This window comes from Alkalihalobacillus trypoxylicola (genome assembly GCF_001590785.1).
Classification (GTDB): domain Bacteria; phylum Bacillota; class Bacilli; order Bacillales; family Bacillaceae_D; genus Alkalihalobacillus; species Alkalihalobacillus trypoxylicola.
Map to the genome: position 1 here is coordinate 57,672 of NZ_LTAO01000004.1, position 46,601 is coordinate 104,272.

Annotated in this window: 56 protein-coding genes, 1 rRNA gene and 2 other annotated features (1 of these 59 only partly in view); all 57 genes read right to left on the minus strand. The window is 38.7% G+C overall.

Annotation, left to right across the window (positions count from 1 at the left end):
• A protein-coding gene (map, locus tag AZF04_RS04320) for a type I methionyl aminopeptidase (protein WP_045486797.1) crosses the window boundary here: on the minus strand, positions 1-651 show its 5' portion. It extends 99 nt beyond the left edge of the window; only the first 651 of its 750 coding nucleotides appear in the window; the start codon lies at positions 649-651; its stop codon lies beyond the left edge, outside the window.
• Complete coding sequence (locus AZF04_RS04325; protein WP_061947718.1) at positions 648-1,301, minus strand: adenylate kinase; 654 nt, start codon at positions 1,299-1,301, stop codon at positions 648-650. Before AZF04_RS04325 ends, map begins: the two co-directional genes overlap by 4 nt.
• Positions 1,302-1,375: 74 nt before the next feature.
• On the minus strand, positions 1,376-2,665 hold the full coding sequence (gene secY / locus AZF04_RS04330) for a preprotein translocase subunit SecY (RefSeq protein ID WP_045486790.1): 1,290 nt from the start codon (positions 2,663-2,665) through the stop codon (positions 1,376-1,378).
• Positions 2,665-3,105 carry a 50S ribosomal protein L15 gene (rplO, locus tag AZF04_RS04335; RefSeq protein ID WP_045486788.1) on the minus strand — a complete coding sequence of 147 codons (441 nt, stop codon included), beginning with the start codon at positions 3,103-3,105 and terminating at the stop codon, positions 2,665-2,667. Before rplO ends, secY begins: the two co-directional genes overlap by 1 nt.
• A 33-nt stretch (positions 3,106-3,138) precedes the next feature.
• Entirely contained in the window at positions 3,139-3,327 is a 189-nt protein-coding gene (gene rpmD, locus AZF04_RS04340; protein WP_045486785.1) for a 50S ribosomal protein L30, read from the minus strand.
• Positions 3,328-3,341: 14 nt separating this feature from the next.
• Positions 3,342-3,842, minus strand: a complete 501-nt coding sequence (rpsE, locus tag AZF04_RS04345) for a 30S ribosomal protein S5 (RefSeq protein ID WP_045486782.1) — start codon at positions 3,840-3,842, stop codon at positions 3,342-3,344.
• Positions 3,843-3,863: 21 nt separating this feature from the next.
• The gene (gene rplR, locus AZF04_RS04350; protein ID WP_045486779.1) at positions 3,864-4,226 is read right to left on the minus strand and encodes a 50S ribosomal protein L18; all 363 of its coding nucleotides are present in this window, start codon (positions 4,224-4,226) and stop codon (positions 3,864-3,866) included.
• A 30-nt stretch (positions 4,227-4,256) separates the two neighbouring features.
• Positions 4,257-4,793, minus strand: coding sequence for a 50S ribosomal protein L6 (gene rplF, locus AZF04_RS04355; protein WP_061947719.1), 537 nt, complete (start codon positions 4,791-4,793; stop codon positions 4,257-4,259).
• Positions 4,794-4,826: 33 nt separating this feature from the next.
• The gene (gene rpsH, locus AZF04_RS04360) at positions 4,827-5,225 is read right to left on the minus strand and encodes a 30S ribosomal protein S8 (protein ID WP_045486773.1); all 399 of its coding nucleotides are present in this window, start codon (positions 5,223-5,225) and stop codon (positions 4,827-4,829) included.
• Positions 5,226-5,254: 29 nt separating this feature from the next.
• Complete coding sequence (rpsN, locus tag AZF04_RS04365; RefSeq protein WP_045486770.1) at positions 5,255-5,440, minus strand: 30S ribosomal protein S14; 186 nt, start codon at positions 5,438-5,440, stop codon at positions 5,255-5,257.
• Positions 5,441-5,470: 30 nt separating this feature from the next.
• Positions 5,471-6,010, minus strand: coding sequence for a 50S ribosomal protein L5 (rplE, locus tag AZF04_RS04370; RefSeq protein ID WP_045486767.1), 540 nt, complete (start codon positions 6,008-6,010; stop codon positions 5,471-5,473).
• A gap of 24 nt (positions 6,011-6,034) precedes the next feature.
• Positions 6,035-6,346: a 50S ribosomal protein L24 gene (gene rplX / locus AZF04_RS04375; protein WP_045486884.1), complete on the minus strand. Its 312-nt coding sequence runs from the start codon at positions 6,344-6,346 to the stop codon at positions 6,035-6,037.
• 48 nt (positions 6,347-6,394) lie between these two features.
• Positions 6,395-6,763, minus strand: coding sequence for a 50S ribosomal protein L14 (rplN, locus tag AZF04_RS04380; protein WP_003322621.1), 369 nt, complete (start codon positions 6,761-6,763; stop codon positions 6,395-6,397).
• A gap of 32 nt (positions 6,764-6,795) precedes the next feature.
• Entirely contained in the window at positions 6,796-7,056 is a 261-nt protein-coding gene (gene rpsQ / locus AZF04_RS04385) for a 30S ribosomal protein S17 (RefSeq protein ID WP_045486763.1), read from the minus strand.
• A gap of 18 nt (positions 7,057-7,074) precedes the next feature.
• A complete protein-coding gene (gene rpmC / locus AZF04_RS04390) occupies positions 7,075-7,278 on the minus strand; it encodes a 50S ribosomal protein L29 (RefSeq protein WP_045486760.1) in 204 nt (67 codons plus the stop codon).
• Positions 7,268-7,702: a 50S ribosomal protein L16 gene (gene rplP / locus AZF04_RS04395; protein ID WP_012957144.1), complete on the minus strand. Its 435-nt coding sequence runs from the start codon at positions 7,700-7,702 to the stop codon at positions 7,268-7,270. The genes rpmC and rplP overlap by 11 nt, the downstream gene beginning before the upstream one ends.
• A gap of 2 nt (positions 7,703-7,704) precedes the next feature.
• On the minus strand, positions 7,705-8,364 hold the full coding sequence (gene rpsC / locus AZF04_RS04400; protein ID WP_045486754.1) for a 30S ribosomal protein S3: 660 nt from the start codon (positions 8,362-8,364) through the stop codon (positions 7,705-7,707).
• A 3-nt stretch (positions 8,365-8,367) separates the two neighbouring features.
• Entirely contained in the window at positions 8,368-8,709 is a 342-nt protein-coding gene (gene rplV, locus AZF04_RS04405) for a 50S ribosomal protein L22 (RefSeq protein ID WP_045486751.1), read from the minus strand.
• Positions 8,710-8,737: 28 nt separating this feature from the next.
• Positions 8,738-9,016 carry a 30S ribosomal protein S19 gene (gene rpsS, locus AZF04_RS04410; protein WP_045486748.1) on the minus strand — a complete coding sequence of 93 codons (279 nt, stop codon included), beginning with the start codon at positions 9,014-9,016 and terminating at the stop codon, positions 8,738-8,740.
• 63 nt (positions 9,017-9,079) lie between these two features.
• Positions 9,080-9,910: a 50S ribosomal protein L2 gene (gene rplB / locus AZF04_RS04415; RefSeq protein WP_045486745.1), complete on the minus strand. Its 831-nt coding sequence runs from the start codon at positions 9,908-9,910 to the stop codon at positions 9,080-9,082.
• Positions 9,911-9,935: 25 nt separating this feature from the next.
• Positions 9,936-10,226: a 50S ribosomal protein L23 gene (rplW, locus tag AZF04_RS04420; RefSeq protein WP_045486742.1), complete on the minus strand. Its 291-nt coding sequence runs from the start codon at positions 10,224-10,226 to the stop codon at positions 9,936-9,938.
• The gene (rplD, locus tag AZF04_RS04425; RefSeq protein WP_061947720.1) at positions 10,226-10,849 is read right to left on the minus strand and encodes a 50S ribosomal protein L4; all 624 of its coding nucleotides are present in this window, start codon (positions 10,847-10,849) and stop codon (positions 10,226-10,228) included. The genes rplW and rplD overlap by 1 nt, the downstream gene beginning before the upstream one ends.
• Before the next feature lie 27 nt (positions 10,850-10,876).
• On the minus strand, positions 10,877-11,506 hold the full coding sequence (gene rplC / locus AZF04_RS04430; RefSeq protein ID WP_045486737.1) for a 50S ribosomal protein L3: 630 nt from the start codon (positions 11,504-11,506) through the stop codon (positions 10,877-10,879).
• A 72-nt stretch (positions 11,507-11,578) separates the two neighbouring features.
• Entirely contained in the window at positions 11,579-11,887 is a 309-nt protein-coding gene (gene rpsJ, locus AZF04_RS04435) for a 30S ribosomal protein S10 (RefSeq protein WP_045486734.1), read from the minus strand.
• Positions 11,888-12,313: 426 nt separating this feature from the next.
• Positions 12,314-13,504 carry an elongation factor Tu gene (gene tuf, locus AZF04_RS04440; protein WP_061947721.1) on the minus strand — a complete coding sequence of 397 codons (1,191 nt, stop codon included), beginning with the start codon at positions 13,502-13,504 and terminating at the stop codon, positions 12,314-12,316.
• 132 nt (positions 13,505-13,636) lie between these two features.
• Positions 13,637-15,715 (minus strand): elongation factor G, encoded by a 2,079-nt coding sequence (gene fusA / locus AZF04_RS04445; RefSeq protein WP_045486728.1) that lies wholly within the window; start codon positions 15,713-15,715, stop codon positions 13,637-13,639.
• A gap of 48 nt (positions 15,716-15,763) precedes the next feature.
• Complete coding sequence (rpsG, locus tag AZF04_RS04450; RefSeq protein ID WP_045486725.1) at positions 15,764-16,234, minus strand: 30S ribosomal protein S7; 471 nt, start codon at positions 16,232-16,234, stop codon at positions 15,764-15,766.
• Positions 16,235-16,275: 41 nt separating this feature from the next.
• Positions 16,276-16,695: a 30S ribosomal protein S12 gene (gene rpsL / locus AZF04_RS04455; protein WP_045486722.1), complete on the minus strand. Its 420-nt coding sequence runs from the start codon at positions 16,693-16,695 to the stop codon at positions 16,276-16,278.
• A gap of 112 nt (positions 16,696-16,807) precedes the next feature.
• The gene (locus tag AZF04_RS04460) at positions 16,808-17,056 is read right to left on the minus strand and encodes a 50S ribosomal protein L7ae-like protein (protein WP_061947722.1); all 249 of its coding nucleotides are present in this window, start codon (positions 17,054-17,056) and stop codon (positions 16,808-16,810) included.
• Positions 17,057-17,227: 171 nt separating this feature from the next.
• Positions 17,228-20,851: a DNA-directed RNA polymerase subunit beta' gene (gene rpoC, locus AZF04_RS04465; RefSeq protein ID WP_061947723.1), complete on the minus strand. Its 3,624-nt coding sequence runs from the start codon at positions 20,849-20,851 to the stop codon at positions 17,228-17,230.
• A 177-nt stretch (positions 20,852-21,028) separates the two neighbouring features.
• Positions 21,029-24,571 carry a DNA-directed RNA polymerase subunit beta gene (rpoB, locus tag AZF04_RS04470; protein ID WP_061947724.1) on the minus strand — a complete coding sequence of 1,181 codons (3,543 nt, stop codon included), beginning with the start codon at positions 24,569-24,571 and terminating at the stop codon, positions 21,029-21,031.
• Positions 24,572-24,923: 352 nt separating this feature from the next.
• Positions 24,924-25,526 carry a class I SAM-dependent methyltransferase gene (locus AZF04_RS04475; RefSeq protein ID WP_061947725.1) on the minus strand — a complete coding sequence of 201 codons (603 nt, stop codon included), beginning with the start codon at positions 25,524-25,526 and terminating at the stop codon, positions 24,924-24,926.
• A gap of 149 nt (positions 25,527-25,675) precedes the next feature.
• A complete protein-coding gene (rplL, locus tag AZF04_RS04480; RefSeq protein ID WP_061947726.1) occupies positions 25,676-26,038 on the minus strand; it encodes a 50S ribosomal protein L7/L12 in 363 nt (120 codons plus the stop codon).
• A 59-nt stretch (positions 26,039-26,097) separates the two neighbouring features.
• Positions 26,098-26,595 carry a 50S ribosomal protein L10 gene (gene rplJ / locus AZF04_RS04485; RefSeq protein ID WP_045486705.1) on the minus strand — a complete coding sequence of 166 codons (498 nt, stop codon included), beginning with the start codon at positions 26,593-26,595 and terminating at the stop codon, positions 26,098-26,100.
• A gap of 47 nt (positions 26,596-26,642) precedes the next feature.
• Positions 26,643-26,778: a sequence feature (ribosomal protein L10 leader region), on the minus strand.
• 59 nt (positions 26,779-26,837) lie between these two features.
• The gene (gene rplA, locus AZF04_RS04490) at positions 26,838-27,578 is read right to left on the minus strand and encodes a 50S ribosomal protein L1 (RefSeq protein WP_082795270.1); all 741 of its coding nucleotides are present in this window, start codon (positions 27,576-27,578) and stop codon (positions 26,838-26,840) included.
• A gap of 71 nt (positions 27,579-27,649) precedes the next feature.
• Entirely contained in the window at positions 27,650-28,075 is a 426-nt protein-coding gene (rplK, locus tag AZF04_RS04495; RefSeq protein ID WP_003322595.1) for a 50S ribosomal protein L11, read from the minus strand.
• 161 nt (positions 28,076-28,236) lie between these two features.
• Positions 28,237-28,770, minus strand: coding sequence for a transcription termination/antitermination protein NusG (gene nusG, locus AZF04_RS04500; RefSeq protein ID WP_045486698.1), 534 nt, complete (start codon positions 28,768-28,770; stop codon positions 28,237-28,239).
• A gap of 99 nt (positions 28,771-28,869) precedes the next feature.
• Positions 28,870-29,064 carry a preprotein translocase subunit SecE gene (gene secE / locus AZF04_RS04505; RefSeq protein WP_081766715.1) on the minus strand — a complete coding sequence of 65 codons (195 nt, stop codon included), beginning with the start codon at positions 29,062-29,064 and terminating at the stop codon, positions 28,870-28,872.
• A gap of 165 nt (positions 29,065-29,229) precedes the next feature.
• Positions 29,230-29,379, minus strand: a complete 150-nt coding sequence (rpmG, locus tag AZF04_RS04510) for a 50S ribosomal protein L33 (RefSeq protein WP_174522651.1) — start codon at positions 29,377-29,379, stop codon at positions 29,230-29,232.
• A 168-nt stretch (positions 29,380-29,547) separates the two neighbouring features.
• A complete protein-coding gene (gene sigH / locus AZF04_RS04515; RefSeq protein ID WP_045486688.1) occupies positions 29,548-30,195 on the minus strand; it encodes an RNA polymerase sporulation sigma factor SigH in 648 nt (215 codons plus the stop codon).
• An 87-nt stretch (positions 30,196-30,282) separates the two neighbouring features.
• The gene (locus AZF04_RS04520; protein ID WP_045486685.1) at positions 30,283-30,792 is read right to left on the minus strand and encodes an NYN domain-containing protein; all 510 of its coding nucleotides are present in this window, start codon (positions 30,790-30,792) and stop codon (positions 30,283-30,285) included.
• Positions 30,793-30,797: 5 nt separating this feature from the next.
• Positions 30,798-31,544, minus strand: a complete 747-nt coding sequence (rlmB, locus tag AZF04_RS04525; protein WP_061947744.1) for a 23S rRNA (guanosine(2251)-2'-O)-methyltransferase RlmB — start codon at positions 31,542-31,544, stop codon at positions 30,798-30,800.
• 5 nt (positions 31,545-31,549) lie between these two features.
• Positions 31,550-31,969 carry a Mini-ribonuclease 3 gene (locus tag AZF04_RS04530; RefSeq protein ID WP_061947728.1) on the minus strand — a complete coding sequence of 140 codons (420 nt, stop codon included), beginning with the start codon at positions 31,967-31,969 and terminating at the stop codon, positions 31,550-31,552.
• Positions 31,970-31,972: 3 nt separating this feature from the next.
• Complete coding sequence (gene cysS, locus AZF04_RS04535) at positions 31,973-33,370, minus strand: cysteine--tRNA ligase (RefSeq protein ID WP_061947729.1); 1,398 nt, start codon at positions 33,368-33,370, stop codon at positions 31,973-31,975.
• 81 nt (positions 33,371-33,451) lie between these two features.
• A complete protein-coding gene (gene cysE, locus AZF04_RS04540; RefSeq protein WP_061947745.1) occupies positions 33,452-34,084 on the minus strand; it encodes a serine O-acetyltransferase in 633 nt (210 codons plus the stop codon).
• Between the two features lie 104 nt (positions 34,085-34,188).
• Positions 34,189-34,417 (minus strand) — a binding site (T-box leader).
• Between the two features lie 61 nt (positions 34,418-34,478).
• The gene (gltX, locus tag AZF04_RS04545) at positions 34,479-35,939 is read right to left on the minus strand and encodes a glutamate--tRNA ligase (RefSeq protein WP_061947730.1); all 1,461 of its coding nucleotides are present in this window, start codon (positions 35,937-35,939) and stop codon (positions 34,479-34,481) included.
• Between the two features lie 200 nt (positions 35,940-36,139).
• Entirely contained in the window at positions 36,140-36,616 is a 477-nt protein-coding gene (ispF, locus tag AZF04_RS04550) for a 2-C-methyl-D-erythritol 2,4-cyclodiphosphate synthase (RefSeq protein WP_061947731.1), read from the minus strand.
• Positions 36,616-37,305: a 2-C-methyl-D-erythritol 4-phosphate cytidylyltransferase gene (gene ispD / locus AZF04_RS04555; RefSeq protein WP_061947732.1), complete on the minus strand. Its 690-nt coding sequence runs from the start codon at positions 37,303-37,305 to the stop codon at positions 36,616-36,618. The genes ispF and ispD overlap by 1 nt, the downstream gene beginning before the upstream one ends.
• Positions 37,306-37,444: 139 nt before the next feature.
• On the minus strand, positions 37,445-38,518 hold the full coding sequence (locus AZF04_RS04560) for a PIN/TRAM domain-containing protein (protein ID WP_061947733.1): 1,074 nt from the start codon (positions 38,516-38,518) through the stop codon (positions 37,445-37,447).
• A 143-nt stretch (positions 38,519-38,661) separates the two neighbouring features.
• Positions 38,662-39,735 carry a DNA integrity scanning diadenylate cyclase DisA gene (gene disA, locus AZF04_RS04565; RefSeq protein ID WP_061947734.1) on the minus strand — a complete coding sequence of 358 codons (1,074 nt, stop codon included), beginning with the start codon at positions 39,733-39,735 and terminating at the stop codon, positions 38,662-38,664.
• A 2-nt stretch (positions 39,736-39,737) separates the two neighbouring features.
• On the minus strand, positions 39,738-41,114 hold the full coding sequence (radA, locus tag AZF04_RS04570; RefSeq protein ID WP_061947746.1) for a DNA repair protein RadA: 1,377 nt from the start codon (positions 41,112-41,114) through the stop codon (positions 39,738-39,740).
• 193 nt (positions 41,115-41,307) lie between these two features.
• Positions 41,308-43,749, minus strand: a complete 2,442-nt coding sequence (gene clpC, locus AZF04_RS04575; RefSeq protein WP_061947735.1) for an ATP-dependent protease ATP-binding subunit ClpC — start codon at positions 43,747-43,749, stop codon at positions 41,308-41,310.
• Between the two features lie 18 nt (positions 43,750-43,767).
• Entirely contained in the window at positions 43,768-44,847 is a 1,080-nt protein-coding gene (locus tag AZF04_RS04580; RefSeq protein ID WP_061947736.1) for a protein arginine kinase, read from the minus strand.
• 4 nt (positions 44,848-44,851) lie between these two features.
• Positions 44,852-45,385, minus strand: coding sequence for a UvrB/UvrC motif-containing protein (locus AZF04_RS04585; protein ID WP_045486656.1), 534 nt, complete (start codon positions 45,383-45,385; stop codon positions 44,852-44,854).
• Between the two features lie 25 nt (positions 45,386-45,410).
• Entirely contained in the window at positions 45,411-45,884 is a 474-nt protein-coding gene (locus AZF04_RS04590; protein ID WP_061947737.1) for a CtsR family transcriptional regulator, read from the minus strand.
• A gap of 226 nt (positions 45,885-46,110) precedes the next feature.
• Positions 46,111-46,232: ribosomal RNA gene (rrf, locus tag AZF04_RS04595) — 5S ribosomal RNA — on the minus strand.
• Complete coding sequence (locus AZF04_RS04600; protein WP_061947738.1) at positions 46,233-46,451, minus strand: hypothetical protein; 219 nt, start codon at positions 46,449-46,451, stop codon at positions 46,233-46,235.
• Between the last annotated feature and the right edge of the window lie 150 nt (positions 46,452-46,601).

The following is a 46,601-nucleotide window of genomic DNA, read 5'->3' on the forward strand; positions in this document are numbered from 1 at the left end:
GTTATCTTCAAGAGTGCGCACATATCGAGTTCCACTATTAATCATCGGTTCGATCGCTAAAACCATTCCTGGCTTTAAGCGCGGTCCTTTTCCTGGAGGTCCATAATGGGGAATTTGAGGATCCTCATGTAAGTCTTGCCCAACTCCATGTCCAACATACTCTCTCACAATTGAAAAGCCTAAAGGCTCTGCATATGATTGGATAGCATGTGAAATATCAGAAAGTCGTCCACCAGGTAAAGCTAACTCTAATCCTTTATAGAGTGATTGTTCCGTGACTTCAAGCAATTTCTTGTCTTCATCACTTATCTCACCTACTGCATATGTCCAAGCAGAATCACCATGATATCCGTTGTAATATGCACCGATGTCTATGCTAATAATGTCTCCATCTGCTAGCATGCGATTTCCCGGAATACCATGTACTAACTCATCATTTACTGAAGCACAGATACTACCTTTGAATCCATTATAGCCTTTAAAAGACGGTGTTGCACCGTGTGAACGAATAAACTCTTCGGCTATTTGATCAAGTTCTATTGTTGTAACACCAGGTTTGATGAACTTTTTAAGCGTCTGATGTGTAAGAGCAACAATTTTACCAGCTTGACGCATAATGTCAAGCTCACGCTCAGTTTTACAAATAATCATGCATGAATCCCTCTTAATAGATGATCAATTTCATGAAATACTTCATTAATATCTTGGTCACCCTTTATATTAACAAGGTAGTCTTTATTTGTATAAAAATCGATAAGCGGCTGGGCTTGTTGTTGATTCACTTCTAGACGTTTTTTAACCGTTTCCGGCTTGTCATCGTCACGTTGAATTAATTCACTTCCGTCCAAATCACATTTACCTTCCACTTTTGGTGGATTGAAAATAACATGATATGTTTTACCTGACGTCGGTGATACCCGTCGACCTGTTAATCGGTCCATCAACATTTGCTCCGGTACATCAACATTTAAAACATAATCGATTTTACGACCTAGCGATGATAAAATTTCTTCTAATGCTTCTGCCTGGGCAACGGTGCGAGGAAAACCATCTAATAGAAAACCATCTTGACAATCTTCCTTTGATAGACGCTCTCTCACAATTCCAATCGTTACTTCGTCAGGAACTAATTCTCCTGCATCTATAAACGATTTTGCTTGAATACCTAGCTCCGTTTTTCCTTTAATGGCTGCGCGAAACATATCACCAGTAGATATATGAGGAATATTGTATTTCTCTACAATTCTCTCAGCTTGCGTTCCCTTACCAGCGCCTGGTAATCCCATTAAAATCAGATTCACTACTATCCCTCCATTTGTCCATTTTACAACGAAGAGAAACAGGACGAGAACCTATTCTTACCCTGCTCCCCTTTTTACTTAATAAACCCTTTATATGAACGCTTAATTAGTTGACTTTCAATACGTTTCATCGTATCTAATGCTACACCAACCACGATTAATAATCCAGTTCCACCTACTTGCACCGATTGAGGTAAGTCAAGTAATTTTGTAAAGAATACTGGTAGAATGGCTACAACCGCAAGAAATAGTGCACCAACAAAGGTTAAGCGATATAAAATGCGCGTTAAGTAAGTTTGAGTTGTTTTACCTGGACGAATGCCTGGAATATAACCACCCTGCTTCTTAAGATTATCAGCCATCTTTTCAGGGTTGACTTGTACAAAAGTGTAAAAATACGTAAATCCAATAATTAATGCCGCATAAACGGCCATACCTATAGGTTTGGTATAATCAAAATGAGTAGTAATCCAAGTAGATATTGCATTATCTGCAAAGAATCCTGCAACAACTGGCGGAAACATAAACAACGATAGTGCAAAGATAACCGGAATTACCCCTGCAGCATTTACCTTTAACGGCAAATGAGTTGATTGGCCTCCTACTGGACTACGACCAGCTAAACGTTTTGCATACTGGACTGGAATCTTTCTTAATGCTTGCTGTATGAATATAACACCGACAACAATGGCTAAAACTGCAAGCAATAATAAAGCTATTTTAACTAAACTTAAGAATAGTTGTTCTCCAGCACCTTGAATTTCTACAGCGTAGATTTGGTTAATGGCACTAGGAATCCCTGCCGCAATACCAGCAAAGATAATAATAGAAATTCCATTACCTACTCCGTATGCTGTAATCTGTTCACCTAACCACATTAAAAATGCAGTTCCAGCAGTTAAAACGAGTGCGATAAATATATACGTTGGAACGGAAGGGTTTGGAATTAACCCTGGAAACATAGAATTAAAACCAATAGACATTCCTAACGCTTGAATAAATCCTAAAACGATCGTTCCATATCGAGTAAACTGAGCTAACTTACGTCTGCCAGCTTCTCCTTGCTTAGCCCACTCTGCAAATTTTGGAACTACATCCATTTGTAACAACTGAACCACGATGGAAGCTGTAATGTATGGCATAATTCCCATTGCAAAAATTGAAAAGTTCCCTAATGCTCCCCCGCCAAACGTATTGAGAAAGCCAAAGGCATTAGCTTGGTCAACAAAGTCTAGTACATCACTATTAGAACCTGGAATAGGGATAAAGCTCCCAATCCTAAACACAATGAGCATAAGAAGGGTGAAAACAACCTTACGACGGATGTCACCCACTCTAATAATGTTGGAGATCGTTTGGAACATTAAATCACCTCTGTTTTTCCGCCAGCAGCTTCAATAGCTGCGACTGCTGAAGCAGAGAACTTGTGAGCTTTAACGGTTAAGTTTTTCTCAACTTTACCATTACCTAAAACTTTAATTCCGAATTTTACATTTTTAACTGTTCCACTCTCAATTAACAACTCAGGCGTAACTTCAGTACCGTCCTCAAAACGATTAAGTACATCTAAGTTAACGATCGTGAATTCTTTACGAGTTGGATTTGTAAAACCACGTTTTGGTAAACGACGGTACAATGGATTTTGACCACCCTCAAAACCTGGACGTACGCCTCCACCAGAACGAGCATTCTGACCTTTGTGTCCTTTTCCTGAAGTTTTTCCGTTTCCAGACCCGATACCGCGTCCTACGCGATTACGAACTTTACGTGAACCCTCTGCAGGTTTTAACTCATGAAGTTTCATGTCGACACCTCCTCATATATAGAAATGATGATATTATGCTTCGATTTCTTTGACTGTTAAAAGGTGTGAAACCTTATTTACCATACCGCGAATCGCTGCGTTGTCTTCTTGAACTACAGATTGATGCATCTTACGTAATCCAAGAGTATTCACTGTAACGCGTTGGTCTTTAGGTCGACCAATAAGACTACGAGTGAGGGTAATTTCTAATTTCTTAGCCATTTAATGTCCCTCCTTTATCCTAACAGTTCTTCTACTGATTTACCGCGAAGTTTTGCAACATCTTCTACACGTTTTTGACTTTGTAACCCTTGTATAGTAGCACGTACCATATTAATAGGATTATTAGAGCCTAAAGATTTAGAAAGAATATCGCCTACACCTGCAAGCTCAAGAACCGCACGAACTGGTCCTCCAGCAATAACTCCAGTACCTTCAGAAGCTGGTTTTAATAATACACGGCCTGCTCCAAAGTGACCTTCTACCATATGAGGAATTGTAGTACCTACAACCGGCACTTCAATGAGGTTTTTCTTCGCATCTTCTACCGCTTTACGGATTGCTTCAGGAACTTCCTGAGCTTTACCCATACCGAAACCGACATGACCGTTTTTATCGCCTACAACAACCAACGCAGCAAAGCGGAAACGACGTCCACCTTTTACTACTTTTGCTACACGATTGACAGCTACTACCTTTTCTTCAAGTTCCAATGTATTAGGGTCAATACGACGCATTCATTTTCCCTCCTTTTTCCTTTAAAATTCTAGACCAGCTTCACGAGCTGCATCTGCTAAAGTTGCTACACGGCCGTGGTATACATATCCACCACGATCAAATACAACCACTTTATGTCCGTTCTCAACTGCACGCTTTGCAACAAGTTCTCCAACTTGTTTAGCCGCTTCTTTATTAGTTCCATTTTCTAAACCTAAGTCTTTATCCAAAGATGATGCAGAAGCTAATGTAACTCCGTTAACATCATCAATTAATTGAGCATAAATGTGTTTAGATGAACGGAAAACATTCAAGCGCGGACGTTCAGGTGTGCCTGAGATAGCGCGACGAACATGAGCGTGTCTTTTCTTACGTGCCGTATTTTTATTAGGCTTCGTAATCATTGAACGTCAGTCCTTTCCGTAATTTAATGATTATTTACCAGTTTTTCCTTCTTTACGACGGATATATTCACCTTCATAGCGAATCCCTTTACCTTTGTAAGGCTCAGGTAGACGTACGGAACGAATATTAGAAGCTAGTGCACCTACACGTTCTTTATCTATACCTTTAACAATAACTTTCGTATTTGAAGGAACTTCAATTTCAATTCCTGCTTCAGGAACAATCTCAACAGGGTGAGAGTACCCTACATTTAAAACAAGCTTTTGACCTGATTTAGTAGCACGGTAACCGACACCGACTAATTCTAAACCACGTTCGAAACCTTTTGTGACACCTTCTACCATGTTGTTGATCAAACTACGAGTTGTACCGTGAAGAGCTTTGTGCTCTTTCTTTTCAGATGGACGCTCAACCGTAACTTGGCTTTCTTCAACATTTACTTTCATATCAGGATGAAGTTCACGAGTTAACTCACCTTTAGGACCCTTTACTGAGAAAGTAGTACCGTTAAGTGTGATCGTTACTCCACTTGGAACCTCAACTGGTTTTTTACCAATACGAGACATTACATTGCACCTCCGTTCAATTAAAGAATCTTTTTACCAAACGTACGCTAAAACTTCTCCGCCTACTTGTTGGCTACGAGCTTCTTTATCAGTTAAAACTCCGTTAGAAGTAGAGACGATAGCAATTCCAAGTCCACCTAATACGCGAGGAAGCTCACCAGCTTTCGCATATACACGAAGCCCTGGCTTACTGATACGTTTAAGACCTGTAATAACACGTTCGTTTGTTTGGCCGTATTTTAGGAAGATACGGATAACTCCTTGTTTATTATCTTCAACATATTCGTAATCACGAATGAATCCTTCGCGCTTTAAAATTTCAGCAATTTCCTTCTTCACCTTTGAAGCAGGCAATTCTAATTTTTCGTGGCGAACTGTGTTCGCATTACGAATACGAGTCAGCATATCTGCAATTGGATCTGTCATGACCATTTTTTTATACCTCCTTCCCGTTCTTGAGCTTACCAGCTAGCTTTCTTCACACCAGGAATTTGCCCTTTATGTGCAAGTTCTCTGAAGCAAATCCGGCAAAGTTTAAACTTACGAATAACTGAATGAGGACGACCGCAACGTTCACAACGAGTATATTCTTGTACTTTATACTTTGGTGTACGTTTTTGCTTTGCAATCATTGATTTCTTTGCCAATGTTTTCCCTCCTCTTGATTAGGACACCAATTATTTTTTGAATGGCATTCCCATATGTGTTAATAATTCACGTGCTTCTTCATCTGTATTAGCTGTTGTTACAATAACAACATCCATACCGCGCACTTTGTCTACTTTATCGTAGTCAATTTCAGGGAAAATTAATTGCTCTTTTACACCAAGAGTATAATTCCCACGACCATCAAAAGCTTTATTAGAAATACCTCGGAAGTCACGTACACGTGGTAAAGATACACTAACTAACTTATCTAAGAACTCATACATACGCTCTCCACGAAGAGTGACCTTTGCACCGATTGGCATACCTTCACGAAGCTTAAAACCTGCGATAGATTTTTTTGCTTTTGTGATTAAAGGCTTTTGACCTGTAATTTCAGCTAGTTCTTCAACTGCTTTATCTAACGCTTTTGCATTAGAAACAGCATCACCAACACCCATATTGACGACAATCTTTTCAAGTTTAGGAACAGCCATTACTGACGTATAATTAAACTTCTCTACTAGAGAAGAAACGATTTCTTTTGAATACTTTTCCTTTAAACGATTCATAGGATTAACCTCCTTTCAACCTGACTACTTATCTAAAACTTCGCCAGACTTTTTAGCAATACGTACTTTTTTTCCATCTTTTACTTCGTACCCTACACGTGTAGGTTCACCTGACTTAGGATCAACTGGCATTACGTTTGAAACATGAATCGGTGCTTCTTGATTTAAAATTCCACCTTGTGGATTTTCTTGAGATGGTTTCGCGTGTTTTTTTACGATATTGATACCTTCTACAAGGACACGATCCTTTTTAGGGAATGCTTCTAAAATAACGCCTTGTTTTCCTTTGTCTTTACCAGTGATTACTTTTACAGTATCACCTTTTTTGACATGCAATTTTGCCATGTTCGCACCTCCTTGACAGGCCTTCTCATTAATGAGTAATTAAAGAACTTCCGGAGCAAGTGAGACAATTTTCATGAATTGATTTTCACGAAGTTCACGTGCCACAGGTCCAAAAATACGAGTTCCGCGAGGGCTCTTATCATCACGAATAATTACAACTGCATTCTCATCGAACTTAATATAAGAACCATCGTTACGACGAGCACCACTTTTCGAACGAACAATAACAGCTTTAACAACGTCACCTTTCTTGACAACGCCACCTGGTGTTGCTTGTTTCACCGAGCAAACAATTACATCACCAATATTAGCTGTTTTACGACCAGAACCACCTAAAACTTTGATAGCTAGTACTTCACGAGCACCTGAGTTATCAGCAACTTTTAAACGGGATTCTTGTTGAATCATACGATCTTACCTCCCTTCAACTAAAACATCGATTAAATGATAACCGCTTCTTCTACAATTTCTACTAAACGAAAACGTTTATCTTTTGAAAGTGGACGCGTTTCCATGATTTGAACAATATCGCCTACTTTAGCTTTGTTATCTTCATCATGCGCTTTAAACTTCTTAGAATACTTTACACGTTTACCGTATAAACGGTCCTTTTTGTAAGTTTCAACAAGAACAGAAATTGTTTTATCCATTTTGTCTGAAACAACACGCCCAGTATATACTTTACGTTGGTTGCGATCCATAGTTTAGCAAACCTCCTTTTAGCCGTTGTTAATTCCAAGCTCACGTTCACGCAAAACTGTCTTTGCGCGCGCAATAGCTTTACGAACTTCACGAATGCGGGCTGGATTATCCAATTGACCAGTCGCTAGTTGAAAGCGAAGGTTAAATAATTCTTCTTTAAGTGATTTCGACTTTTGCTCGATTTCAGCAGTGGTTAAGTTACGAATATCATTAGCTTTCATTTGCGTCACCACCCACTTCTTCACGTTTTACAAATTTACATTTAACAGGTAATTTATGAGAAGCTAAACGTAATGCTTCACGAGCTACCTCTTCAGATACTCCAGAGATTTCAAACATAATTTTTCCAGGTTTTACTACGGCAACCCAACCTTCTGGCGCCCCTTTACCTGAACCCATTCGAACTTCTAAAGGTTTTGCAGTGTAAGGTTTAGATGGGAAAATCTTAATCCAAACTTTACCACCACGTTTCATATAACGAGTCATCGCAATACGAGCTGCCTCGATTTGACGGTTTGTAATCCACGAAGCTTCTAAAGCTTGAAGACCATATTCACCGAAATGTACTTCAGTGCCGCCTTTTGCACGACCACGCATTTTTCCACGATGCTCACGACGATATTTCACACGTTTTGGCATTAACATGATTAGTTGCCTCCTTCCCTTTGGTTCGTCCCTTTCGTTGGAAGAACTTCACCACGATAAATCCAGATTTTTACACCTAGTTTACCGTATGTTGTATCTGCTTCTGCTGTACCGTAATCAATATCAGCACGAAGAGTGTGAAGCGGAACAGTTCCTTCACTATAGTGTTCAGCACGAGCGATATCAGCGCCACCTAAACGACCGGATACTTGAGTTTTAATACCTTTAGCACCAGCACGCATTGTGCGTTGAATTGCTTGTTTCATTGCACGACGGAAAGAAATACGGTTTTCTAATTGACGAGCAATATTTTCAGCAACTAATTTAGCATCTAAATCAGCTTGCTTAATTTCAAAAATGTTAATATGAACTCTTTTACCAGTTAGCTCATTTAACGCTTTACGTAACGCTTCTACTTCAGATCCACCTTTACCAATAACCATACCAGGCTTAGCAGTAGATACTGTAACGTTAACGCGGTTTGCAGCACGCTCGATTTCTACTTTAGAAACAGAAGCATCCTTTAAACGATTTTCAATGTACTCACGAATCTTAATATCTTCGTGTAGTAAATCTGCATAATCTTTATCAGCATACCATTTTGACTCCCAGTCACGGATAACACCTACTCGAAGTCCTACTGGATTAACCTTTTGACCCACGCTTTATCCCTCCTTCTTTTCTGTTACAACTAGTGTGATGTGGCTAGTACGCTTGTTAATACGGCTAGCACGACCTTGTGCACGCGGACGGAATCTCTTAAGCGTTACACCTTCATCAACAAAAATTTCACTAATTACAAGATTATTTGGCTCCATTTCATAATTGTGCTCTGCATTCGCAATTGCTGAATTAAGTAATTTCTCAACAACTGGGGAAGCAGCCTTTGGTGTGTGGCGTAAAATTGCAATCGCCTCTCCAACCTGCTTTCCGCGAATAAGATCAACAACTAATCGAACTTTACGAGGAGCAATACGAATTTGTTTGGCTACAGCTTTAGCTTGCATAGACTAAAGACCTCCTCTCTTACTCACCTTAACGTCTTGTTTTCTTATCATCAGCGGCATGACTTTTATACGTACGACTAGGTGCGAACTCACCAAGTTTGTGTCCTACCATATCTTCAGAAATGTATACAGGAACATGCTTGCGACCATCATAGACAGCAATTGTATGACCAATAAATTCAGGGAAAATCGTTGAACGGCGTGACCACGTTTTGATAACGCGCTTATCACTTCCTTCATTCATCGATTCAACTTTGTTCATTAAATGATCATCGACAAAAGGTCCCTTTTTTAAACTACGACCCATTAGATATCCTCCCTTCGTGATTAGCGCACGGTTCTATTCCTTAGAACCGTAGCACAAACCCCGTTATTTTTTACGACGGCGTACAATATACTTATCAGACGCTTTGTTTTTCTTACGTGTTTTGAAACCAAGAGTTGGTTTACCCCATGGTGACATTGGTGATTTACGACCGATTGGCGCTTTACCTTCACCACCACCGTGTGGGTGATCGTTAGGGTTCATAACAGAACCACGAACAGTTGGACGTTTACCTAACCAACGAGAACGACCTGCTTTACCAATGTTTACTAGCTCATGCTCAATATTTCCAACTTGACCAATCGTAGCACGGCAAGTAGCAAGGATGTAGCGAGTTTCGCCTGAGTTCAAACGAACAAGCACGTAATCATCTTCTTTACCTAACACTTGAGCTTCTGTACCAGCAGAACGAACTAGCTGTCCGCCTTTTCCTGGTTTTAACTCAATGTTATGAATAACTGTACCAACAGGAATGTTCTTAAGTGGTAGTGCATTACCAATTTTAATATCAGAATTTGCACCTGACTCAATAACCATATCTACTTTAAGGCCTTTTGGCGCTAAAATATAACGTTTTTCTCCATCAGCATAATTAATTAAAGCGATGTTAGCAGAACGGTTTGGATCATATTCGATTGTAGCAACGCGTCCTGGAATTCCATCTTTAGTACGTTTAAAATCAATCACACGGTATTGGCGCTTATGTCCACCACCTTGATGACGTACAGTTAATTTACCTTGATTATTACGACCGCCTTTTTTATGAAGCGGAGCTAATAATGATTTTTCCGGCTTATCTGTAGTGATTTCACTGAAATCTAGTGAAGTCATACCACGACGGCCGGCACTGGTTGGTTTATACTTTTTAATAGCCATGTTTAGTTACCTCCTTCTTTAGAAATTAAACTCCCTCAAAGAATTCAAGCTCTTTGCTTTCTGGTGTTAGCGTGACAATAGCTTTCTTACGACGAGCTGTATAGCCAGTGTAACGACCAAAACGCTTTTCTTTTCCTTTGTAGTTCATTGTATTGACCTTAGAAACTTTCACTTCGAAGATCTCTTCAACCGCATCTTTAATTTGAGTTTTGTTAGCACGTACATCTACTTCAAATGTATAACGCTTTTCTCCCATTAAATCAGCTGAACGTTCTGTAATGACTGGGCGCTTAATGATATCACGAGCATTTGACATTACGCAAGCACCTCCTCTACCATTTCAACGGCTGCTTTGGTGATGATTAGCTTATCATGCTTGAGGACATCTAATACATTAACACCATCTGCTGTAACGATTGTTACACCTGGAATATTGCGAGCTGATAATGATACTTTTTCATCGTAGTTAGCTGTAACAATCAATGCTTTTGATTCTACAGATAATGATGAAAGTACATTAACCATCTCTTTTGTTTTAATAGATTCAAATTTCAAATCGTCTAAAACAATAATTTCTGCTGCACTCACTTTCGTAGATAGAGCAGATTTAATAGCTAAACGACGAACTTTTTTCGGCAATTTGTAGCTGTAGCTACGTGGAGTAGGACCGAAAACGACTCCACCACCAACCCATTGTGGTGAACGGATAGATCCTTGACGCGCACGTCCAGTTCCTTTTTGACGCCAAGGCTTACGACCGCCTCCGCGAACTTCCGAACGTCCTTTTGTTTTGTGTGTTCCTTGACGAAGTGAAGCTTGTTGCATAATAACCGCGTCATGAAGAACACTTTTATTTGGTTCGATACCAAAAATTGATTCCGTTAACTCAATGTCTCCAACTTGAGAACCTGATTGATTTAATAATGCTACTTTCGGCATGATGTGGCCTCCTTTCTTAAATGGTTATTAGTTTCCTTTAACCGCACTTTGTACAGTAACATAGCTCTTTTTAGCACCTGGTACGTTACCTTTTACTAATAATAAGTTACGCTCTGTATCTACTTTAACAACTTCTAGGTTTTGAATGGTAATTTGCTCTCCACCCATACGTCCTGGTAATAATTTACCTTTAAATACTCTGTTTGGAGCAACAGGACCCATTGAACCAGGGCGACGGTGATATCTAGAACCGTGAGACATTGGTCCACGAGATTGGTTATGGCGTTTAATAGCACCTTGGAAACCTTTCCCTTTAGATATTCCTGTTACATCAATTGTTTCTCCAATTTCAAAAGTATCTACCTTAACTTCTTGCCCTACTTCATAGTCAGCAAGATTAACGTTACGGATTTCCTTAACGAAGCGCTTAGGTGTTGTGTTTGCTTTCGCAGCATGACCTTCAGCTGGTTTATTAATGTTTGATTTCTTCTGATCAGCAAAGCCTAATTGAATAGACTCATAACCGTCAGCTTCTACCGTTTTAACTTGTAAAACCACATTTGGCTCAGCTTCAATTACAGTTACAGGAATAACTTCACCGTTTTCTGCAAAAACTTGAGTCATACCGATTTTTCTTCCTAAGATTCCTTTGGACATCCGAAACACCTCCCAAAAATTTTATTTTTGCCATTTTATTTATACACGAAAGACTTTTAAACAGTCTTGTTATTACAGTTTAATTTCAATGTCAACACCAGATGGTAAATCTAAACGCATTAATGCATCTACTGTTTGTGGTGTTGGGTTCACAATATCAATAAGGCGTTTATGAGTACGCATTTCGAATTGCTCACGAGAATCCTTGTACTTATGAACCGCTCGCAGAACTGTATAAACCGACTTCTCAGTTGGAAGTGGGATTGGACCAGATACTTGCGCACCTGAACGTTTTGCTGTTTCTACAATTTTCTCTGCTGATTGATCGAGTACACGATGATCATACGCTTTTAAACGAATGCGAATCTTTTGCTTTGCCATAATAGCCCCTCCTTTATCGTCCATTTTTAAAATAGACATGCTCCGCGAAAATTTCCTCCACCCTGCCATGGCAAAGGGGCCGGGTGTTTCAGCAACCTTCCGCATCATCACTGTCAATGACCAACATTAAATATTATACAGGAATCTATATACCAATTCAAGTAATTATTTAACCGATCACACTTTTTCTATTATATAGATTGAAGCCTTTGATTGCAAGTATGTTTTTAAAAGAATTTTATCTTCTATAATAGAGATGTTTTTTTCTATTTTTCTTATGAACGAGAGTAAGCTTTTTCAAGTATCTTCTATAATAAGCTCGAAACAAAAATAGTCTTAGTGATAGGAATTGTTCTTTTATATATATTTAACTAACAAAAAAAGAGCATCCCAGAAAGGGATACTCTTTATAACGAGAATTCGTTATTATTTTGTGATTGTTGCAACAACGCCAGCACCAACAGTACGTCCACCTTCACGGATTGAGAACTTAGTTCCTTCTTCAATCGCGATTGGTGAAATTAATTCAACTGTCATTTCGATGTTGTCACCAGGCATAACCATTTCAACACCTTCTGGTAAATGAACGATACCTGTTACGTCAGTTGTACGGAAGTAGAACTGAGGACGGTAGTTTGAGAAGAATGGAGTATGACGTCCACCCTCTTCTTTAGATAATACATAAACTTCAGCTTTGAAGTTTGTGTGTGGTGTAATTGTTCCTGGCTTAGCAAGAACTTGACCACGTTGGATATCTTCACGAGATACACCACGTAGTAACGCACCAATGTTATCTCCAGCTTCAGCATAGTCAAGAAGCTTACGGAACATTTCTACTCCAGTAACTGTTGTAGAAGATTTTTCCTCAGCAAGACCGATGATATCAATAACATCACCAACATTAAGTTGTCCACGCTCTACACGACCTGTAGCAACTGTTCCACGACCAGTGATTGAGAAAACATCCTCAACTGGCATCATGAAAGGCTTATCAGTGTCACGTGGAGGAGTTGGGATATACTCGTCAACTGCATTCATTAGTTCAACGATTTTTTCTTCCCAAGCAGCGTCACCTTCTAAAGCTTTAAGAGCAGAACCTTGGATAACAGGAATGTCATCACCAGGGAAATCGTACTCAGAAAGAAGGTCACGTACTTCCATTTCTACTAATTCTAATAATTCTTCGTCATCAACCATGTCACATTTGTTTAAGAATACAACAAGGTAAGGTACACCTACTTGACGAGAAAGTAAGATGTGCTCACGAGTTTGTGGCATTGGACCATCAGCAGCAGAAACTACTAAGATTCCTCCGTCCATTTGTGCAGCACCAGTGATCATGTTTTTAACATAGTCAGCGTGTCCTGGGCAGTCAACGTGCGCATAGTGACGAGAATCAGTTTCGTACTCAACGTGTGCAGTAGAGATTGTGATACCACGCTCACGCTCTTCTGGAGCACCATCGATAGCATCATATGCCATTGCCGTTCCTTTACCAGAACGTTTAGCTAATACAGTAGTAATAGCAGCAGTTAATGTAGTTTTACCATGGTCAACGTGTCCAATAGTACCAATGTTGGCATGTGTTTTGGAGCGGTCAAATTTTTCTTTACCCATGATTCATTTCCTCCCTTAATTTAAGCATTTAAGATTTTTATTGAGTAAGAAAGGTAATATACCCATTTATTATTGAATAATACCTTCCTTAATATACAACAAATTATACAAAGAAACAATTATTACGAGTGATTATTCACCTGATTGTTTCTTAACGATTTCTTCAGCAATACTCTTAGGTACTTCTTCATAATGATCAAAGAACATAGAGTAAGTACCACGGCCTTGTGTACGCGAACGAAGTGAAGTTGCATATCCGAACATTTCAGCTAGTGGAACAAACGCCTTAACAGTTTGTGCATTACCACGAGCTTCCATACCTTCAACGCGTCCACGACGAGCCGTAACATCACCCATGATATCTCCCATGTATTCTTCAGGAATAACAATTTCCACTTTCATAAGTGGCTCAAGTAATACTGGGCTACATTTTGATTTAGCATTTTTAAGTGCCATAGAAGCGGCAATCTTAAACGCCATCTCAGATGAATCGACATCATGGTAAGAACCATCATAAAGTTTTGCTTTAATATCGATAATTGGGAATCCAGCAATCATACCGTTGTCAAGCGCTTCAGAGATACCAGCCTCAACTGAACCGATATATTCACGTGGAACAACCCCACCGACAATTGCATTTTCGAATTCAAATCCTGCCCCTTCTTCGTTAGGTGAGAATTCTACCCAAACGTGTCCAAATTGACCGCGTCCACCAGATTGACGAACGAACTTACCTTCAACTTGTGCCGTTTGACGAATTGTTTCACGATACGAAACTTGCGGAGCACCAACATTTGCTTCAACTTTGAATTCACGTCTCATACGATCAACAATGATATCAAGGTGAAGCTCACCCATACCACCGATGATTGTTTGACCAGTTTCTTCATCAGTATGTGTTTTAAATGTTGGATCCTCTTCTGCAAGCTTAGCTAAAGCGATACCCATTTTATCTTGGTCCGCTTTTGACTTAGGCTCTACAGATAAATGAATTACAGGCTCTGGGAATTGCATCGACTCTAAGATAACAAGGTTCTTCTCATCACAAAGAGTATCTCCAGTTGTTGTATCTTTTAAACCAACAGCTGCTGCAATATCACCTGAGTATACTGTAGAGATTTCTTCACGAGAGTTCGCATGCATTTGAAGAATACGACCTACACGCTCACGCTTGTCTTTTGTTGCATTACGCACATAAGAACCAGAGTTAAGCGTTCCAGAATAAACACGGAAGAATGTAAGTTTTCCTACAAATGGGTCAGTCATTACTTTAAACGCAAGCGCTGCGAATGGTTGATCATCGCCTGGTTCACGAGTAACTTCTTCTTCAGAATCAGGAATGTGTCCGCGAATTGCCTCTACATCAAGTGGTGATGGTAAGTAAGCAAGTACTGCATCTAAAAGTGCTTGAACACCTTTGTTCTTGAACGCAGAACCACAAATAACTGGATAGAACTTAACGCTACAAGTTCCTTTACGGATAGCAGCAACAAGTTCTTCATTTGTTAATTCTTCACCTTCAAGATATTTCATCATAAGATCTTCATCTAACTCAGCGACTGCTTCTACTAATGATTCACGTAATTCAGCTGCTTGGTCTTTTAAATCAGCAGGAATCTCAGTAGTTTCCCAATCTTGACCTAAGTCATCTTTAGAAATATGAGCAACCATTTCAATTAAGTCGACAAATCCAACGAACTCATCTTCTGAACCAATAGGTAATTGAATTGGGTGAGCGTTAGCTTGTAAACGATCACGCAATGTACCTACTGAATACATGAAATCTGCACCTGTTTTATCCATTTTGTTAATGAAAACAATACGAGGTACACCATAAGTAGTTGCTTGACGCCATACTGTTTCTGTTTGCGGCTCAACACCAGATTGTGCATCAAGTACCGCTACAGCTCCATCTAGTACACGTAAAGAACGCTCAACCTCAACCGTAAAGTCTACGTGTCCAGGGGTATCAATAATATTGATACGGTGACCTTTCCATTGAGCTGTTGTAGCAGCAGACGTGATTGTAATTCCACGCTCTTGCTCTTGCTCCATCCAGTCCATTTGAGAAGCACCTTCGTGTGTTTCACCAATTTTGTGCACACGACCTGTGTAGTATAAAATACGTTCAGTTGCCGTCGTTTTACCGGCATCGATGTGAGCCATGATGCCGATATTACGCGTATCTTTTAAGGAGAATTCTCTAGCCATAATGTATTTCTCCTTCCTACAATTGAATTAGTTATAATAAAAACAATCTTACCAGCGATAGTGAGCGAATGCTTTGTTCGCTTCAGCCATCTTATGAGTATCTTCACGCTTTTTAACAGATGCACCTGCATTGTTTGCAGCATCTAAAATTTCATTAGCTAAACGCTCTTCCATCGTTTTTTCACCACGAAGACGAGAGTAGTTAACTAACCAGCGTAAACCTAAAGTTGTACGACGCTCAGGCTTTACTTCGATCGGCACTTGGTAGTTTGCACCACCTACACGACGAGCTTTAACCTCAAGTACTGGCATAATATTTTTTAAAGCTTGATCAAAAACTTCCATCGGATCTTTTCCGCTACGCTCTTGAACAAGTTCAAAAGAATTATATAAAATCGTTTGTGCTACTCCACGCTTTCCATCAACCATAAGACGGTTAATTAAACGAGTTACTAGCTTTGAATTATAAATAGGATCAGGTAAAACATCACGACGAGCTATTGGTCCTTTACGAGGCATATGATTCCCCTCCTTTCAACAGAATAATAGTTTTTTCAAAATTACTTTTTATCTTTTGGACGTTTTGTACCATATTTCGAGCGTCCTTGCATACGGTTTTGAACACCTGCTGTATCCAATGCTCCACGAACAATGTGATAACGTACCCCTGGTAAGTCTTTTACACGACCACCACGAATTAGCACAACACTGTGCTCTTGTAGGTTATGTCCAATACCCGGGATGTAAGCAGTAACTTCGATTTGGTTAGTTAAACGAACACGAGCGTATTTACGTAGCGCCGAGTTCGGTTTTTTAGGTGTCATTGTACCAACACGTGTACAAACTCCACGTTTTTGTGGTGAAGAAAGATTCGTTTGCGACTTTTTAAAAGTGTTATAACCTTTGTTAAGTGCAGGTGAATCTGATTTTTTCACTTTATCAACGCGACCTTTTCGAATTAACTGATTAATAGTAGGCATGATTTAGTTCCTCCTTTCCTTTTCTAAAATAAGACCACAGTTCCTGGTGGTTCATATTTTGGCAAAAGTAAAGTTTTTGCCAAACGGTAGTCTCCGAGTGGCAAAAACAATGTTATTTTTTAATGGCAACCGTAGCTGCTCCAACTTCAATGTCACATGCTTTTCCAAGCATTTTCATTGAGTCCACATAGACAATAGGTACCTCTTTATTGGTCGCTAAACCTTCTACTTTCTGAATCACTCTAAATTCAGCGTCCTTTGCAATATATACTTCTAGAACCTCATTATTCGTGAGAGCTCTTAAAGTTTGCTTTGTACCTATGACTAGATTATTAGCCTGCATTACTTTTTCATAAGACATAGTAAATCCTCCAAAGCAATACGTTTCTTTGGCGCACTTAGATATCTTATCACCTTGAATCACATCATGTCAACCTATTATCATAAGAAAATTTGAAATCGAAATAACGCTTCAAACTCCTTAAAATGATGGGCATGATCAGAAGGCTTCCCTCTGACCATGCCTCGTAATTTATTCGCTTGTAATAAGTTCTTCTACAAATGCATCTTCTTCATTCATAGCTTCTAACTCTTCGTGCTTAGAGACAACGTTTAAGTTGCGGTATCTCTGCATACCCGTTCCTGCCGGTACAAGCTTACCGATAATAACATTCTCTTTCAATCCAAGTAATTCATCTCGTTTTCCTTTGATAGCTGCATCAGTTAAGACACGAGTTGTTTCTTGGAAGGAAGCAGCAGATAAGAATGAATCTGTTTCAAGAGATGCTTTTGTAATTCCAAGCAATACCGGTCTACCAGTCGCTGGACGTTTACCATCAATTAAAACTTCACGATTCTCGTCGTTAAAATGCTGAATTTCAATGAGCGACCCTGGTAATACCTTAGTTTCACCAGCATCCACTACGCGGATTTTTCTTAGCATTTGACGAACCATCACTTCAACGTGCTTATCTCCGATTTCTACCCCTTGCATACGGTATACTTTCTGCACCTCACGAAGTAGATATTCCTGAACACCATTAATCCCTTTTACTTTCAGAAGTTCTTTTGGATCAATAGAACCTTCAGTAATCGTTTCACCTGGCTCAATCTTATCACCTAGTGCAACCTTTAGACGAGAACCATATGGAATAGCATAAGCTTTAGCTTCCATTAAGCCTCTAATTGTTACCTCACGCTTATCGCCATCCTTAATGTCAACAACTTCTCCCTCAATTTCAGAGATAACCGCTTGACCTTTTGGATTACGAGCCTCAAATAGCTCTTGGATACGAGGAAGACCTTGTGTGATATCGTCCCCTGCTACTCCTCCAGTATGGAATGTACGCATCGTTAACTGCGTTCCTGGCTCACCAATGGATTGAGCAGCGATAATACCAACCGCTTCACCAACCTCTACATCACTACCTGTTGCAAGGTTTCGACCATAGCACTTCTTACAAACTCCATGACGAGTATCACAAGTAAAGACAGAACGGATATGAACGTTCTCGATTCCAGCATCAACAATTACTTTCGCAATATCCTCATCAATTAGCTCATTCTTTTTCAAAATCATCTCATTCGTTTCTGGATGACGAATTGATTTAAAGGCTACACGACCAACTAAGCGGTCATAAAGCTCCTCAATAATTTCATTACCTTCTTTTATAGCAGCTACTTCAAGGCCACGATCCGTTCCACAGTCATTATCACGAACGATTACGTCTTGCGCAACATCAACAAGTCGACGTGTTAAATAACCTGAATCGGCTGTCTTCAAGGCAGTATCTGCAAGTCCTTTACGAGCACCATGAGTCGAGATAAAGTACTCTAATACCGTTAGACCCTCACGGAAACTTGAACGAATCGGTAATTCAATAATTCGACCAGATGGATTTGCCATCAAACCACGCATACCAGCTAGCTGCGTAAAGTTAGAGGCATTACCACGTGCTCCCGAGTCACTCATCATGAAGATTGGGTTACGTTTATCTAGTGTAAGCATTAACTTATTTTGAATAACATCTTTGGCATTGCTCCAAACAGAAATAACGCGATCGTATCTTTCTTCTTCCGTAATTAAACCACGACGGAATTGTTTGGTAATACGGTCTACTTTTATTTCTGCTTCCTCGAGAATTTCTTTCTTCTCAGCTAATACAACAATATCGGCAACCCCAACCGTAATACCCGCTTTAGTTGAATACTTAAATCCTAAATCTTTCATACGGTCAAGCATGATAGAAGTCTCTGTGATCTTAAACTTCTTAAAGACTTCAGCAATGATATTTCCTAAGAAGCCTTTTTTGAATGGAGACACAACATCTCTTTTCTTAAACTCTTCTTTAACGTCTGTTGTACTAGGAACCAAATACTTATTTGGCGTTTCAACTTCAAGGTTTGTATCAGTTGGCTCATTAATATAAGGGAAAGTCTCTGGTAAAATTTCGTTGAATATTAATTTACCAACTGTTGTTAGAAGCAACAAATGATTTTGCTCTTCTTTAAATGTTGGTTTGTTCAATGATGATACTGGAACCGCAACACGTGTGTGAAGGTGAACATATCCATTTTGATACGCAAGAAGTGCCTCATTCGTATCTTTGAAGACAGCTCCTTCTCCTTTTGCATCATCGCGTTCCATGGTTAAGTAGTAGTTACCTAATACCATATCCTGAGACGGTGTAACAACTGGCTTACCATCTTTAGGGTTTAAAATGTTTTGTGCTGCTAACATTAAAATTCTTGCTTCAGCTTGTGCTTCTGCAGATAGCGGAACGTGAACAGCCATTTGGTCACCATCAAAATCTGCATTGTAAGCCGTACAAACGAGTGGATGTAATCGAATGGCACGACCTTCAACTAGAATAGGCTCAAATGCTTGAATACCTAAACGGTGAAGGGTTGGCGCTCGGTTTAGTAAAACAGGATGCTCACGAATAACCTCTTCTAATACATCCCAAACTTCAGGTTGAACTCTTTCTACCTTACGTTTTGCACTCTTAATATTATGAGCTAAACCTTTGCTAACAAGCTCTTTCATTACGAAAGGCTTAAACAATTCTAAAGCCATTTCCTTAGGTAAACCGCACTGATACATTTTCAGGTTAGGTCCTACAACAATTACCGAACGACCAGAATAGTCAACACGTTTTCCAAGTAAGTTTTGACGGAAACGACCTTGTTTCCCTTTTAACATATGCGAAAGTGACTTTAATGGGCGATTTCCAGGGCCTGTAACCGGACGACCACGACGGCCATTATCGATTAAGGCATCCACAGCTTCTTGAAGCATACGCTTTTCATTCTGGACAATAATGTTAGGTGCTCCTAAATCTAATAAACGTTTTAATCGATTGTTACGGTTAATCACTCGACGATATAAATCGTTTAAATCAGAAGTAGCGAATCGACCTCCATCTAATTGAACCATTGGACGAAGCTCTGGTGGAATAACAGGAAGCACATCAAGGATCATCCAAGAAGGCTCATTTCCAGAATTTCTGAATGCCTCTAATACCTCAAGTCGCTTAATTGCACGAGTACGACGTTGACCTTGAGCTGTTAAAAGCTCTTCCTTCAATAAATCCACTTCTTTTTCTAAATCAATATCCGATAATAACTTACGAATCGCTTCAGCTCCCATTTGAGCGGTAAAAGAACGACCGTATTTATCATAGTAAGCACGATATTCCTTTTCAGAAAGAAGTTGCTTCTTTTCTAAAGGTGTATCTCCATTATCTGTTACAACATAAGAGGCAAAATAAATAACCTCTTCCAAAGAACGTGGCGACATATCCAGTACAAGTCCCATACGACTTGGAATGCCTTTAAAATACCAAATGTGTGAGACAGGAGCAGCTAATTCAATATGTCCCATACGTTCACGACGAACTTTTGAACGAGTTACTTCTACTCCACAACGGTCACAAACTACACCTTTATAGCGAACACGCTTATATTTTCCACAATGACATTCCCAATCTTTTTGAGGACCAAAAATACGCTCGCAAAAAAGACCATCTTTTTCTGGCTTTAATGTACGATAGTTAATCGTTTCAGGCTTTTTGACTTCTCCTCGTGACCAAGAACGAATTTTGTTTGGTGAAGCAAGACCAATTTTCATATACTCGAAGTTATTTACATCTAGCAAGGGGCCAACCTCCCTTTTAGTTTCCAAGTTTTTAGTGAAAAACACGGAATGACAATCGTTTATCCCTCTCACTCAGGCCCGATTAACGAAGAGTAAGAAGGGAAAAGGGTACTAGAAAAACTAGTATCCCTTATCCACATACAGTCAAACTGTATGTGACTCTCTCCCTAACAATAGTTACGCTTTTGATTCATTTGTTTCAAAGTTCAAATTCAGCTTTTCGCTTGTTTGATCATCTTCATCATCCAGCTCAAGCATTTCTATTTCTTCTTCATTACTCGAAAGCATTTTAACATCCATGCCTAGAGATTGAAGTTCTTTTATTAATACTTTAAACGATTCAGGCACACCAGGTTCTGGTACGTTTTCTCCTTTTACAATCGCTTCATACGTCTTCACACGACCTACAACATCATCCGATTTCACGGTAAGGATTTCTTGTAGTGTATAAGCGGCACCGTATGCTTCAAGTGCCCAAACCTCCATCTCACCAAAACGCTGCCCACCAAATTGAGCTTTACCTCCAAGTGGCTGTTGCGTAACTAATGAGTAAGGACCCGTCGAACGCGCATGTAGCTTATCATCAACCATGTGAGCAAGCTTAATCATATACATGACCCCTACTGACACACGATTATCAAAAGGCTCTCCTGTACGTCCATCATAAAGTAACGTCTTTCCATCTCGCGCCATACCAGCTTCTTCAATCGTACCCCAAACGTCTTCCTCGTTTGCTCCATCAAATACAGGAGAAGCAACGTGAATGCCTAGTTTTCGAGCAGCCATCCCTAAGTGAAGCTCAAGCACTTGTCCGATATTCATTCGCGATGGTACTCCAAGAGGGTTTAACATGATATCGATTGGTGTTCCATCTGGTAAGTAAGGCATATCCTCTTCCGGTAAGATACGAGAGATAACCCCTTTATTACCGTGACGACCAGCCATTTTATCTCCTTCATTTATCTTACGCTTCTGAACAATATACACACGCACAAGTTGGTTAACTCCTGGTGGTAGTTCATCCCCGTCTTCACGATTGAAAATCTTCACATCTAGAACAATCCCGTCACCACCGTGTGGTGCTCTCAATGAAGTATCACGAACTTCACGAGCTTTTTCGCCAAAGATAGCATGAAGTAGACGTTCTTCTGCAGTTAGCTCCGTAACACCTTTAGGCGTAACCTTACCAACTAAAATATCTCCGTCCTTCACTTCTGCACCTACTCGAATAATTCCACGGTCATCAAGATTTTTAAGCGCATCTTCTCCGACATTCGGAATATCACGAGTAATTTCTTCAGGTCCAAGCTTCGTATCACGAGATTCAGATTCATATTCTTCAATATGAACAGAAGTATAAACATCGTCCTTCACAAGACGCTCACTTAAAATAATCGCATCCTCGTAGTTATATCCTTCCCAAGTCATGAAACCAACTAGGACATTACGACCTAGAGCCATTTCACCTTGCTCCATCGAAGGTCCATCAGCTAAAATTTCTCTCTTCTCAACAACATCTCCCTCTCTAACGATAGGGCGTTGGTTGTAGCTAGTTCCTTGGTTAGAACGGACAAACTTTTGCAGACGGTATTTATCCAAATCACCTTTAACTTGCTTACCATCTACTTCTTCTAAACGACGAACCCAGATTTCCTTCGCAGTTACGCGTTCTACTAGACCAGGGTGCTTAGAAACTACAGCAGCACCAGAATCTTTTGCAGAAACATGCTCCATACCTGTACCGACAATTGGTGCTTCTGGCACTAAAAGAGGTACCGCTTGACGTTGCATGTTCGCTCCCATTAAAGCTCGGTTGGAGTCATCATTTTCCAAGAAAGGAATACAAGCTGTAGCGGCTGATACAACCTGCTTAGGCGATACGTCCATATAATCTATACGATCGCGTTTTACTACTACGTTTTCATCTCTGAAACGAGCAACTACATCCTCATTCAAGAACGAGCCATCCTCACCTAAGCGAGAATTTGCTTGTGCGACAACATAGTTATCTTGCTCATCTGCTGTTAAATAATCTATTTGCGAAGTAACTTTCCCAGTCTCAGGATCCACCCTTCTGTATGGCGTCTCCATAAAACCAAATTCATTTACTTTAGCATAAGAGGATAGTGAGTTAATTAACCCAATGTTCGGTCCCTCTGGCGTTTCAATCGGACACATTCTTCCATAGTGAGAATAGTGAACATCTCGAACTTCGAATCCGGCACGCTCACGTGTTAAACCACCTGGTCCAAGCGCTGACAAACGTCGCTTGTGTGTAAGCTCAGCAAGTGGATTTGTCTGGTCCATAAACTGCGAAAGCTGAGAAGAACCAAAGAACTCTTTAATAGATGCTATCACTGGACGAATGTTAATAAGAGCCTGAGGTGTAATCATATTCGGGTCTTGAATAGACATTCTCTCCCGAACAACACGCTCCATTCTTGATAGTCCAATTCTAAATTGATTTTGTAAAAGCTCTCCCACCGAACGTAGGCGGCGATTACCTAAATGATCAATATCATCTGTATCTCCTACACCATGTAGGAGATTAAAGAAGTAATTAATAGATGCAATAATATCTGCAGGTGTAATGTGCTTTGTATCACGGTCAATCATACCGTTACCCATTACTTGAATTACAGATTCGCCCTCTAAATCATCCGGTGAATAGATTAGAATAGATTGAAGATCAATATCCTCATCCCCTACTACTCCACCAGTTGTGCGCGCTTTTCTAAAACCTACATTATTTTCTAGATATGGTAGGACGCGGTCCAAAGTACGTCTATCAAGTAAGACTCCTTTTTCAGCAACCACTTCACCAGTTTCAGGATCAATTAATGTTTCTGCTAAACGCTGATTAAATAGACGATTTTTTATATGAAGCTTCTTATTAATCTTGTAACGACCTACATTAGCCAAATCATATCTCTTCGGATCAAAGAAACGAGATTCTAATAAACTCTTTGCGTTTTCTACTGTAGGTGGTTCTCCAGGTCGTAAGCGCTCATATATCTCCAAAAGTGCTTTTTCAGAGCTATCCGTATTGTCTTTTTCAAGGGAATTTCGTAAAAATTCATCTTCCCCTAATAAATCAATGATCTCTTGATCAGAACCAAACCCTAACGCACGCAAAAGAACCGTTACAGGTATCTTTCTAGTACGGTCGATACGAACGTAAACGATATCCTTCGCATCTGTCTCGAGCTCTAACCATGCTCCACGGTTTGGAATAACTGTTGCGGTAAAGCCTTTCTTCCCGTTTTTGTCCGTTTTTTCACTATAGTACACACTTGGTGATCGAACTAATTGCGAAACAATAACACGTTCTGCCCCATTAATGACAAACGTACCTGTTTCTGTCATAAGTGGGAAGTCTCCCATAAATACCTCTTGTTCCTTTACTTCCCCCGTCTCTTTGTTTATGAGACGAACCTTCACTCTTAGCGGCGCGGCAAACGTAACATCACGCTCTTTAGACTCATCGACAGGATACTTAGGCTCTCCTAAGCTATAATCGATAAATTCTAATACTAAATTACCCGTGAAGTCTTGAATTGGGGAAATATCTTGAAACATTTCACGTAATCCTTCATCAAGAAACCATTGATAAGAAGCTGTTTGAATTTCAATTAAGTTTGGTAAATCCAAAACCTCATTAATTCTTGCATAACTTCTCCGTTGGCGGTGGCGTCCATACTGAACTAGTTGACCTGTCAACTGATTCACCCCTCAAATCTAGCGTTATAGTATCTAAAATTGACTTCTCTCACAACTCACTTCTCCTGCTTAGCAATCATTGAAGTTATGAAGATGAAAGAAAAATTTTAAAAGATTTACTCCGACCTTTGTAAAAAAGGCAAGGAATGGCCTGTTATTGAAATGATAACAAGCTAACAAAAATAAATATGGCTTTTTAAAAAACCATAATTCAATCTCACATTTGATTATTCTAGTATAACCAATATTATCCTTTTTTATTCAAAAATACCTTATAAGAAGTTAAATTTTTGATCAACAAAAAAAGGTTATTATACGCATTAAACAACAATACCACAAAAGCCTATTGCAGTCAAACCTTTTTTGCTACAAGTAAATAGTAGCCTTTTTTCTTTTTTTCAATACTCACTTCCGAAAAAACTTCTTTTAACTTTTCAAAAGCAGAGGGCGCACCTTGCTTCTTTTGAATGACTACCCATAACTCTCCATGCTCTGATAAATAGTCATAGGATCTTATTAAAATATCATGTACGACTGTTTTTCCTGCTCGAATCGGCGGATTGGTTACTATTAAAGCAAAACCTCTCTCTTTAATAGAATCGAAACTTTCACTAGCATAAATAGAAACATTAGAAATGTGATTAGCTGCCGCATTTTCTTTTGCTAATTCTATAGCTCTTTCATTAACATCAACCATGACCACCGAACGCTCTTGATGTTCTTTTGCCAGTGTCAAGCCTATAGGTCCATACCCACATCCGACATCTAAAATATCTCCAGCAATCGAAGGAGGACTTATTTCATCAATTAAAAACCGGCTACCAAAATCAACCTCTTCCTTCGAAAAAACACCACGATCTGTTATAAACCGTAATGAATGTCCTTTCAACACTGTGGACCACTGTTTTCTGTCACTTTTCACTGAAGGTTGATTTGTATAATAATGATCTGCCATAGCCAAACACCCTTCCACTTTAATAGAGCCTATTACATTCTAGAGATAGAATCCTATATGTTCGTAACAGAACAACATTGAATTCCCTTTACAACATTAGGCTTTATAAGAGAAAAAAGACTCGTATTTAAACGAGTCTTTTTTTATCATTACTTAACTTCTACAGAAGCACCAGCTTCTTCAAGTTTAGCTTTGATTTCTTCAGCTTCTTCTTTAGAAGCTCCTTCTTTAACTGGCGCAGGAGCACCATCAACAACTGCTTTCGCTTCTTTAAGGCCAAGACCTGTGATTTCACGAACAACTTTGATTACGTTGATTTTAGATCCACCAGCAGACTCAAGAATTACATCGAATTCAGTTTGCTCAGCAGCTCCACCATCAGCAGCTCCACCAGCTACAGCTACAGGCGCAGCAGCAGTTACACCAAATTCTTCTTCAATTGCTTTAACTAGGTCGTTAAGCTCTAAAACTGTCATTTCTTTAATCGCTTCAATAATTTGCTCTTTGCTCATTTTATAATCCTCCTATAAATGGTTTAAAATTAATGTTCTTTTTTAGGCAGAAGCTGTTATTAAGCTCCTTGGTCTTCCTTTTGATCTGCAACAGCTTTTGTTGCAAGTGCGAAGTTGCGAACCGGTGCTTGAAGCACTGATAAAAGCATAGAAAGTAGTCCTTCTCGAGAAGGTAGCTCTGCTAAAGCCTTTACTTCTTCAGCTGTTGCAACTTGACCTTCGATAACACCAGCTTTGATTTCTAAAGCATCATGCTTTTTCGCAAAATCATTAATGATTTTCGCCGGAGCGATCACATCGTCATTTCCGAAAGCGATAGCTGTAGGACCAACTAAGTGCTCATCTAAAGCTGAAAGTTCTGCTGCTTCAGTTGCACGACGAGTAAGAGTATTTTTATATACCTTGTACTCAATTCCCGCTTCACGAAGTTGCTTACGAAGTTCTGTTACTTCAGCAACATTCAAGCCACGATAATCGACTACTACAGTAGATTTACTTTCACTAAGTTTCGCCGCAATTTCTGAAACAACTTGTTGTTTTTGTTCAAGTACGCTCATGGTTACACCTCCTAGAAAAATGTCATTCCATACCCGGACTCTTTATATTTAAGCTATAAAAAACCCCCATGATAGACATGAGGGCTTTAGGACTCTTTAATGAATAAGAATCTTTATCGCTTACCTCGGTAGGATATTAAGCTATAAAGCCCCTACTGTCTACGGTATGAATGTTAAAATATATAATATGCGACTCAGCACACTTTTTGAATTATAATCGATAGCTGTTTAATAGTCAACTATTATTTTGTTAATGCAGATGCATTAACACGAACCCCAGGTCCCATAGTTGAAGCAACTGTTACGTTTTTCACGTAAGTTCCTTTTGCAGCAGCTGGTTTAGCTTTCATTAACGTATCGATGATTGTTTTGAAGTTCTCTACTAATTTCTCAGATTCGAACGACACTTTACCGATAGGTACATGAATATTACCAGCTTTATCTACACGGTACTCTACTTTACCAGCTTTGATTTCATTCACTGCTTTTTCTACATCAAATGTAACAGTTCCTGTTTTAGGGTTAGGCATTAGACCTTTTGGTCCTAGCACTCGTCCTAATTTACCAACTTGAGCCATCATGTCAGGTGTCGCAACGATTACATCAAAATCAAACCAACCTTGGTTAATTTTGTTGATATAATCTTCATCACCAACAAAGTCAGCTCCTGCTGCTTCAGCTTCTTTTGCTTTATCACCTTTAGCAAAAACTAGAACAGTTTGTGTTTTACCTGTTCCATTTGGAAGTACTACTGCACCACGGATTTGTTGGTCCGCTTTCTTAGGGTCTACCCCTAAACGTACAGCCACTTCAACTGTTTCATCAAACTTAGCAGTTGCTGTTTTTTTCACTAATTCTAGCGCTTCTTCAACTTGATAAGCTAAATCACGGTCGATTAGTTTCACAGCATCTTGGTATTTTTTACTTTTATTAGCCATGTTTATTTCCTCCTCGAATGTGGTTTTAACGGTAGGACCTCCCACTATGAAAGGTTGCGAACCTATAATAGGATTTGAGGGTTGAACCCCAATCGCAACCTTACGAGTCTCACCAATTAGTCTTCAATCACGATACCCATGCTACGCGCAGTACCTTCTACCATACGCATTGCAGCTTCAACATCAGCCGCATTTAAATCTGGCATTTTTGTCTCAGCAATCTCGCGCACCTTATCACGCTTAACTGTTGCAACCTTATTACGGTTTGGTTCTCCAGAACCAGACTCAATACCTGCTGCTTTTTTAAGTAATACTGCAGCTGGTGGAGTTTTCGTAATAAATGTAAACGAACGGTCTTCAAATACCGTAATTTCAACCGGAATAATTAGACCAGCTTGATCTGAAGTACGAGCGTTAAACTCTTTACAGAATCCCATAATATTTACACCTGCTTGACCCAATGCAGGACCAACTGGTGGCGCTGGATTTGCTTTCCCAGCAGGAATTTGTAATTTTACCATTTTAATTACCTTTTTCGCCACGTGACACACCTCCTTAGTCCGTGATGTGGTATCCGGGTTCTTCACCCTCCCACTCAAAAAACGGATGCATTTATGCACCCGATGGCTCATGTTAAATAAACCATTATTCAACCATGAAGATTTTATCATCTCCACAGCCGAATATCAAGTTTTTTTCGAAATTAAATCTTTTCCACTTGACTAAAATCAAGTTCTACAGGCGTTTCTCGCCCAAACATATTTACATGAACTTTTAACTTATGCTTTTCAGCACTTATCTCTTCAATAGAACCTACAAAGTTAGCAAATGGTCCTTCTTTTACTTTAACTGATTCTTTTAATTCAAAGTCAACTTCAGCCTTAGGCTCTTCAACACCCATTTGTCTTAAAATAGAGTCTACTTCATCTGGCATAAGTGCTGTCGGCTTAGAACCAGCTCCAGCTGAACCTACAAATCCAGTAACACCAGGTGTATTACGGACAACATACCAAGAATCGTCAGTCATGACCATTTCTACGAGAACATAACCTGGAAAAACTTTTCTCGATACCGTTTTGCTTTTACCATTTTTTACTTCCGTTTCTTCCTCAACTGGAACCAACACTCGAAAGATTTTATCCGTCATTTCCATTGATTCTAAACGTTTTTCAAGATTCGCTTTTACTTTATTCTCATAACCAGAGTACGTATGAACAACATACCAGTTTTTTTCCATGATTCATAGGACGGTTGAGTCCTTCCCTCCTCATTACGTTCAAGCTTCGAAAACAGCAAAAGCAATTTCTTACGCTGAATCAAAATTGAACTTACATTATTAATTAATAATTAGTTTAATTAAGTTCGAAATTCCTAAGTCTACTAAAGCAAAAAAGATCGACATAATTAGAACCGTTGTTACTACAACAATGGTATAGCGAGTAAGCTCTTTTCTTGTTGGCCAAGAAACTCTCTTCATCTCACGTACTACATCACCAAAAAAATTACCAATCCCTTTTTCACCACCAGCCAAACCAGACACCTCCAGCACCAATCAATATAGACAAAATCGCTCTTATCTATTCCGATTTACGCATTTTTCTTCTATCATTTTTCTTTTTGTATTAAAGAGAATAGATAACTATCCATTCTTATTTAAAAACGAAAAATTGTTCACCACTCATAAAGTAACTTTACCTTATTTCGTTTCACGGTGAAGCGTATGCCGATTGCAATATTTGCAAAACTTTTTGATTTCTATTCGTTTCACTTGAGCTTCTTTGTTCTTTTCTGATGTATAATTACGAGATTGACAGATCGTACATGCAAGCACTACTTTGTGCGCCACAGCTGTCCCTCCCATTTTTATAGACATGCATACACGTTCAACTCTAGCATAGGAAAAAACTAGTGTCAATTCAAAGTCAAACGTTTCTATCATGTTTACTTTTCTTTAAAAACGTGAAGCGTCTCCCCGTATGAGGAGACGCCAGCCAAAACTACCTTAAAAATGTGGTTATAACGTAACACCTTTTAATTCAACATATCGCTCTAGCTTACGCTTGACTCTTTGTAAAGCGTTATCGATAGATTTGACATGCCGATTTAAATCCTCTGAGATTTCTTGATACGTTCTACCATCAAGGTAGAGCATGAGCACTTGTTGCTCCAAGTCACTCAAGATTTCCCCCATCTTCAGTTCAATATCAGCAAACTCTTCCTGATTAATCAGTAATTCTTCTGGGTTTGTTACTCGATTTCCACAAATTACATCAAGTAACGTACGGTCGGATTCTTCGTCGTATAGGGGCTTGTCCAAAGATACATATGAATTTAACGGAATATGCTTTTGTCTCGTTGCTGTCTTAATAGCCGTTATAATTTGCCTTGTTACACATAATTCTGCAAATGCCTTAAACGAGGAGAGCTTCTCTCCATTAAAATCTCTGATTGCCTTATACAAGCCAATCATTCCTTCTTGAACAATATCTTCATGATCAGCGCCAATTAAAAAATAGGATCGCGCCTTTGCTCGTACAAAATTCTTGTACTTGTTAATCAAAAACTCAAGTGCAGCTCCATCACCTAAACGTGCCTGTCCTACTACATAATCATCATCAAATTGATCAAAATCTAGCTTTAACGCAGTTTCTTGAAGGTCCATGTTTTAAACAATCCCCCTCCGACCTATGCTGCTTGTAAATTTATAGGAACATTATATAGCACACTTTTCCAGCTGGTCAACCACCGTTTATTCGCCTCGACGCCATTTTTCAAAAATTTCTGCTATTTCTGATGAAAGCGCAAGATTTGTTGATTCTTGGCTCTTTTTTGTTTTTTCGACAGCTTGATGAATCCCTTTTTGCATAATCTCGGTTTCTGTCAAAAGCTCCCGAGCCGACTTTCTCAAAGCTCCTCTTCCAAAAGTAATAGATTGCTCCGTAAAATCAGAAGTAGCAACATGAATCGTTGTATCAAGCTGTTTTAATTCAAAAACAAGCCGCTCTATTTTTTCATCAGCCGTCTCATTTTTTCCTGTGTAAATAACATCTATTCGATAGTTGTTGTACTTTTTTCCTACTCCTTCTCTCATATGAGCATCAAAGATTACTTTCACCTCATAGCCGGTATATGCTTGGTATTCAGCCATGACTTCAACCAACCGATTTCTCGCAAGCTCCAAATCCTTATCCCTTAACTTCCTTAACTCTGGCCAAGCGCCAATCATGTTATAGCCATCCACTAAAAGAATATCCTTCATGCCACTCACTGACCTAGAGGATTTCGATGTCTGTATACTTCATACATCAATAAACTTGCTGCTACGGACGCATTCAACGAAGTAACTTGTCCAACCATCGGAATTTGAATTAAAAAATCACACTTCTCTCGTACTAAACGACTAATTCCCTTTCCTTCACTTCCAATCACAAGTCCAAGTGGCATATCGTAAGATGCTTGGCGATAATCCTGCTTGCCTGCTGCATCTGTTCCAACAAACCATAAACCCCGATCTTTTAATTCATCAATGGTTCTGGCCATATTTGTTACTCTCACAACCGGAATGTATTCAATAGCACCTGTTGAAGCCTTGGCCACCGTCTGAGTCAAACCTACTGCACGCCGCTTAAGGATAATCACACCATGAGCTCCTACAGCATCTGCTGTTCTTAAAATAGACCCTAAATTATGAGGATCTTCTAACTCATCTAGCAATAAAAAGAAAGGTTCCTCTCCTCTCTCCTCCGCTAAAGAAAATAAATCGTCTAATTCTTTATATTCATAGGCGGCAATAGAAGCGACAACCCCTTGATGATTTTGAGTTTTTACTAGTTGCTCTAATTTCCTTTTAGGAACCTGTTGCACTGATAACCCTTTTTGTTTAGCTAATTCGAACACTTTGGACATTTGATTATGCTGCGCGCCTTCTGCCACCCAAATTTTATTAATCGGGTGACCAGAGCGTAAAGCCTCAATAACCGGATTTTTGCCTATAATAAATTCTTGACTCATATTCATCACCCTTCCTGTATGTTGTTTTCTACAATTACAATCATTTCCATAAGGATTTCATCCATACGCTTTCCATCATTCTGTAAATATAAATAACCTAATAAAGCCTCCAGCGCAGTTGCATAACGATACGTGTTCGCATCGGTGTTTTTTGGGATCGTTCCCGATTTAGCGTTACGACCTCTTTTTATAATAGCTACCTCTGCCTCCGTAAAAAATTGAGCCTCTATCATGCGGTGAACAACCGCCGCCTGAGCTTTTGCAGATACAAATTTGGTCGCTTCCTGATGCAGGCGGTTCGGTCTCACCTTTCCTTGAGCAAGTAGATGATATCTTATATACATGTCTAAAACAGCGTCACCCATATAGGCAAGTGCAAGAGCATTTAATTGCTTTAAATCAATGGTTGGTTCAGTTAATTTCATCGATTACCCTCGCTTCCAACGAACACCCTGAGCCGTATCCTCTAAAATAATACCCTTTTCCTTTAAGAAATCTCTTATTTCATCAGCTCTTGAAAAATCTTTATTTTTCCTTGCCTCGTTTCGTTCAGCAATCAATTGTTCGATTTCCTCTGCAAGAATTTCTTCTTGTTGTTCTAAAACAATGCCTAAAACTCCAGCTAATTCGTCTAATTGAGAAATAAAAGCCTCTAAAACTTCTTTATTCGTTTGCTGCTCCCTTAAGTAAATATTAGCTTCCTTCACTAAATCAAACAAAACAGAAATTCCGTTGGCCGTATTAAAGTCATCATCCATCTCTTTAATAAATTCGTCCTTTGCTTTCTCAATTTTTTGCAGCCAATTTCCTTTCTCTCCATGACCTACAGACTTACTTAAACGATGCTTCAAACTTGTTCTGGCACCTTTTATTCTTTCTAAGCCTCGTTTAGCGCCCTCAAGAAGCTCGTCACTAAAATTAATCGGACTACGATAATGAGCAGTTAGCATGAAAAAACGGATGACTTCCGCAGAATGCTGTTGAATCATGTCATGTGCCAAAACAAAATTACCGAGCGATTTCGACATTTTTTCATTATCTATGTTAATAAAACCATTGTGTAGCCAATAATTCGCCATTGTTTTTCCAGTTAAAGCCTCAGATTGAGCAATTTCATTTTCATGATGTGGAAACGTTAAATCCTGGCCTCCAGCATGAATATCGATGGTATCCCCTAAATATTTTTTCACCATTGCTGAGCATTCTATGTGCCAGCCCGGTCGACCTGATCCCCAAGGACTTTCCCATGAAATTTCTCCATCCTTAGCATTTTTCCATAGAGCAAAATCTAGTGGATCCTCTTTTTTATCTCCTACCTCAATACGAGCCCCAGAGCGCAATTCTTCAATAGGTTGCGAAGAAAGCTTGCCATAGCCTTCAAACTTTCTCGTTCTGAAATATACATCTCCTCCAGATTCATACGCATATTCTTTATTTACTAGCTCTTGAATAAAATCTACTATTTCTGTAATGGTTTCAGTTACCCTAGGATGATAATCAGCCTTTTGAACCCCTAAAGCGCACGTATCATCGTGGTAAGCTTGAATAAAACGATTCGCGACTTCAAAAACATCCTCGCCCAGCTCTTTTGCAGCACGAATGATTTTATCATCAACATCTGTAAAATTAGATACAAATAGCACCTGGTACCCACGGTATTGTAAATAATTTCGTACAACATCGTACACTATAGGAGGTCTAGCATTCCCAATATGGATGTAGTTATAAACCGTAGGACCACATACATACATTTTTACCTTTCCTTCCTCCATTGGAACGAAGGTTTCTTTTCTTTTTGTTAAACTGTTATAAAGCTTGATAGACATAAGCTCTACTCCTTTTATAATAATATGAAACTTTTGTTAAAAAGATAAACTTTCCTTTACATACTGATACCATTTCAAAAATTAAGGCTGCTTTTGCTTTAATAATTTTTTTAATTCATTAATTTCTTCTTCAAGCTCTTTCATCTTATCTGCGATAGGGTCAGGCATTTGATGATGGTTGAAGGGCTCCATCTTTATCCCATCCTGAACGATAATTCTCCCTGGAATTCCAACTACAGTTGAGTTGGGTGGAACTTCTTTTAATACGACGGAACCAGCCCCTATACGTGCATTCTCTCCAATTGTAAAGGAACCTAATACCTTCGCTCCAGAAGCCAGTAACGCGCCATCCTTAACGGTTGGATGTCTTTTTCCTTTTTCTTTTCCCGTTCCACCAAGAGTAACGCCCTGATAAATCGTTACATTATTACCAATTTCACAGGTTTCTCCTATTACAACGCCCATACCATGGTCAATAAAAACCCTCTGACCGATTACAGCACCTGGATGAATTTCTATTCCTGTAATAAAACGATTGACTTGCGATAAAAAACGTCCAAAAAAACGCATTTTTTTCTTCCAAAACCAGTGGGCTAATCGATGCATCCAGATTGCGTGTACACCTGAGTAAGTGATGACGACTTCAAAGCGACTTCTTGCGGCTGGATCTCGATCAAAAACAACATCTATATCATTTAATAATGTCTGAAACATCTTTTTCATCTTCACTCCCCCAAAAATGATAAAAGTACTTCTATCAACCAATGATTTACGTTGTTATATCAATGAAAAAAAGAACATCCCTGTGCAAACTACTGCACAGAGACGTTCTAAAACGTGGTTCCACTCTGTTTTAAGCTTCCTATTTCCTTACTGAAGCTCATCTTTTTTGCGTGTAACGCCGCAAACCGCTTTTCCCTACTTATCCTTCAAGAAAAGGCTCAAGGGTGCATGTTCGGAAGTATATGCTTAAATCACTTTCAGCCATTGGTGATTCTCTCTACAAAGTCATATATTCTTCTTACTTTTCCCTTTCAACACGATTTCTGTATAAATTTAATTGAATGTATTAGTTAGCATATGCATTCATATAAAAATGTTCCAACAATTATAAAAGATTTTTTATTCTCGTTGTTACAATATCTTTTCCTAATAATTCAATCGAATCTGCTAATTCAGGACCATGAGTTTGCCCTGTAGTTGCTACACGTATAGGCATAAAAAGTTTTTTTCCTTTATGACCTGTTGCCTTTTGTGTAGCCTTAATTGCTGCTTTAATTGTAGGTGCTACAAAGTCTTCAGAGTTTAAATTCTCTAGCTCTGCTAAAAAACCACTCATTACTTCAGGAACCTGCTCTTCATCAAGAACAGCCTGTGCCTCTTCATTATACTCAATTTCCGTCTTAAAGAACAGTTCTGTTAACTCGACGATTTCAGCGCCATAATGTAATTGCTCTTGATAAAGTCCGACAAGTCGTTTCACCCATTGCGCTGTTTTTTCATCCATTTCCTCAGATACTCTACCTGCTTTTACTAGATGAGGAATCGTTAATGGTAACACAGCATCTAATTCCATTTTTTTCATATATTGATTATTCATCCAAGCTAATTTACCTGTATCAAAAACAGCAGGAGCTTTTGATACTCGCTCTAAACTAAATTGCTGTTGAAGCTCCTCCAATGTGAAAATTTCCTCTTCACCAACTGGGGACCAGCCTAATAGTGCTAAGAAATTTACAATCGCTTCTGGTAAATAGCCTAAGTCTTTATATTGCTCAACAAATTGAATAATCGACTCATCACGCTTACTCATTTTTTGACGATCTGGATTTAGAATGAGCGATGCATGAGCAAAGGTCGGTACACTCCATCCAAACGCCTGATAAATCATTACTTGACGAGGTGTATTAGATAGATGCTCTTCTCCACGAATAACATGAGTGATTTTCATCAGATGATCATCAACCGTTACGGCAAAATTGTACATTGGAACGCGATCTTTCCTAGCGATAACAAAATCGCCAATCCCATCAGACTCAAATGAAACTTCTCCTCGAACCGCGTCTTGGATTTTTATCACTTGACCTTCTGGAACACGAAAACGAATGACAGGCTTTAAACCCTTTGCTTCATATTCCGCTCTTTGCTCTTCTGTTAAATTTCTATCACGACCACTATATTTAGGCATTTCACCGCGAGCCAATTGAGAATCTCTTTCTGCTTGAAGCTCGTCCTCAGTCATATAACAATAATACGCATTACCTTCTTCTAATAGCTGATCAAGATACTTTTGATAAATCTCTATACGATCCATGCTACGGTATGGTCCATACTCTCCATCTGAATCGATGCTTTCATCCCATTCAACACCTAGCCACTTTAAGCTTGCAAGTAACTTATCTGTTGCATCCTCTACATTCCTAGCCTGATCCGTATCTTCTATACGTAACACAAATTGACCACCTTGATTTTTTGCGTATAGATAGTTAAATAACGCAGAACGCGCTCCACCTATATGTAAGTGCCCTGTTGGACTTGGGGCAAAACGAACTCGAACTTGATTTGACATTGTATTGCACACTCCATTTCTCATTTAATCAGGAACCATCATTTATTCTATTCATAAAGAAGATAAACCTATTGATAGGTCTCTTCCTTCCAGCCTCTGTTTTATTGCCTTTATTATTTTAGCACCTTTTGAAGGAACATAGTCAAAAAAACTTTAATGTCGCATAGATAGCGCCTTTTCTTTCTATCATAAAGTAAAGATTACTTTGCTTGCAACAAAACAACCGATTGAGAAGCAATTCCTTCTCCCCTGCCAGTAAATCCTAGCATTTCTGTCGTAGTTGCTTTTACATTTATAGAATCTGGACTTGCTTCTAATAAGTCAGCAATTCTTTCCTGCATTTGCTGTATATAAGGTGCCATCTTAGGCATTTGTGCAATGATTGTACAATCTAAATTCCCAAGGACATAGCCCTTTTCTTTTGTTAATTTCCATACTTCCTCTAACAACTTCGCTGAATCAGCATCCTTAAAATCTGCCGAAGTATCTGGAAAATGCTTTCCAATGTCACCCTCGCCTATTGCACCTAAAATAGCATCTGCAATGGTATGTAGTAAAACATCAGCATCTGAATGTCCTAATAATCCTTTCTCATAAGGAATCGTAATCCCACCAAGAATGAGTGGTCTTCCCTCTACTAATTGATGTACATCAAAACCTTGTCCAATTCTAAACATTATGATGACCCACTTTCTATTTTCAAAATCGCCTCTGCAAATAATAAATCTTCTTTTGTTGTGATTTTTATATTTAAATAATCTCCCTCTACGACCTCGACCTCTTCACCGATCCACTCAACTAAGCTAGCATCGTCCGTTCCTAGCTTACCAGAACGCTCTGCTTCTAGATGAGCTTTTTTAATTAATTTAGCATGAAAGGCCTGTGGGGTTTGCACAGCCATTAATTCGCTTCTATCCATCGTTTTATTCACTAAATGGTTATGAACCATCTTAATTGTATCTTTAACAGGTACAGCTAAAATAGCAGCTCCTGTTTTCCTCACTCCATCCAATAGACCATGTATCTGTTTCTGTTTGATAAAGGGTCTTGCTGCATCATGAATAAAAACAATTTCTTCCTCATCAATATGAGCTAGACCTCGCTTTACACTATCCTGACGTTCCTCTCCGCCAGATATGACCGCAAAGACCTTTTGTGACCTTTCTGCTTTCACCATTTTTTGTATGGTCTCTAATTCATCAGGATGACCTACAATAACCACCTTCTCGCAGCTTTTATCTTGTTCAAACGTCAATAAAGTGTGAGCAAGTATGGTTTTATGATGAAGCTCTATAAATATTTTATTTATACCTGCATTCATCCTTTTCCCTTGACCTGCAGCTAAAAGAATAAGACTATATTTCATTTTATGCTCCCCATTCATTTCAACACGTTCTACTTTCCCAATTCTATCATGTATTATCTAAAAACGTCATATATTCAAGATAAAAAGTAATCCTCAAAGTAAAAAGCGTCTAAATGATGTGCATTAGACGCTTCCTTAATTATAATGCTTTCTCTAATACTTTAGGCTTGGCAAAAATCATTCGTCCAGCACTTGTTTGTAAAACGCTAGTTACAATAACATCAATATGCTTGTTAATAAAATCACGGCCACCTTCAACGACGATCATCGTACCGTCATCCAAATAAGCCACACCCTGATGATGTTCTTTACCATCTTTTATTACTTGAACATTCATTTCTTCACCAGGTAAAACAACTGGCTTAACAGCGTTCGCGAGGTCATTTATATTTAAGACCGGAACTCCTTGTAACTCACAGACTTTATTTAAATTAAAATCATTCGTAACAACAACACCAGAAGTTAATTTTGCTAGCTTGACCAGTTTACTATCAACTTCTTGAATCTCCTCAAAATCACCTTCATAAATTTCTACTTTCACAGGTAATTCCTTTTGAATTTTATTTAATATATCTAAGCCACGACGGCCTCGATTTCTTTTTAATACATCAGAAGAATCGGCGATATGCTGTAATTCCTCTAAAACAAACCCTGGTATTACTAGCGTCCCATCTAAAAAACGAGTTTTGCAAATGTCTGCTATTCGACCATCGATGATTACACTCGTGTCTAAAATTTTTAAGTCGGATTCTTTGTTTTCTTCCTTTTTCTTATCTTTTCCGATATTTCTTGTTACCGTAAAAACTTGAACAAGTTCATCACGCTTTTTGAACCCAATCTGGAATCCTAAGTAACCTAAAATTAAAGTAAGAAAAATAGGAAGTACTGTACTAATGACCGGAATTTCGATCGCATTAAGCGGAATTAAAAAAGCAATAATGAGTCCTATAATCATCCCCATAGAACCAAACAAGACATCTGTAACAGGTGCTTTTACTATTGCTTCTTCAAGTAATTTAATAAAATGAACTAAATAATCAGCTAACCACATACTAAATAAGAATAATAGCAATGAACCTAAAATGACACCAATATAAGGCGATTGAACGAATGGTGAATCAATATTCATAAGATTAACGAGCTCTGGTCCATAAATAAACCCGAGTGTTCCACCAATTAAAATGAAGAATAACTGTATAATTCTTTTGAGCACCTACCTCACCTCCTTGTATCTTATTATAGACAAGTTTTTGAAATCAAAACCTAGCAAACTTAATTTCACATAAAATTCTACGTTCATTTGTTAATTATCCTTAAAATTGCTTTCAAAATGTCGAATCTTAGAAGAACCGTCGATTAAATATGTCTATCTACAAATAACTGCTCTTGAATTCGATTTAAGCCATTTTTTATCATTTTCGCTCTAGCCTCTCCAATTCCTTCTACTTCATCCAATTCGTCTATACTCGAAAACATAATGTTAGCTAAATCACCATATTTCTCAACAAGATTTTCAATAATTAAAGGAGGAAGCCTTGGAATTCGGTGTAAGATACGGAAACCACGAGGCATAACAGCCTGATCTTGAACATTAGGAATTCTTCCATAGCCTAAAATTTTGACAATTTCATTATCATCTAACATATCCGGAGAATCGATTTTTATTAATTCGTGTAATGTATCATATACATCTGTTTTCTTATCCTTAACATAGTCTTTTAACAAATAAATAGCTTCTTTTTCGATCCCTGAAACTAATTCATTTAATTGCATCGTAATTAATCGTCCTTCGTCACCTAGTTCATTAACATAATTAATAATTTCTCTTTTAATACGAAGAACCATTTGAACTCGATGGATGACTTGAATCACTTCTTGGAACGTAACCAATTGCTCAAATTCCAATGCTCCTAAATTAGTAATTCCTTGATCGAGCACTACTTTATATTTTTCTAACGTTTGAATGGCTTGATTGGCTTTTGTTAATATTACCCCGATATCTTTTAATGCGTATCTATTTTCCCCTTGATATAGAGTAATGACATTACGCCTTTGCGAGATCGAAACGACTAAATTGCCAGTTTGTTTAGCAACCCTCTCAGCTGTACGGTGCCTAATCCCCGTTTCATTAGATTCAATCCCATTATTGGGAACTAATTGAGTGTTTGCATATAATATTCTTGTTCCATCCTCATTTAAAATAATTGCTCCATCCATTTTGGCCAATTCATATAAATAAGCAGGAGAAAAATCACAATTTATAAAAAAGCCACCATCTACTATGTTCATCATTTCATTGTTGTACCCTAAAACAATCAAACCACCTGTATTTGCACGAAGCACATTATCTATTCCAGAACGTAAATCTGTACCAGGTGCTACTAGACGCAAAACTTCCTGTATAAATTCTCCCCTTCTTCTCTCATCCATCTCTAATTCCCTCCTAACGCTGTGTCCAGAGCTTCCTCAACTGTAGTTACACCAATGATTTTTATGCCTTTTGGCGCTGTCCATCCTCCCATATTTTTCTCTGGGATAATCATTCTTTTAAATCCTAATTTTGCAGCTTCATTTACTCTCTGTTCAATTCTTGACACTCTTCTTATTTCCCCGGTTAAACCAATCTCTCCAATAGCTACATCAAATGGACTTGTTTTTCTATCACGAAAACTTGAGGCAATACTAATGGCAACAGCTAAATCAATAGCTGGTTCATCGAGCCTTACCCCACCAGCAACATTCAAGTAGGCATCCTGTGTTTGTAATAACAAGCCAACTCTTTTTTCTAGTACGGCCATTAATAATGACACTCGATTGTGATCAATTCCTGTAGCCATTCTGCGCGGGTTTCCGAAGCTTGTAGGACTAACTAAGGCTTGAATTTCAACTAAAACTGGCCTAGTCCCCTCCATTGATGCCACGACAATAGATCCCGCAACACCTTGAGAACGGTCTTCTAAAAAGATTTCAGAAGGGTTTAACACCTCTTCAAGACCTAATTCTTTCATTTCAAAAATGCCCATTTCGTTTGTTGACCCAAATCGATTTTTAACCGCTCTTAAAATTCGATATGTATGATGACGCTCACCTTCAAAGTAAAGAACAGAATCAACCATATGCTCTAATAATTTTGGACCAGCAATAGAGCCTTGTTTTGTTACATGTCCAACAATAAAAATAGCAACACCTCTCGTTTTAGCTATCTTCATAAAAGTAGCTGTGCATTCTCTAACTTGTGCTACACTACCAGGTGCAGAAGAAATTTCCTCCTGATAAACCGTTTGAATCGAGTCTATTACCACAGCCACTGGGTTCACTTCATCTATAGAGCGTTCAATCATACTAATATCGGTCTCAGCTAAAACATATAACTCAGGAGAGCTTAACTCTAGCCTGTCAGCGCGTATCTTTGTTTGTTTGACAGATTCTTCTCCCGATATATATAAAACTTTCTGTTCTTTATTTGCAAGCTTGGCAGAAAGTTGCAATAGAAGAGTTGATTTACCGATACCCGGATCTCCTCCAACTAAAACCAATGATCCTGGAACGATGCCTCCACCTAACACTCGATTAAGCTCTCTCATGGTCGTATCAATCCGCGGCTCTTTTTCACTTTCTATATTTGTAATGGCTTGAGGCTTTGCTTGCCGATTTCCAGAGGTTACAAAGCCCCTGCTTGATGAAGAGGCTGTTTGCTCAAACTCTTCGACCATAGTATTAAAGCTTTGACAACCTGGACATTTCCCCATCCATTTTGCTGACTCATATCCACATTCTTGACATACAAACTTTGTTTTTTTCTTTGCCATCTTTCCTCCTACTTCCTTAAAACATTCTCCCTTTATTGTAGCAAAGATATCCATAATAAAAATAGAGTCTTCCTTAGTGTATGGCAAAAAGTCAGGGGAATATGACTGCCCCTGACATTTTTAAACCTAAAGTATATTAGAGACAGACAATGTTCTTTACTTGTTGTCATCATTGTCTGCTCATGCTGTAAAATTATACAATAGCATCCTCTTTAGACACTACATACAATTCATCATCTTTAACATCTATTAGAGCTCTTTGCCCTTTGGTTATCGTACCTTTTAAAAGCTCCTCTGATAGGCGATCCTCTACTTGTTTTTGTAGAGCACGACGTAGCGGACGAGCTCCGTATTCTGGATCATAACCTATATCAGTTATTTTATCTAATGCTTTTTCTGTTAGCTCTAACTCAATTCCTTGTTCGCTTAGACGTGTCTTTAGCTGCTCTGCCATTAAGGTTGTAATTTCACGGACATGCTTTTTCTCTAGTGAATGGAACACAATGATTTCATCGATTCTGTTTAAGAATTCTGGGCGGAAGCTACGTTTAAGCTCTCCCATCACTTTATCCTTCATTCCTTTGTATTCTTGATCTTCACTTTCAATGGCAAAGCCAAGATATTTATTTCGTTTTAATTCACTTGCCCCTACATTAGAGGTCATAATGATCGCCGTATTTCTAAAATCAACCGTCCGTCCTTTTGAATCGGTTAATCTTCCATCCTCTAAAACCTGTAATAAAATATTAAAGACTTCAGGATGAGCTTTTTCTATTTCATCAAGTAAGATAACAGAATAAGGCTTACGACGAACCTTCTCTGTTAATTGTCCACCTTCTTCATGACCCACATATCCAGGAGGTGAACCTACTAGACGACTTGTAGCGTGCTTCTCCATGTATTCAGACATGTCAATTCGAATCACTGAATCTTCATCTCCAAATAACGTTTCCGCTACAGCTCTCGCTAGCTCCGTTTTACCAACACCAGTTGGCCCTAAGAAGATAAATGATCCGATCGGACGCTTAGGATCCTTTAAACCTGCTCTAGCTCTTCGTACAGCCTTCGAAATAGAAATAACGGCTTCTTCTTGACCCACTACACGCTTATGCAAAATTTCTTCCATTCTTAATAAACGGTCTGTTTCTTCCTCTGCTAGTTTAGAAACGGGAACTCCTGTCCAGCTTGCAACAACTTGTGCGATATCATCAGATACGACCTCTGTATTTTCTTGACCTTGTTTTTTCTTCCATTCATTTTTCATCTCATCTAGTTCTTCGCGAAGACGTTGCTCAGAATCTCTTAAAGAGGCCGCTTTTTCAAACTCTTGACTTTGTACAGCTGCATCCTTTTCTTTTCTTGTTTCTTCAAGCTTTTGCTCAAGCTCCTTTAAGTTTGGAGGAGCCGTATAAGAACGCAAGCGAACCTTTGAAGCAGCTTCGTCAATTAAATCTATTGCTTTATCCGGTAAAAAGCGGTCTGTTATATATCGATCCGACAGCTTTACAGCCTCTGAAATCGCATCATCTGTAATCGTAACTCTGTGATGAGCCTCATAGCGATCTCTAAGTCCAAACAAGATCTGAATCGATTCATCAAGGGTAGGCTCATTTACTTGAATAGGCTGAAAGCGACGCTCAAGAGCTGCATCTTTTTCAATATACTTACGGTATTCATCTAACGTTGTTGCCCCGATACATTGTAACTCTCCACGCGCAAGAGACGGCTTAAGAATATTAGATGCATCGATGGCTCCCTCTGCTCCACCAGCTCCTATTAATGTATGAAGTTCATCAATGAATAGAATGACATTACCAGCCTGACGGATCTCATCCATTACCTTTTTGAGTCGGTCTTCAAACTCACCGCGATACTTAGTACCAGCTACAACCGTTCCCATATCTAATGTCATTACTCGTTTATTACGTAAAGTCTCAGGCACTTCATTTGCGATAATAGACTGTGCTAAACCTTCTGCTATAGCGGTTTTACCAACCCCTGGTTCACCTATTAAAACAGGGTTGTTTTTTGTACGTCGGCTTAATACTTGAATGACACGTTCTATTTCCTTACTTCTACCAATTACTGGGTCAAGCGCTTCTTCTCTCGCAATAGCCGTTAAATCTCGAGCTAAGCTATCAAGAGTAGGAGTATTCGCATGGCTTGCAGTCCCACCTTGTTGAGCAGAGCTTCCCACTTCATTACTTCCTAATAATTGCAAAACCTGTTGTCGTGCTTTATTCAAGCTCACACCTAGATTATTAAGAACACGGGCAGCTACACCTTCTCCTTCTCTTATTAAACCCAATAAAATATGCTCAGTACCAACATAAGAGTGTCCTAACTTACGAGCTTCATCCATTGATAATTCAATGACTTTTTTGGCTCTTGGTGTGTAATGTATCGTTTTGGAACCCTCTTGGCCTTTTCCAATTAAAGATTCGACTTCTTTTTGTATTTTTTCAGAGCCTAGACCTAAAGCTTGTAACGCCTTAGCTGCTATCCCCTCTCCTTCTCTTATTAACCCTAGTAAAATATGTTCAGTCCCTATATTGTTATGACCTAAACGAATTGCCTCTTCTTGTGCTAATGCTAATACTTTCTGTGCTCGTTCTGTAAAACGTCCAAACATCATTGACGCCCACCTCCATCATTATTCATCGCTCTGTTCTTTTTCAAGCATCAATCGTTCACGAATTAAAGTAGCTCTTCTTTCATCTCTTTGGTCCGCAGTTAGAACATCACCTGCAAATTGTTGTAAAAAGCCCGGCTGAGTCAATATCATTAACTCATTGAGGATATTCCCTGATATTCCCTTAATTAACCCTAAATCAATTCCTAAACGCACATCAGATAACCTTTGAGTAGCCTCTTTTGATTCTATGATTCGACTATTCGCTAAAATACCATAAGATCGATATACACGATCCTCCAGCTGCAATATAGACTGATCGAGAAGGTACTCTCTTGCTGATTTTTCTTGGTGAATCAATTGAAGTACAACTCCCCTTAAGTCTTCAACGATGTCTTTTTCGGATTTCCCTAAGGTCAGTTGATTGGAAATTTGAAATAGGTTACCTAAAGCTTCGCTACCTTCCCCATAAATTCCTCTAACAACAAGACCTAATTGATTAATTGCTGGTAAAATTCTGTTCAATTGCTGAGTCATGGCTAATGCCGGAAGATGCATCATCACCGAAGCTCGTAAGCCTGTTCCAACATTAGTTGGACAACTCGTCAAATATCCATGCTTCTCATCAAATGCATAAGTTAAATGGCTTTCTATCCAGTCATCAACTTTACTAGCTGTTTCTAAACCTTCTAGTAATTGAAAACCTGGAAATAAGCATTGGATTCGTAAATGATCCTCTTCGTTTAACATAATACTTACTGATTCATCTTGATTTAATAAAACAGCTCCATATTTTGATTGCTCAGCTAAATTGGGACTAATCAAATGTTTTTCCACTAATACTCTTTTTTCATTTCTTTTTAAGTCATCCATCATTAATAGCTCTAATTCTTTTACTTCATCAATTGGCTCTTCTTTTAAAGCCTGAGCCACATGCTGAACGATAGCATGGGATTCTTCAGTAGACGCTAACAGCGGAAACTTAAATTGTTTTAAATTTCTCGCTAAACGAATTCGGCTGCTTAAAACAATTTCTGACTCATCACCTATTTCTTTCATCCATGGACTTATGGCTTCAGATATAAATCGTTGGAGTGACATCTATTTATCCCTCCCTTTGCTCATTCATTTTATTAGTAAGTGATTTTATTTCATCTCTTATCTTTGCTGCTTCTTCGAATTCTTCATTCTCTATATGATTTTTTAATGTATTTTTTAGTTCTTCAATTTCTTTTTTTATTTGGATGCTTCCACCAATTCGTTTTGGAATTTTTCCAGAATGGTTTTTATTACCACTATGCACCCTTTTTAAAATGGGCTCTAATTTTCCATTAAAGCTCTCATAACAATTAAAGCATCCAAACCTACCAACTCGTTTAAATTCCTCATAAGTCATTCCACAATGGTTACATTTTAACGGTTTTGCGGATAAGGGAGAATCATGACCACTTATTCCATTCGTTTCAAAGTTTAACAACCCTGACAGCAATTGATGAATGGAAAAGCTATTAGAGCCTGGGAACTGTTCTCCTTTTTCACGAGCACATTTTTCACATATATGAAATTCTGTTTTCTCACCATTTATAATTTTTGTAAAATGCAGAGTAGCTGGCCTCTCTTGACAATCTTGACATTTCATTCATTCATCACCGCCTTTTGACGTTCTATTGTTTGGTATCAATGTATTTTAATGTTTCTAACATCGCTTTTAAGAGATTAGCTCTTATTTCATCACGATGCTGAATGGTTGTTTGGTAATGTTCACGCGCCATACTATTTAACATAATATTACGCTCACGCTTGGTAATCATATTTTCCTCATATAATCTTATAATAATGTTCTCTGCTGCTTGCTGATCAATTCTCCTGCCTATTAATTGAATAATTTGATCAAAAAGGGCCATCTCACTATGAGGTTTGACTTTTATAATCCTTATATAGCCCCCACCACCGCGTTTACTTTCTACCACATAACCCTTTTCTACTGTAAACCTTGTTCCTATTACATAATTAATCTGGGAAGGGACGCATTGAAATTGACGAGCTAGCTCACTTCTTTTAATTTCTACAATATCTCCATCACTACTTAATAAGATTTTTTTTAAATAATTTTCAATGATATCAGATATATTTCTCAACTTTTCCCCTCCCTTCATACATTTTCTTGACTTTGACTATCTTTGACTTTATGTATATTATAAGCATCACTTAAAAAAAGTGCAACTAACTTGCACCTTAACTAGTATAGCCTATGCAATCAATAATCATTCCGATGCTTTTACTATTTCATATTTACAAAACACTTCCTGAACCTTCGGTCCAACTATACAAAAAAGCACAACCTCTAAAGGTTGTGCTTTWATCGCCTGGCAACGTCCTACTCTTGCAGGGGGAAGCCCCCAACTACCATTGGCGCTGAAGAGCTTAACGGCCGTGTTCGGCATGGGAACGGGTGTGACTGTGACCTCTTCGCTATCGCCACCAGACTATTTAGGCTGCAGATCAGCGGCGTCCTTCTTCGTTAACGGCTCTCCTTCCATCATGTCACGTATGAGAATACGCTCCATTCTTTCAGTCGATGGTTGCCTTGAATGACTTGCTTCTCTTTGCCAAATGTTTGAACTCCAATCAGCGGCGAATCTCTTTGTTAGCTGCATTTCCTCCGGCATGTCACGTATGTGGATACGTTTCATTCTTTCAGTCATGTTGCTGCCTCGAKCTTCTTGCTTCTCTTTGTCAAATAGACTTCAATTRTTGAGAGAATTCTCTCAAAACTAGATAATATGGAAAACAGAATGAATATCAAGAAATATAGGATAAGTCCTCGACCGATTAGTATCTGTCAGCTTCACGTG

Bases quoted from the DNA above. Each gene is read 5' to 3' on its own strand.
- clpC (WP_061947735.1), bottom strand. From the start codon at position 43,749: ATGATGTTTGGACGTTTTACAGAACGAGCACAGAAAGTATTAGCATTA.
- AZF04_RS04600 (WP_061947738.1), bottom strand. From the start codon at position 46,451: ATGACTGAAAGAATGAAACGTATCCACATACGTGACATGCCGGAGGAA.
- AZF04_RS04460 (WP_061947722.1), bottom strand. From the start codon at position 17,056: ATGTCTTATGAAAAAGTAATGCAGGCTAATAATCTAGTCATAGGTACA.
- rpmD (WP_045486785.1), bottom strand. From the start codon at position 3,327: ATGGCTAAGAAATTAGAAATTACCCTCACTCGTAGTCTTATTGGTCGA.
- ispF (WP_061947731.1), bottom strand. From the start codon at position 36,616: ATGTTTAGAATTGGACAAGGTTTTGATGTACATCAATTAGTAGAGGGA.
- rplO (WP_045486788.1), bottom strand. From the start codon at position 3,105: ATGAAACTTCATGAGTTAAAACCTGCAGAGGGTTCACGTAAAGTTCGT.
- rpsH (WP_045486773.1), bottom strand. From the start codon at position 5,225: ATGGTCATGACAGATCCAATTGCAGATATGCTGACTCGTATTCGTAAT.
- rplW (WP_045486742.1), bottom strand. From the start codon at position 10,226: ATGTCAAATGCTCGTGATATCATTAAGCGCCCAGTCATTACAGAACGT.
- rpsS (WP_045486748.1), bottom strand. From the start codon at position 9,016: ATGGGTCGTAGTTTAAAAAAGGGACCTTTTGTCGATGATCATTTAATG.
- nusG (WP_045486698.1), bottom strand. From the start codon at position 28,770: ATGGAAAAAAACTGGTATGTTGTTCATACGTACTCTGGTTATGAGAAT.
- rplJ (WP_045486705.1), bottom strand. From the start codon at position 26,595: ATGAGCGTACTTGAACAAAAACAACAAGTTGTTTCAGAAATTGCGGCG.
- rplB (WP_045486745.1), bottom strand. From the start codon at position 9,910: ATGGCTATTAAAAAGTATAAACCAACCAGTGCCGGCCGTCGTGGTATG.
- rplE (WP_045486767.1), bottom strand. From the start codon at position 6,010: ATGAATCGTTTAAAGGAAAAGTATTCAAAAGAAATCGTTTCTTCTCTA.
- ispD (WP_061947732.1), bottom strand. From the start codon at position 37,305: ATGAAATATAGTCTTATTCTTTTAGCTGCAGGTCAAGGGAAAAGGATG.
- rplC (WP_045486737.1), bottom strand. From the start codon at position 11,506: ATGTCCAAAGGAATCTTAGGAAGAAAAATCGGTATGACTCAAGTTTTT.
- rpsL (WP_045486722.1), bottom strand. From the start codon at position 16,695: ATGCCTACTATTAATCAGTTAATTCGAAAAGGTCGCGTTGATAAAGTG.
- sigH (WP_045486688.1), bottom strand. From the start codon at position 30,195: ATGGACCTTCAAGAAACTGCGTTAAAGCTAGATTTTGATCAATTTGAT.
- fusA (WP_045486728.1), bottom strand. From the start codon at position 15,715: ATGGCTAGAGAATTCTCCTTAAAAGATACGCGTAATATCGGCATCATG.
- rplD (WP_061947720.1), bottom strand. From the start codon at position 10,849: ATGCCGAAAGTAGCATTATTAAATCAATCAGGTTCTCAAGTTGGAGAC.
- rpsG (WP_045486725.1), bottom strand. From the start codon at position 16,234: ATGCCTCGTAAAGGACCAATAGCTCGTCGTGATGTTTTACCTGATCCT.
- rpsJ (WP_045486734.1), bottom strand. From the start codon at position 11,887: ATGGCAAAGCAAAAGATTCGCATTCGTTTAAAAGCGTATGATCATCGT.
- AZF04_RS04520 (WP_045486685.1), bottom strand. From the start codon at position 30,792: ATGAAGGATATTCTTTTAGTGGATGGCTATAACATGATTGGCGCTTGG.
- AZF04_RS04530 (WP_061947728.1), bottom strand. From the start codon at position 31,969: ATGAAATTAACTGAACCAACCATTGATTTAAAGCAATTAAATGCTCTT.
- gltX (WP_061947730.1), bottom strand. From the start codon at position 35,939: ATGTCAAATCAAGTTCGAGTTCGTTTTGCCCCAAGTCCAACAGGGCAC.
- AZF04_RS04580 (WP_061947736.1), bottom strand. From the start codon at position 44,847: ATGTCACTCCAACGATTTATATCTGAAGCCATAAGTCCATGGATGAAA.
- rplF (WP_061947719.1), bottom strand. From the start codon at position 4,793: ATGTCTCGTATTGGTAAAAAACCAGTTGAGGTTCCAAGTGGAGTAACG.
- disA (WP_061947734.1), bottom strand. From the start codon at position 39,735: ATGGATGAGAGAAGAAGGGGAGAATTTATACAGGAAGTTTTGCGTCTA.
- AZF04_RS04475 (WP_061947725.1), bottom strand. From the start codon at position 25,526: ATGGCAGATCATTATTATACAAATCAACCTTCAGTGAAAAGTGACAGA.
- AZF04_RS04585 (WP_045486656.1), bottom strand. From the start codon at position 45,385: ATGAAATGTCAAGATTGTCAAGAGAGGCCAGCTACTCTGCATTTTACA.
- cysS (WP_061947729.1), bottom strand. From the start codon at position 33,370: ATGTCTATCAAGCTTTATAACAGTTTAACAAAAAGAAAAGAAACCTTC.
- rplN (WP_003322621.1), bottom strand. From the start codon at position 6,763: ATGATTCAACAAGAATCCCGTTTAAAAGTTGCTGATAACTCAGGTGCT.
- rpsQ (WP_045486763.1), bottom strand. From the start codon at position 7,056: ATGGATCGCAACCAACGTAAAGTATATACTGGGCGTGTTGTTTCAGAC.
- secY (WP_045486790.1), bottom strand. From the start codon at position 2,665: ATGTTCCAAACGATCTCCAACATTATTAGAGTGGGTGACATCCGTCGT.
- rlmB (WP_061947744.1), bottom strand. From the start codon at position 31,544: ATGAGTCAAGAATTTATTATAGGCAAAAATCCGGTTATTGAGGCTTTA.
- radA (WP_061947746.1), bottom strand. From the start codon at position 41,114: ATGGCAAAGAAAAAAACAAAGTTTGTATGTCAAGAATGTGGATATGAG.
- rplV (WP_045486751.1), bottom strand. From the start codon at position 8,709: ATGCAAGCTAAAGCTGTAGCCAAACAAATTCGTATTGCTCCTCGTAAA.
- cysE (WP_061947745.1), bottom strand. From the start codon at position 34,084: ATGTTTCAGACATTATTAAATGATATAGATGTTGTTTTTGATCGAGAT.
- rpsE (WP_045486782.1), bottom strand. From the start codon at position 3,842: ATGCGTCGTATTGACCCTAATACATTGGAACTTGAAGAAAAGGTAGTA.
- rplL (WP_061947726.1), bottom strand. From the start codon at position 26,038: ATGAGCAAAGAGCAAATTATTGAAGCGATTAAAGAAATGACAGTTTTA.
- rplP (WP_012957144.1), bottom strand. From the start codon at position 7,702: ATGTTAATGCCAAAACGTGTGAAATATCGTCGTGAGCATCGTGGAAAA.
- tuf (WP_061947721.1), bottom strand. From the start codon at position 13,504: ATGGGTAAAGAAAAATTTGACCGCTCCAAAACACATGCCAACATTGGT.
- rpmC (WP_045486760.1), bottom strand. From the start codon at position 7,278: ATGAAAGCTAATGATATTCGTAACTTAACCACTGCTGAAATCGAGCAA.
- rplR (WP_045486779.1), bottom strand. From the start codon at position 4,226: ATGATTACGAAGCCTAATAAAAATACGGCACGTAAGAAAAGACACGCT.